The 56597-nt window shown below is 74.8% G+C and carries 48 protein-coding genes (1 of these 48 running past the window's edge); 19 read left to right on the top strand and 29 right to left on the bottom strand.

Annotation, left to right across the window (positions count from 1 at the left end):
* Positions 1 to 125: 125 nt before the first annotated feature.
* The 3 genes from ACIRBX_RS23355 to ACIRBX_RS23365 form a co-directional block, all read right to left on the bottom strand.
* Positions 126 to 1067, bottom strand: a complete 942-nt coding sequence (locus ACIRBX_RS23355) for an aromatase/cyclase (RefSeq protein ID WP_402299049.1) — start codon at positions 1065 to 1067, stop codon at positions 126 to 128.
* Positions 1068 to 1164: 97 nt separating this feature from the next.
* Positions 1165 to 1938: an SDR family NAD(P)-dependent oxidoreductase gene (locus tag ACIRBX_RS23360; protein WP_402299050.1), complete on the bottom strand. Its 774-nt coding sequence runs from the start codon at positions 1936 to 1938 to the stop codon at positions 1165 to 1167.
* Positions 1939 to 2138: 200 nt separating this feature from the next.
* Positions 2139 to 2639 carry a hypothetical protein gene (locus ACIRBX_RS23365; protein ID WP_402299051.1) on the bottom strand — a complete coding sequence of 167 codons (501 nt, stop codon included), beginning with the start codon at positions 2637 to 2639 and terminating at the stop codon, positions 2139 to 2141.
* A gap of 116 nt (positions 2640 to 2755) precedes the next feature.
* Between ACIRBX_RS23365 and ACIRBX_RS23370 the strand changes: the two genes are divergently transcribed.
* The 4 genes from ACIRBX_RS23370 (at position 2756) to ACIRBX_RS23385 (ending at position 5746) form a co-directional block, all read left to right on the top strand.
* Positions 2756 to 3304, top strand: coding sequence for a hypothetical protein (locus ACIRBX_RS23370; protein ID WP_402299052.1), 549 nt, complete (start codon positions 2756 to 2758; stop codon positions 3302 to 3304).
* 20 nt (positions 3305 to 3324) lie between these two features.
* The gene (locus ACIRBX_RS23375; RefSeq protein WP_402299054.1) at positions 3325 to 4515 is read left to right on the top strand and encodes a sensor histidine kinase; all 1191 of its coding nucleotides are present in this window, start codon (positions 3325 to 3327) and stop codon (positions 4513 to 4515) included.
* A gap of 83 nt (positions 4516 to 4598) precedes the next feature.
* Entirely contained in the window at positions 4599 to 5228 is a 630-nt protein-coding gene (locus ACIRBX_RS23380) for a response regulator (RefSeq protein WP_402299230.1), read from the top strand.
* A 62-nt stretch (positions 5229 to 5290) separates the two neighbouring features.
* Positions 5291 to 5746, top strand: a complete 456-nt coding sequence (locus tag ACIRBX_RS23385) for a hypothetical protein (RefSeq protein WP_402299056.1) — start codon at positions 5291 to 5293, stop codon at positions 5744 to 5746.
* Between the two features lie 131 nt (positions 5747 to 5877).
* Here the strand turns inward: ACIRBX_RS23385 and ACIRBX_RS23390 are convergent, their stop codons facing one another.
* The 3 genes from ACIRBX_RS23390 to ACIRBX_RS23400 form a co-directional block, all read right to left on the bottom strand.
* Positions 5878 to 7218 (bottom strand): MFS transporter, encoded by a 1341-nt coding sequence (locus ACIRBX_RS23390; RefSeq protein ID WP_402299058.1) that lies wholly within the window; start codon positions 7216 to 7218, stop codon positions 5878 to 5880.
* Positions 7215 to 7835 (bottom strand): ArsR/SmtB family transcription factor, encoded by a 621-nt coding sequence (locus tag ACIRBX_RS23395; RefSeq protein WP_402299059.1) that lies wholly within the window; start codon positions 7833 to 7835, stop codon positions 7215 to 7217. The genes ACIRBX_RS23390 and ACIRBX_RS23395 overlap by 4 nt, the downstream gene beginning before the upstream one ends.
* Before the next feature lie 71 nt (positions 7836 to 7906).
* Positions 7907 to 8350 (bottom strand): hypothetical protein, encoded by a 444-nt coding sequence (locus ACIRBX_RS23400; protein WP_402299060.1) that lies wholly within the window; start codon positions 8348 to 8350, stop codon positions 7907 to 7909.
* 419 nt (positions 8351 to 8769) lie between these two features.
* Between ACIRBX_RS23400 and ACIRBX_RS23405 the strand changes: the two genes are divergently transcribed.
* Positions 8770 to 9447, top strand: a complete 678-nt coding sequence (locus tag ACIRBX_RS23405; RefSeq protein WP_402299061.1) for an NAD(P)H-binding protein — start codon at positions 8770 to 8772, stop codon at positions 9445 to 9447.
* 71 nt (positions 9448 to 9518) lie between these two features.
* On the opposite strand, the gene ACIRBX_RS23410 is transcribed toward ACIRBX_RS23405, so the two are convergent.
* The 4 genes from ACIRBX_RS23410 to ACIRBX_RS23425 all read right to left on the bottom strand — a co-directional run bounded on the left by ACIRBX_RS23410 (position 9519) and on the right by ACIRBX_RS23425 (position 13471).
* On the bottom strand, positions 9519 to 10541 hold the full coding sequence (locus ACIRBX_RS23410) for a TolB family protein (protein WP_402299062.1): 1023 nt from the start codon (positions 10539 to 10541) through the stop codon (positions 9519 to 9521).
* Between the two features lie 42 nt (positions 10542 to 10583).
* Entirely contained in the window at positions 10584 to 11483 is a 900-nt protein-coding gene (locus ACIRBX_RS23415; protein WP_402299064.1) for an alkaline phosphatase family protein, read from the bottom strand.
* A gap of 207 nt (positions 11484 to 11690) precedes the next feature.
* The gene (locus ACIRBX_RS23420) at positions 11691 to 12131 is read right to left on the bottom strand and encodes a GNAT family N-acetyltransferase (protein ID WP_402299066.1); all 441 of its coding nucleotides are present in this window, start codon (positions 12129 to 12131) and stop codon (positions 11691 to 11693) included.
* A 95-nt stretch (positions 12132 to 12226) separates the two neighbouring features.
* Positions 12227 to 13471, bottom strand: a complete 1245-nt coding sequence (locus ACIRBX_RS23425; protein ID WP_402299068.1) for an MFS transporter — start codon at positions 13469 to 13471, stop codon at positions 12227 to 12229.
* Positions 13472 to 13536: 65 nt separating this feature from the next.
* Between ACIRBX_RS23425 and ACIRBX_RS23430 the strand changes: the two genes are divergently transcribed.
* Positions 13537 to 13908 carry a MerR family transcriptional regulator gene (locus tag ACIRBX_RS23430; protein WP_402299232.1) on the top strand — a complete coding sequence of 124 codons (372 nt, stop codon included), beginning with the start codon at positions 13537 to 13539 and terminating at the stop codon, positions 13906 to 13908.
* Positions 13909 to 14049: 141 nt separating this feature from the next.
* Here ACIRBX_RS23430 and ACIRBX_RS23435 read toward each other — a convergent pair whose 3' ends face one another.
* Positions 14050 to 14694, bottom strand: coding sequence for a TetR family transcriptional regulator (locus ACIRBX_RS23435; protein WP_402299069.1), 645 nt, complete (start codon positions 14692 to 14694; stop codon positions 14050 to 14052).
* A gap of 121 nt (positions 14695 to 14815) precedes the next feature.
* Here ACIRBX_RS23435 and ACIRBX_RS23440 point away from each other — a divergent pair, with 121 nt between their 5' ends.
* The 4 genes from ACIRBX_RS23440 (at position 14816) to lysS (ending at position 18285) form a co-directional block, all read left to right on the top strand.
* Positions 14816 to 15007 carry a hypothetical protein gene (locus ACIRBX_RS23440; RefSeq protein ID WP_402299071.1) on the top strand — a complete coding sequence of 64 codons (192 nt, stop codon included), beginning with the start codon at positions 14816 to 14818 and terminating at the stop codon, positions 15005 to 15007.
* 12 nt (positions 15008 to 15019) lie between these two features.
* A complete protein-coding gene (locus tag ACIRBX_RS23445; RefSeq protein ID WP_402299073.1) occupies positions 15020 to 15271 on the top strand; it encodes a DUF4190 domain-containing protein in 252 nt (83 codons plus the stop codon).
* A gap of 51 nt (positions 15272 to 15322) precedes the next feature.
* Entirely contained in the window at positions 15323 to 16315 is a 993-nt protein-coding gene (locus ACIRBX_RS23450) for an asparaginase (RefSeq protein WP_402299075.1), read from the top strand.
* 302 nt (positions 16316 to 16617) lie between these two features.
* Positions 16618 to 18285 (top strand): lysine--tRNA ligase, encoded by a 1668-nt coding sequence (gene lysS, locus ACIRBX_RS23455; RefSeq protein WP_402299077.1) that lies wholly within the window; start codon positions 16618 to 16620, stop codon positions 18283 to 18285.
* 283 nt (positions 18286 to 18568) lie between these two features.
* Here the strand turns inward: lysS and ACIRBX_RS23460 are convergent, their stop codons facing one another.
* Together ACIRBX_RS23460 and ACIRBX_RS23465 are read right to left on the bottom strand one after the other, a co-directional pair.
* Complete coding sequence (locus ACIRBX_RS23460; protein ID WP_402299234.1) at positions 18569 to 19774, bottom strand: RNA polymerase sigma factor; 1206 nt, start codon at positions 19772 to 19774, stop codon at positions 18569 to 18571.
* A 322-nt stretch (positions 19775 to 20096) separates the two neighbouring features.
* The gene (locus ACIRBX_RS23465) at positions 20097 to 20471 is read right to left on the bottom strand and encodes a YciI family protein (RefSeq protein WP_402299078.1); all 375 of its coding nucleotides are present in this window, start codon (positions 20469 to 20471) and stop codon (positions 20097 to 20099) included.
* 312 nt (positions 20472 to 20783) lie between these two features.
* Between ACIRBX_RS23465 and ACIRBX_RS23470 the strand changes: the two genes are divergently transcribed.
* Positions 20784 to 21398 carry a phosphoribosyltransferase family protein gene (locus ACIRBX_RS23470; protein WP_402299079.1) on the top strand — a complete coding sequence of 205 codons (615 nt, stop codon included), beginning with the start codon at positions 20784 to 20786 and terminating at the stop codon, positions 21396 to 21398.
* Between the two features lie 144 nt (positions 21399 to 21542).
* On the opposite strand, the gene ACIRBX_RS23475 is transcribed toward ACIRBX_RS23470, so the two are convergent.
* Positions 21543 to 22775 (bottom strand): MFS transporter, encoded by a 1233-nt coding sequence (locus ACIRBX_RS23475; RefSeq protein ID WP_402299081.1) that lies wholly within the window; start codon positions 22773 to 22775, stop codon positions 21543 to 21545.
* Positions 22776 to 23204: 429 nt separating this feature from the next.
* Between ACIRBX_RS23475 and ACIRBX_RS23480 the strand changes: the two genes are divergently transcribed.
* The 4 genes from ACIRBX_RS23480 to ACIRBX_RS23495 all read left to right on the top strand — a co-directional run bounded on the left by ACIRBX_RS23480 (position 23205) and on the right by ACIRBX_RS23495 (position 26006).
* Complete coding sequence (locus ACIRBX_RS23480) at positions 23205 to 23807, top strand: DUF4230 domain-containing protein (protein ID WP_402299083.1); 603 nt, start codon at positions 23205 to 23207, stop codon at positions 23805 to 23807.
* A 161-nt stretch (positions 23808 to 23968) separates the two neighbouring features.
* Entirely contained in the window at positions 23969 to 24295 is a 327-nt protein-coding gene (locus ACIRBX_RS23485) for a hypothetical protein (protein ID WP_402299084.1), read from the top strand.
* A 255-nt stretch (positions 24296 to 24550) separates the two neighbouring features.
* A complete protein-coding gene (locus ACIRBX_RS23490) occupies positions 24551 to 25264 on the top strand; it encodes a hypothetical protein (protein ID WP_402299085.1) in 714 nt (237 codons plus the stop codon).
* Positions 25265 to 25292: 28 nt separating this feature from the next.
* On the top strand, positions 25293 to 26006 hold the full coding sequence (locus tag ACIRBX_RS23495; protein WP_402299087.1) for a class F sortase: 714 nt from the start codon (positions 25293 to 25295) through the stop codon (positions 26004 to 26006).
* Between the two features lie 95 nt (positions 26007 to 26101).
* On the opposite strand, the gene meaB is transcribed toward ACIRBX_RS23495, so the two are convergent.
* Genes meaB through ACIRBX_RS23510 form a run of 3 tightly spaced genes read right to left on the bottom strand, consistent with a single transcriptional unit; the run spans position 26102 to position 31281 of the window.
* Positions 26102 to 27118: a methylmalonyl Co-A mutase-associated GTPase MeaB gene (gene meaB, locus ACIRBX_RS23500; protein ID WP_402299088.1), complete on the bottom strand. Its 1017-nt coding sequence runs from the start codon at positions 27116 to 27118 to the stop codon at positions 26102 to 26104.
* A 33-nt stretch (positions 27119 to 27151) separates the two neighbouring features.
* Positions 27152 to 29371, bottom strand: coding sequence for a methylmalonyl-CoA mutase (gene scpA / locus ACIRBX_RS23505; RefSeq protein WP_402299090.1), 2220 nt, complete (start codon positions 29369 to 29371; stop codon positions 27152 to 27154).
* On the bottom strand, positions 29368 to 31281 hold the full coding sequence (locus ACIRBX_RS23510; protein ID WP_402299092.1) for a methylmalonyl-CoA mutase family protein: 1914 nt from the start codon (positions 31279 to 31281) through the stop codon (positions 29368 to 29370). The genes scpA and ACIRBX_RS23510 overlap by 4 nt, the downstream gene beginning before the upstream one ends.
* A gap of 171 nt (positions 31282 to 31452) precedes the next feature.
* On the opposite strand from ACIRBX_RS23510, the gene ACIRBX_RS23515 reads away from it, so the two are divergent.
* A complete protein-coding gene (locus ACIRBX_RS23515; RefSeq protein ID WP_402299094.1) occupies positions 31453 to 31641 on the top strand; it encodes a hypothetical protein in 189 nt (62 codons plus the stop codon).
* Positions 31642 to 31735: 94 nt separating this feature from the next.
* Here ACIRBX_RS23515 and ACIRBX_RS23520 read toward each other — a convergent pair whose 3' ends face one another.
* The 7 genes from ACIRBX_RS23520 to ACIRBX_RS23550 all read right to left on the bottom strand — a co-directional run bounded on the left by ACIRBX_RS23520 (position 31736) and on the right by ACIRBX_RS23550 (position 45824).
* On the bottom strand, positions 31736 to 34615 hold the full coding sequence (locus ACIRBX_RS23520) for a condensation domain-containing protein (RefSeq protein ID WP_402299096.1): 2880 nt from the start codon (positions 34613 to 34615) through the stop codon (positions 31736 to 31738).
* The gene (locus ACIRBX_RS23525; protein ID WP_402299098.1) at positions 34612 to 36435 is read right to left on the bottom strand and encodes an amino acid adenylation domain-containing protein; all 1824 of its coding nucleotides are present in this window, start codon (positions 36433 to 36435) and stop codon (positions 34612 to 34614) included. The genes ACIRBX_RS23520 and ACIRBX_RS23525 overlap by 4 nt, the downstream gene beginning before the upstream one ends.
* A gap of 59 nt (positions 36436 to 36494) precedes the next feature.
* Positions 36495 to 38447, bottom strand: coding sequence for a non-ribosomal peptide synthetase (locus tag ACIRBX_RS23530; protein ID WP_402299099.1), 1953 nt, complete (start codon positions 38445 to 38447; stop codon positions 36495 to 36497).
* A gap of 40 nt (positions 38448 to 38487) precedes the next feature.
* Positions 38488 to 39699 (bottom strand): acyl-CoA dehydrogenase family protein, encoded by a 1212-nt coding sequence (locus ACIRBX_RS23535; protein WP_402299101.1) that lies wholly within the window; start codon positions 39697 to 39699, stop codon positions 38488 to 38490.
* On the bottom strand, positions 39696 to 42803 hold the full coding sequence (locus ACIRBX_RS23540; RefSeq protein WP_402299103.1) for an amino acid adenylation domain-containing protein: 3108 nt from the start codon (positions 42801 to 42803) through the stop codon (positions 39696 to 39698). The genes ACIRBX_RS23535 and ACIRBX_RS23540 overlap by 4 nt, the downstream gene beginning before the upstream one ends.
* A gap of 145 nt (positions 42804 to 42948) precedes the next feature.
* The gene (locus ACIRBX_RS23545; RefSeq protein ID WP_402299104.1) at positions 42949 to 44325 is read right to left on the bottom strand and encodes a non-ribosomal peptide synthetase; all 1377 of its coding nucleotides are present in this window, start codon (positions 44323 to 44325) and stop codon (positions 42949 to 42951) included.
* A 221-nt stretch (positions 44326 to 44546) separates the two neighbouring features.
* Entirely contained in the window at positions 44547 to 45824 is a 1278-nt protein-coding gene (locus ACIRBX_RS23550) for an MFS transporter (protein WP_402299106.1), read from the bottom strand.
* A gap of 389 nt (positions 45825 to 46213) precedes the next feature.
* Between ACIRBX_RS23550 and ACIRBX_RS23555 the strand changes: the two genes are divergently transcribed.
* From ACIRBX_RS23555 to ACIRBX_RS23565, 3 genes are all read left to right on the top strand, one after another.
* Positions 46214 to 46987: a DUF2278 family protein gene (locus tag ACIRBX_RS23555; RefSeq protein ID WP_402299107.1), complete on the top strand. Its 774-nt coding sequence runs from the start codon at positions 46214 to 46216 to the stop codon at positions 46985 to 46987.
* 143 nt (positions 46988 to 47130) lie between these two features.
* Entirely contained in the window at positions 47131 to 47769 is a 639-nt protein-coding gene (locus tag ACIRBX_RS23560; RefSeq protein WP_402299109.1) for a 2-phosphosulfolactate phosphatase, read from the top strand.
* 248 nt (positions 47770 to 48017) lie between these two features.
* Positions 48018 to 48986, top strand: coding sequence for a serine protein kinase RIO (locus ACIRBX_RS23565; RefSeq protein ID WP_402299111.1), 969 nt, complete (start codon positions 48018 to 48020; stop codon positions 48984 to 48986).
* 196 nt (positions 48987 to 49182) lie between these two features.
* Here the strand turns inward: ACIRBX_RS23565 and ACIRBX_RS23570 are convergent, their stop codons facing one another.
* The 5 genes from ACIRBX_RS23570 to ACIRBX_RS23590 all read right to left on the bottom strand — a co-directional run.
* Positions 49183 to 52215 (bottom strand): acyltransferase family protein, encoded by a 3033-nt coding sequence (locus tag ACIRBX_RS23570; protein ID WP_402299113.1) that lies wholly within the window; start codon positions 52213 to 52215, stop codon positions 49183 to 49185.
* Positions 52216 to 52230: 15 nt separating this feature from the next.
* On the bottom strand, positions 52231 to 53916 hold the full coding sequence (locus tag ACIRBX_RS23575; RefSeq protein ID WP_402299114.1) for a glycosyltransferase family 2 protein: 1686 nt from the start codon (positions 53914 to 53916) through the stop codon (positions 52231 to 52233).
* Between the two features lie 634 nt (positions 53917 to 54550).
* Complete coding sequence (locus tag ACIRBX_RS23580) at positions 54551 to 55234, bottom strand: hypothetical protein (RefSeq protein ID WP_402299116.1); 684 nt, start codon at positions 55232 to 55234, stop codon at positions 54551 to 54553.
* Positions 55235 to 55440: 206 nt separating this feature from the next.
* Entirely contained in the window at positions 55441 to 55911 is a 471-nt protein-coding gene (locus tag ACIRBX_RS23585; RefSeq protein WP_402299117.1) for a hypothetical protein, read from the bottom strand.
* 124 nt (positions 55912 to 56035) lie between these two features.
* A protein-coding gene (locus ACIRBX_RS23590; protein WP_402299119.1) for an ADP-ribosylglycohydrolase family protein crosses the window boundary here: on the bottom strand, positions 56036 to 56597 show its 3' portion. 542 nt of this gene lie beyond the right edge of the window; only the last 562 of its 1104 coding nucleotides appear in the window; the start codon falls outside the window, past its right edge; its stop codon occupies positions 56036 to 56038.

The following is a 56597-nucleotide window of genomic DNA, read 5'->3' on the forward strand; positions in this document are numbered from 1 at the left end:
GCCCCCGGGGGGGCTTGCGTGTGGGTGTAAAAGCACGGCCGCGCCGGGGCGGGTTCGCGGGCGCCCCCCCGGGGGGGGGGGGCCCGGGCTGGGGCCCCCCCCCCCTCGGCATGGCGGACGCTGCGTCAGGACGGCTGCTCCACCGCCTGCTTGGCCAGGTTGAGGGTGGCCGTGCTGTTGCGGCCCAGCGCGTTCCGGACCAGCTCCCGGGCGGTCTCCAAGGTCGCCTCCGGGCCCAGCAGTTCGGTGATCCGCTCGGGGCGCAGCACCACGGTGTGGTGCGAGGTGGCCCGGACGCCGTCGCCGGCCGGCTCGACCGTCCAGCGGCCGGTGTGCGCGGCCATCAGCGGGGGCACCTGGGTCTGCTTGTAGACCAGCCGGTCCGGCCCGAAGCCGACCCGTACGGAGGTGGTGGTGTGCACCGAGCCGTCTGCGGCCCGGGTGTCCATCTCCACCGTCTGGAGGTCCTCGCCCGGCTCGCCGAGCACCAGCCGCTCCACGTGCGGCAGCCGCTGCTCCCACAGGTCGGCCCGCCAGAGGAAGTCGTAGACCTCCGGCCCCGGCCCGGCGATCTCGACGTGGTCCGCGAAGGAGATCAACACCCCCGGCTCGGCAGCCAGTTGCTCGGCGCCCGCCTTGAGCGCGGCCAGCTCGGAGGTGCTGTTGGTGTCCACCGCGCGCTCCACCCAGGCCCGCGCTTCGGGGGCGTCGTCCACCACCGTGAAGTCGTGCAGCAGGACCACCCGGCTGCCGCCCGGGGCGGGCTCGATGATCCAGTCGCCGCCCATCGAGGCCACCGGGGCCGAGGACACCTCCTGCCGGAAGGTGACCCGCAGGCCGGTCGGGTCCAGCGTGCGGCGCGAAGTCCAGGACCGCACCTCGCCGTTGGCGAACGCCCAGATCCGCAGCCGCTCGGTGCGGTCGTCCCCCTCCAGGCGCTCCACGTGCACGGTGGGCGGGAAGAGGTGCGGCCAGTCCTCCGCCCGGGCGATCAGCTCGTAGACCGCCTTGGGGTCGGCCGCCACCTCCACCACGTGCTCGGTCCTGACGACGTTCGCGTCCGCCATGGGAAACGCCCCTCTCCGTGCTCTCGACTGGTCGTCCTGCCGCCGCCGAGTGTGGGCGGGGGCGATCCAGCGGCGTTGGAGAGGGCCTGGAAGACGTTCAACTCCGGAGGTACGAGGCTCCGTTGAGATCCAGAATGGTGCCCGAGGACCACTCGGCCTCCGGCGAGGCCAGCCAGCGCACCGCCGCCGCGATCTCCTCCGGCCCGGCCACCCGCCCGAACGGGCTCTGCGCCCGGATCGTCTCGCCCTCCGCCCCCGACAGCCGGCCGGCCACCCGCTCGGTGGCGAAGAAGCCCGGCGCCACCGAGGCCACCGCGATGCCGTGCGGGGCCAGCGCGACGGCCAGCGACTGGCCCAGTGCGTGCACGGCCGCCTTGGTCGCCCCGTAGGCCGGGTGGTCCGGCTCGCCCCGGAAGGCGCCGCGCGAGCCGATGTTGACGATCCGTCCGCCGGTGCCCTGGTCGATCATGTGACGGGCGGCGAGGTGGCTCAGGTGGGCGGTGGCGAGCAGGTTCACCGAGACGTGCTGCTGCCAGGCGGCCACCCACTCCCCGTACGCGGTGGTGGCCGGTGGGTGCGGGGTGTTCACCGCCGCGTTGTTCACCAGCACGTCGATCCCGCCCAGGGCCCCGGTCGCCGTCTCCACCACGGCCGCCGCCCCGGCCCCGGCCGGATCGGTCAGGTCACCGCCGACCAGGACGTGGCCCTCGCCCGGCAGCGACTCCAGGGTGGCACGGGCCTCCTCCGCCCGGGAGCCGTAGTGCACAGCGACCCGGTCGCCGTTGGCGGCGAAGGCCTGGGCCAGGGCGCGGCCGAGGCCCCGGGAGGCGCCGCTGATCAGGACCCGGCGGCCGGTGGCGGGGAAGCCCATGGGGGTGTGTCCTCTCTGGTGCTGGTGCTGGTGCTGGTGCTGGTGCTGGTGCTGGTGCTGTTCGTGCTGGTGATCGTGCTGCTCCTGCTCACTGATGCACGGTCAGCAGTCTGCACCACCGCCCGCCTCGGTGATCATCCGGGCGCACGCCCCCGCCCCCGCAGTCGTCCGCCGCCACCTGCTGCGGGGCTGACGGCGGGTCAGCAGTCGTCGAGGGCCTTGGCACGGAACTCCTTGACGGAGAGCACGACCGTCTTCCCACCGTGCCCCTTGGCCAGCACCTCGCCCGGCTGGAGCCGCTCGACGTCGGCGACCGTGAAACCGAGCCTGGACTCCTTGGCGTCGCTGCCGCTGTGCGTGACGGTCAGGAAGTACAGCGGTCCGGGACGCAGGGCGGTGAGCGTGGTGCTGTCCACGGTCCAACCGGGCGGGGCGGTGAACAGCGGGAAGCTCCGGACCCCGCCGAGGCCGGAGCCCCAGGGCTGGTGGGCCCTCCACTGGTGCGGCTCCTCGGAGTCGTACTCACTGACCGAGATGAGCCCCAGCTCGCCCCGTTCGCAGAGCGGAGTCAGTACGGTGAGGACATCGCCGTCCCTGGTGAGGCCGACCGCGCGGCCCAGCGGCGGCGAGCACGCGGTGGCGGTGCCGAGCGCGAGTCCGAGCGCCAGTGCCGTGCAGGTGCGTCCGACATGCCATGCCATGATCGATCTCCCCCGGTCGTGGTGGCCGAGATCGTAGCGGAGCCGCCCCGATCTCCACCCGGCTCTCCACCCGTGGGTCCAGGTGCCGGACGGCCCGGATCGGCAGGCTGGGATGCATGACAACCACCGACTGGATCACCGACCTCGCCCTGCTCCTCGTGGTCTTCCGGCAGCTCCGGGAAGGCCGCCTCGACCGGCGCTCCTACCTCATCCCGCTGGCCATCGTCGCGTTCGTGGCCAACAGCTACCTGGACGGCGTCCCCACGGCCGGCAACGACCTGGTGCTGATCGGCGCACTGGTCGCCTTCGGCGCGGTGCTCGGCGTCGCGGGCGGCGTCTTCACCCGGATCCGCAACCGGGGCGGCGAGCTGTTCATCAAGGCGGGGGCCGTATCCGCCGCGCTCTGGGTGCTCGGCATGGGCACCCGGATGGCCTTCCAGCTCTGGGTCACCTACGGCGGTGGCGCCGCGCACGTGGCCCGGTTCAGCGCCGATCACCGGATCACCAGCCAGCAGGCCTGGGTGGCAGCGTTCGTCCTGATGGCGCTCACCGAGGTGGTGACCCGGCTGGCCACCATCTACCTGCGGGGCCGGACGGTGAGCGTCGCGGCCCTGCCGGAGCCGGCCGACGCGCGGGTCGTGGTCGGCACCGGCCGGGCCTCCTGAACCGGGAGTAGGGTCGCGCCGTGGCCGAGAACCCCTCCACGCACCTCCCCGACTCCGGCCCGGCCCCCGACCGGGGGCCGGGTCACCGGGCCGTGCTGCTGCGGCAGGACGGCGCCGTCCGATGGGTCGTCACCTCGGTGGTCATCGTCACCGCGTTCCTGACGACCCGTCCGGTCGGGCTCGAAGGCCGGGGCCTGGCCGTCGCGCTGCTGCTGGTGGTCTGCTCGCTCGCGCTGCTGGCCCGCCACCTGCCGGCCGACTGCCCGCCCCGGATCACCCTGCCGGTGCTGACCTGCGGCGTGCTGGCCTCCGCCGCTCTGACGGGGCTGATCAGCGGCGGCTCCGGCTTCCTGTTCGCCTACTTCCTGGCCGGCCACATCGGCTTCCGCTTCCCGGCCCGCCAGGCCCTGGTCCTGGCGGCGCTGACCAGCCTGCTGTGCGCCCTGGCGCTCGCGCTCGGCCCCGGCGGCGACGCACTGCCCTGGGCGATGGGCCTGACCACCGGGGTGCCGGTGGTGACGGGGATGCTGAGCCGGAGCCGGCAGCGCGCGGTGGAAGCGGTGGTGGAGTCCGCGGCAGCGGCCGAGCGGGCCGCCCGGGCCGAGGCGCGGACGGCGGTGCTGACCGAGCGGAGCCGGATCGCCCGGGACGTCCACGACGTGCTGGCGCACTCGCTGGCCGGGATCAACATGCAGCTGGAGCTGGCCGACGCGCTGCTGGAGACGGGCGACCTGGCGAAGGTGCGGGAGGCCAACGCCAAGGCGCACGCGATGGTCCGTGACAGCCTCCGGCAGGCCCAGTGGACGGTGCACGCGCTGCGCGAGGACGCCCTCCCGTTGGTGGAGAGTCTGGCGGCGATGGCGGAATCCTCCGGGCACCGGGACGCCCTGGTGGTGCGCGGCACCGTCCGGGAGCCGGCCGCGAAGGTCACCCAGCAGCTGCTGCGGATCGCCCAGGAGGCGCTGACCAACGCGGCGCGGCACGCGCCGGGCGGTGGTGTGGCGGTGGAGTTGGCTTTTGACGGGGCGTCGGTCACGCTGCGGGTCCGCAACGGACCGGGGCGGTCGGCGGTGCCGACGGAGGGCAGCGGGATGGGACTGGTAGGAATGCGGGAACGCGTCGCCCTGCTGGGCGGCACCCTCACCACGGGACCGGTCACCGACGGGCCGGACCGGGGAGGCTGGATGGTGGAGGCGGTGATCCCCGGATGAGCGACGGAGCCGGTGGCGTGGCGGGCAGTGCTGCGGCGGGCGGTACGGCGGGCGGGTCCGACGAGGAGGGGCGGAGCCTGCGGGTGGTGGTGGCGGACGACCAGGCCGCCGTCCGGGAGCCGCTGGCCGCCGTGCTCGGCCTGGCGGCCGGGATCGAGGTGGTCGCCGCCGCCGCGAACGGCACCGAGGTGCTGGCGGCGGTGGCGGAGCAGCCGGTGGACGTGGTCCTGATGGACCTCCGGATGCCGGTGCTGGACGGCACCGAGACCACCCGCCGGCTGACCGAGGAGCACCCGGAGGTGGCCGTGGTGGTACTGACCACCTTCGCCGACGACGAGTCGATCATGGCCGCGCTGGGCGCCGGGGCCCGGGGCTACCTAACCAAGAACGCGGGCCGACAGGACATCGTCCGGGCCATCCGGGCCGCCGCGGCCGGACAGTCGGTGCTGGACCGTGAGGTCCAGGACCGGCTGCTGGCCACCGCCCGCAGCCGTTCGGCGGCGGACCCGCGACCGCTGCCCACCGATCTGACGCCGCGTGAGCGCGAGGTGCTCACCCTGATCGGCCGGGGGCTGCCCAACCGGGCCATCGCCGAGGAGCTGTTCGTCAGCGAGGCCACGGTGAAGACCCACATCAACAACCTGTTCGCCAAGGCCGACATCCGGGACCGGGCCGACGCGGTCCGCCGCGCGATGGCGGCAGGGCTGGTCTGACCCGGTCGTGAACTCGGCGCCTGCTCGCGGCCGGGCCACCCTGCCGTGGGAGGCTGTGCGCCATGGTGCATCCGACGGTCCGTGGCCTCGCCCTGCCGACCCAGCTGACGTCCCTGATCGATCGTGGCCTCTGGGCCCACCCCGGCGATGCCGTGCTGGCGGAGGTCATCCCGTGGTTCGAGAGCCCGCTCGACTTCCTGCCGGGCCCACGGCAGATGGAGTGGGAGTGCCAGTCGATGGACATGTTCGCCGACGACCCGTCCTACGACTTCTTCCGCGAGTCACGCGGGAGCACGGCGACCGTCCCGGTCGAGCTGCCGTGGCTCGATGTCGAACTGGCCGTGCTGATCGCCGTCGGCCGCACCCCTGGTGACGACGTGGCACTGGCGCTCGACTACCGCTCCGATCCTGCGGACCCCCGCGTCGTCGGCAGCGACTTCTGGACGGCCCCCCGCCTCTGCCGGTGGCGGGTCGTGGCGCCGACCTTCTCGGCCTTCGTGACGCGCCTGGGCCTGTAGCTCCCGTGCCACCGCCATCCGTCAACGGGTAGTGGCCCTCAACTGCCGAGCCGGTGCCGAACGTCGTCCATCCGGATCGCACTGACCTGGATGCGTCCACCGAGGCGAAGGCGCATCGCCGGGCTCGGACGTCAGGCCGGCTGGGACTCCTTCGCCGGGTGGGCGTCCGTCAGTGCCGGGGTGTGGCGGCGGGCCCAGAGCAGGGCACCGGCCAGCACCACGGCGGCGGCGGTGAGCCAGGGCAGGGGACCGGCCGGGAGCCGTCCGACCGTCAGGCCGGTGACGGCGCCCGCGAGTTGGAGGGAGAGGGATTGGGCGGAGAGTACGGTCGCCCGGCTCTCGCCCGGTATCCGGTGGTGCAGCAGCTCGCTCTCGCTCGGTCCGGCGGCGCCGAGGCCGAGGTAGATCAGGCCGTACCCGGTGGCTCCGAGGGCCAGCGCCACCGGGCCGGCCAGGGCCGTGGTCGCCCCGAGCAGGGCGAGACCACCCGCGCTGACGGTCAGGCCGAGCAGTACCGCCCGCTCTCCGCTGCCCGCCAACCGGGCGGTGAACGGACCGAGTTGGCTGCCCAGGCCGGAGCAGAGGAAGCCCGTGCAGGCCAGCGCGGCGTACAGCACGGCGCCGGAGGCGGAGCCGCCGGTGAGTGCGGCGGCGCGGCCGGGGGTCAGCAGTTCGACGGTGGCGATCCCGCCGCCGGCCGCCGCCGTGCTCAGCAGGATCCGCCGTACGAGCCGGTCGCCGCCGCCCAGCCGCAGGCCGTCCCGGATGGTGGCGGGGATGCTGCCGAGCGCCGCCCGGAGCGTGCCGGTGCCGGTGCCGGTGCCGGTGTCGGTGGTCGGTTCGGGCAGGGAGGTCAGCACGTACAGCACGGCGAAGACGGCCACCCCGGCGGCGGCCAGCATCGGGACGGAGAGCGGGAGGACCAGGCCGTCGGTGGCCCGGGTCAGCGCGGCGCCGGGGTCGGAGCCCAGACCGAGGGCCCAGGGGACCGCGCCGCCGAGCAGGGTGCCGGCCGCCAGTGCGACGGAGGTGACGGTGCCGGCCCGGGCGAAGCCGGCCCGCAGGTCGGCGTCCGGGCCCTCGGCCGCCTGCACGGTGTCGACGTACCACGCCTCCACCGATCCGGAGAACAGCGCCCGGACGGTACCCGTCAGCACCATGGCGACGACGAGCAGCCAGACGGCGGTGCTCAACGCCTGTAGGACCAGGGCCCCGATGCTCAGCACCCCGGCGGCGGCCAGCACGACCCGGCGGCCGAGCACGTCGGACAGCCCGCCGGTCGGCAGCTCCAGGACGGCGGTGGTGAGGGAGTAGACCGCCATCAGGAGCGTGATGGTGGGGAGCGTCAGGCCCCGGGCGGTGAGCAGCAGGATCAGCGGCGCGATGGTCAGGCCGATCGGGAACCAGAGCAGTGCCGAGACGGTCGCGTACCGGCGCAGGGCGGTCCGGGCGTCCAAGGGGTGGGTGGTCACGCCGGGCCCTCCGAGGCGGGCGAGGCGGCCGGGGCGGGCTGGGCCATCGGCAGAGCGGCATGGAAGACGACCACCTGACGGGCCCTCGGGTCCTCGGCGTCCCGGGCCGTCAGCTCGTCGACCTTGCCCGACAGGGTCTGCCACAGCTCGGCCAGCGACTCCGGGGTCAGGCGCGGCAGCCAGTCGCTGATGCCGCCGGCCCCCACCCACTCCAGCTGGGTCGGCCCGGCCTCCGCCTCGGTTTCGAAGCGGGCAACCGCCCGGGTGAGGTGCTCCAGTTGGCTCCGGCGGAGGGCGCTGCCGACGGCCCGGTTGGCCGGCGTGGAGGCCAGGGCGGCCGAGTCCCAGGAGGTGAGGGCGTGCACCGCCTGCCAGCGGCGCTCGCGGCCGTCGCGGTGCTCGGCCTCCTTGATGAAGGCGTACTTGGCCAGCACCCGCAGGTGGTAGCTGGTGGTGGCCGAGGTCTCCCCGGTCGCCGCCGCCAGCTCGCTCGCGGTGGCCGGGCCGTCCTGGCGGAGCATCCCGAGCAGGCGGATGCGCAGGGGGTGGGTGAGCGCCTTGAGGGCGTCCGCGTCCCGTTCGGGATCGAGTACCCGTGCGCGGTCGTCGTTCTCCATGGCAGCAGCCTAGGGCGGCCGGGCCGCTTTGCAGAAGTATTTTTGCAAAAAAATCTCTGCAGAATTCGGAGTCAGCGCCCCGCCAGCCGGCGGGCGGTCGCCTCCACCTCCCCGAGCTGGGCGGTGGTCAGCCGCCGGGCCGCCCAGATCAGCGCAGCCAGGTCCGCGTCCCGTGGGTGTGCCGGGTGGCTCCCGTCGGGCAGCGGGAGGCCGCCCAGCGCCGCCAGGTCGGCGGCCGGGATGCCCAGCAGGTCCGCGAAGGCGGCCAGCAGTTCAGGGGTCACCCGGACCCCGCCGTGGCCCACTCCCGCGATGGTCGACGCCGCGAGGTAGACGTGCCCGGCGGTCACCGCGTACAGGGCCTTGGCCGTGCCGGACGGGGTGAGGTGCCGGTTGTGCGCGAGGCGCAGGAGCACGGCGCCGAGGCCAGGGGGGTAGGCGTGGCGCTCGAGGTGGTCGCCGCCCCGGCCCTCCCGGCGCACCGTGGGCAGGGCGCGGATCGACGCCAGGAGCACCGGACGGTGCTCGGGGGCATCACCATGGCGTCGTAGACGAGCGCGCTCGACGACCAGTGCGGATTGCGGGTGACCGGGGTCAGGTCGTCCGGCACCTGTTGTCCGGCCAGCACGAACAGGTCCGCCGTGTGCAGGGCCAGGGCCGGCGCCAGGGCCCGCAGGAGCCGTCCGGACGGTGGCCGCCCGCCGAGGACGGCGTGCAGCTCCGACGGGTCGGTGCCGGTCGTCGCCGAGGCGAGCAGGCCGGTGTCGAGTGCGCGGTGCTCCGCCAGGCGGGCGAGGAGCGGTCCGAACGTCAGTGTCTCCGTCACCCCGTCAGCCTACGGAGGCACCCGGACGAGCCGTCAGACCGGCCCGGTGGCACGGGTGGTGGGCAGCGGCAGGCAGACTGGGACGCACCGTCAGCGAAGGAGTCCCCCGTGCACGTCCTGCTCTTCGGCGCCACCGGCATGGTCGGGCAGGGCGTCCTGCGCGAGTGCCTGCTGGACGACCGGGTCACCGCCGTCCGGGCCGTGGTGCGGTCCCCGCTGGGGGTGAGCCACCCCAAGCTGTCCGAGACGGTGCACGCGGACTTCACCGACTTCGGCGGACTGGAGCGGGAGTTCGCTGAGGTGGACGCCTGCTTCTTCTGCCTGGGCGTCAGTTCGGCCGGCAAGGGTGAGGACGAGTACCGGCGGATCACCCACGACTACACCCTGGCCGCCGCCCGTGCGCTGGCCGCCGCGGCCGGTCCGGACCTGACCTTCGTCTACGTCTCCGGCGAGGGCACCGACAGTACCGAGCAGGGCCGGCAGATGTGGGCCCGGGTGAAGGGGCGGACCGAGAACGAGCTGCTGGCGATGGACTTCCACGCCTACATGTTCCGGCCCGCCTTCATCCGTGCGGTGAACGGCGAGGTCTCCCGCACCCCGGCCTACCGGCGGCTCTACCCCGTGCTCGACCTGCTCTTCCCGCTGCTGCGCCGCCTCGCGCCCGGCCGGGTGACCAGTACCGAGAGCATCGCCCGCGCGATGATCGCCGTGGCCGGGCGGCAGGGTGCCGGTGAGCACGTGCTGCGCAGCCCGGAGATCAACCGGGTGGCGGCGGAAGGGCGCTGACGGGCGGTCGGGCCCGGCAGCCCGGATCCGGCGGACCGTCGCGCACGCCGGGGTGACCCGCAGGGCTCCGGTCAGCGCAGGTAGGCCGGGGCGACGGCGGAGACCGCGAGGGTGGCGGGGGCCCCGGAGCCGTCGGCGGGGACGGTCCAGAGGTCGGCGCCGTACTCGCCGGGGAGGGAGTAGACGAGGGTGGAGCCGTCGGACCACAGGGCCTGGTCGTCGATGTTGCGCTGTTCGGTGGTGGCGGTCTCGGTCATGGTGGCGAGGTCGAGCACGTAGAGGCGCCAGGGAGCGTCGGGCGAGGCGCCGGGCACCCGCTTCTTGTAGGCGACCCGGGTGCCGTCGGGGGAGAGCGACGGGCACTCGACGTTCTGGTGCAGGGTGCTGAGGGTCCGGGCGGCCAGGTCGCCCCGGGCCAGGTAGGTCTGGCCGCCGGTGGCCACGGTGGCGTAGAAGGTGCGGTCGTCGTCGGCGAAGGTGACGCCCCAGACGTTGATGTCGGAGGCGCGCAGCGGGCGGCCGTCCCGGAGGACGGTGAAGTCCTCCAGGCTGGACTCGAAGTGCCAGTCACGGGTGTCGACGATCGAGGTGCGGGTGGAGAAGTTGCTCCCGGCGTAGGAGTCGCCGCTGACGAAGACCGTCCAGGCGGCGAAGCGGCCGGAGGGGGAGACCCGGGCGCGGGAGGGGATGCCGGCGGCGGGGAGCGTGCGGCGCTCGCGCAGCCGCTCGTCCAGCACCACGGCCCGGTAGGTGTCGTCCAGGGCGCCGTGCACCGCCTCCAGGCAGACGCCGGTGCCGGCTGCCGCGTGGAAGCGCAGGCACTTCAGGCCGGAGGAGGTGCGCACCCCGCCCGGCTCGCCGGCCGGGACCGAGACGACCTCGTCCCGGTGCGGGCCCCAGGCGAGGTTGCGGAAGAGCAACTGGCCCCGCCCGCCGCCGAGTCCGATCTCCCCCGGGCGGACCGGCGGACCGCCCACCTGCTCCTGGTCCTTGCGGTCCGCGCGGTCGGCTCCGTAGAGCACGGCGCCGGTGCCGACCGCGCCGAGCAGCACGACGGCGGACAGGAGGACGAGCAGGCGGGCGGTGCGCGTCATGCGGGGTGACACCTCGTCAGCAGGGGCGGAGCGGTGGGTGGGTCAGTTCCAGATGCCGCTGATGGTGGTGGCGGAGGCGGCGTTGCCCGCGTGGCTGGACAGGCCGGCCAGGTCCTCCAGGGTGCGCAGCACGCTGTAGTGGTTGTAGGTGGTGGCGGTGGAGCTGCCCGGGGTGACGTGCTCGCCGTAGAAGACGGTGGGGATGCGGTTGCCGGAGAGGCGGTTGTCCTCGTCGAAGGTGACGACCAGCATCGAGTTGTGGGTCTTGGCCCAGGTCGCGTACCCGCTCAGCTTGTTCTTGAGCCAGGTGTCGCCGGTGCCGACCGAGCAGTCGTGCATGTCGTTGCACAGGTCCGGCACCACGAAGGAGACCTTCGGCAGGGTGGTGTAGTCGGTTGGGAACTGGGTCATGGTGAGCGCCGTGCTGGTCGGCACGTTGGAGAAGCCGAACCACGGGTTGTGCTTCTGCGCGTACTTGCCGCTGGAGCAGGTGGTCGAACCGGCCGACGGCAGGCCCTCGTTGTAGCTGCGCCAGGTCTTGCCGGTGGCGATCAGCTCGGAGGCGAGGTTCGGCGCCGAGAGGGAGCCGACGCCGACGCAACCGTCGTCCGTACGGCCCTGGTTGGAGCCGCTGAAGAGCATGTAGTAGTTCGGCTCGGACGGGTGGGTCAGGCCGTACGACTGGGTGAGGTTGGCACCGCCCGCCTTGAGGGTGTTGTTGAGGTACGGCGCGCTGGAGCTGCCGACCACCTGCGAGTAGGCGTGGTTCTCCATCACCACGACCACGATGTGGTCCGGGGCGGGCAGTGCGGCGGCCTGGGCGGCGGTGCCGGTGGCGGCCCACACGCCGAGCGAACCGGCGGCGAGCGCGACGGCGCTGCCGATCGCGGTCAGGTTGCGCTTGGTGCGCTTGGGGCGCGGGTGGTCCTGAGGGGCAGTCATGGCCGTCTCCTGGCGAGGGGGGTGACAGGGCGTCGGAACCGGGCGGCCGTAACCCTAGGGCGCGGCAGTTGACGCGTACCCGCTGGCGAAGTGACGGACGGACGAACGGAGGACATGGTCTGGTAAAGCCTTGCCCTCCCTTTCCCCTGGGGGCCGGGGCCGGGCCGGAGCCGGCCCCGGGGAGAGGGAGGGCGGACTGTACGGGCCTCAGGCAGGCAGGTCGATCTGGTAGCGGACGAAGCCCCGGTCCTCGGCCACCTTGTCGTAGAGGCGGCGGGCGGTCGCGTTGGACTGGTGGGTCATCCAGTAGACCCGGCCGCAGCCCCGGGCGGCGGCCCACTCCGTCACGGCGGCGATCAGGGCACGGGCCACCCCCTGCCCCCGGACATCGGCCGCCGTGTACAGGTCCTGGAGGTAACAGACGTCCGGGCCCGAGGTGTTGGCGTGCACCAGGAAGTGGGTGAGACCGACCAGCCGGCCGTCCAGCCGGGCCCCGAGCGCGTGCATCCGGGTGTCGGCCTGGAACTCCTGCCAGGAGCGGTCGTACGTCTCGGGCGGCTCGACCCGCTGGTAGAAGTCGAGGTAGGCGCGGAACAGGGTCTCCCACGCGTCCCGGTCGTCCGGTCCTAGCCTGTCGATGGTGATCATTCGGGTCCCTCGCGGAGCTGGGCGGATACGGAGCTGACCTTCTATCACCGAGGCGCCGCCCCACGGGTGCCGGGTCGGCCGCTCGGGCCGTTGGGTCAGGTGCGCGGGCCTCCGGGAGGCGGGAACCCGTGGGTGCGGGCAGCGAGGACCACGGCGAGCACCGGGGCGAGCAGGGCGAGGACGGTCCAGGGGAGGGCGGTGGCGCCCAGCGTGTCCAGCAGCAGGCCGCCGAGCAGGCCGCCGGCGGCCATCGCCACGTTCCACAGGGTGACCAGCATCGCCTGGGCGGCGTCGGCCCGTTCACCGCCCGCCTGGCCGACGGCGGTCTGCAACAGCGTGGGCACCCCGCCCCACCCGAGGCCCCAGAGCGCTGCCGCCAGGTGGACGACGGGGGCGGAGCCCGAGGTGGCGGCGAGGAGGGTGGCGGCGAGGGCCACGAGCAGGGTGCCGGCGACGGTGAGGCGGCGCAGGGCGCGGTGGATCCGGGCACCGACGGTCCAGATGCCGAGCAGCGACGCCGCGCCGAAGACCAGCAGGACGCCGTCGGTGCGGTCGCCCAGGCCGAGGTGGGTGAGGTAGGCGGCGACGTAGGCGTAGAGCACGGTGTGCGCGAGGACGAAGACCAGCGTCACCAGCAGCACCGGGCGGACGCCGGGGACGGCCAGCGCGTCGATGGTGCGGGTGCGGGTGCCGTCGCCTTCGGGGCCGAGGCCGCCCTGGCGGTGGCGCCGCTCGCCCGGGAAGTCCGGTACGGCGGCGGCGATCCAGCCGAGCAGCAGCACGGCGATCCCGGTCATCGCCAGGAAGGCGGTCTGCCACCCGGCCACCCGGCCGAGGAAGGTCCCGGCCGGGACGCCCAGTGACAGGGCGAGCGGAATGCCCGTCATCACCACGGCGATGGCCCGCCCTTGGAGCTCAGGCGCGACCATCCGCCGGGCGTATCCGGCCAGTAGGGCCCAGGCCAGGCCCGCCGCCACCCCGGCGAGGAAGCGCGCGGCCAGGGTGAGCGGGTAGTGGGTGGAGAGGGCGGTGACGGTGTTGGCGGCGGCGAAGCCGGTCATCGAGGTGAGCAGCAGCCGCCGGCGCCGCCAGCCGGCGGTGGCGGCGGTGAGTGGGACGGCGGTGAGCGCCGTGCCGAGGGCGTAGACCGTGACGGCCTGCCCGGTGGCGGACTCGCTCACCGCCAGGTCGGTGCTCATCGCGGGCAGCACGCCCGCCGGGAGGGTCTCGGTGAGGCTGGTGACGAAGACGGCGGTGGCCAGGGCGAGCAGCGCCGCCATCGGCAATCCGCCCTTCCGGTAAGCGCTTTCCGGGTCGATCGTCGGCTGAGTGGTCGTCATGGCGGCTATGGTCGAACCCTCACACCGGTGTGAGGGTCAACGCGAGGATGTATGAGGTGGCTCACATGCGGATCGGCGAACTCTCGGAGCGCACCGACACCTCCCGTCGGCTGCTGCGCTACTACGAGGAGCAGGGCCTGATCCTCTCCACCCGCTCCTCCAACGGCTACCGGGAGTACGACCCGCGCTCGGTGGACCGGGTGTTCCAGGTCCGGGGCCTGCTGGACGCCGGGCTGCCGACCAGGATCATCAAGCAGATCCTGCCCTGCCTGGACCAGCCCCGGGTCATCCACTTCCCGGACGCCACACCGGAGATGCTCGGCACCCTGGAGCGCGAACGCGACCGGATGACGCAGCGGATCGAGTGCCTGACCCGGAACCGGGACGCCGTCTCCGAGTACCTGGAGACGGTCCGGCTGACCCGGGCGTCGGCCTGACCCGGGCGCCCGCCTGACCGGGCGTCCACCTGGCCCGGGCGTCGGCCCGAGTCGGGCGTCGGTCCGGCCCGAGCGTGCGCCTGATCCGTGACGCCTCGTCCGAGGGCGCGGCCTGCTGCGGCGAGGCCGTTCGGTGGTGCGCTACCGGCCGGCGGCCGGCCAGTGGCGGCGGCCGAGGCTGATCAGACGCAGCTGGCGGCGGGCGAGCAGACCGATCCGGTCCTCGGCCGCCGGGGTGTCCCCGGGGGCGTCGAGGTAGGCGGCGGCGGTGGTCACCAGGTGCTCGACGTAGAGCTCGGCGAGCATCCGCAGGTCGTCCTCGTCCCAGCCCTCCGAGGCGGGCTGGGTGCCCAGGGCGGCGGCCACCTCGTCGGCGAACCGGGCCAGTTCGGCGGCGATCGCGGCGCGGACCGGGCGGACGCCGCCGTGCCGTTCGCGTGCCAGGAACCGTACGTGGGCCCGGTGTTCGCGGACGTGGTCGGCGACCACGGCGACGGCCCGGTCGATCAGCTCGGCGGAGTCCTCGGTGGCCCCGGGCCCGGCCAGCACCGCGAGCACCATGGTGTGCAGGCTGGCGAGCGACTCCTCGACCAGGGTCACGCCGAGGTCGGGGATGTCGCGGAAGTGCCGGTAGAAGCCGGCCGGTGACATGCCCGCCTCGCGGGTGACCTCGCGGACGCCGAGGCTGCTGAGGTTCTGCGCCTCCAGCAGGTGCAGGCCCGCGTCGAGGAGGGCGCGGCGGCTCTGTTGCTTCTGGGCCTGTCGGGGACCGAGGGTGTGACTCACGTCATTCAGTAAACAACTGTTTGCCGACTTTGACCAGCGTAGAGTGGGCAAGTCGGCGAACACTTGTGAACCCAACTGTTCGCTGACTGTCCGTCAGGCCGGTCGACCGAGAGGCTCAGCCATGTCCCTGCTCGCCGCACTCCTCGCCCTCGCGGTGCTCAGCGGTGCCGCCGTCCACACCACCGGCCCGGTCTTCGCCGCCGCCAGTGCCGCCATCGCCGCCTGGCTGCTCGCCTTCGCCGTCCGCGAGCACCTCGGGCGCACCCGTGCCCACACCGATGCCCTTGTCGATGCCCACGCCCACCACCACTGAGACGGAGTCACCGTGCTCGCCTCCACCCGCCGCCGGGCCGACGACATGGCCGTGGCGTCCTTCGTCCTGGGCCTGCTCGGCCTGCTGTTCTTCAACCTGGTGCTCGGCCCCTGCGCCCTGGTGCTCGCCTCACTCGCCCTGGCCCGTCGCACCGCCCGTCCGGGCCGCGCCCTGCTCGGCCTCGGCCTCGGCATCGCCGACCTGGCCGTGCTCGCCCTCACCCTCCAGGCCGGCCACGGCACCCTCTGGCAGCTCGGCGGTTAGATTGTCCCCGGGGCGGAGCAGCCGCGCCGGCGGACCGAGGGGACAACGGCGTTGACCAAGAGGACGGTTGCGGTCTTCTCGCTGGGCGGCACCATCGCGATGACCACCGATCCGGTGACCGGCGGGGTGGTCCCGGCGCTGTCGGCCCATGACCTGCTCGAAGCCGTGCCCGCCCTCCAGGGGCTCGACGTGGAGCTGCGGGTCCACGACTTCCGACGGCTGCCCGGTGCCTCGCTGGGCTTCGCCGACCTCACCGCGCTGTCGGCCGCGATCGCCGAGGCGTTCGACGCGGGCTGCCACGGCGCGGTGGTCACCCAGGGGACCGACACCATCGAGGAGACCTCCTTCCTCCTCGATCTGCTGCACCCGGGCGACCAGCCGATCGTGGTCACCGGCGCGATGCGCAACCCCACCCTCCCCGGCGCCGACGGGCCGGCGAACCTCCACGCCGCCGTCATCGCCGCCGCCGATCCCCGGCTGACCGGTGCCGGTGCGGTGGTGGTGCTCAACGACGAGATCCACACGGCCCGTTCGGTCCGCAAGTCCCACACCACCAGTCCGGCGGCGTTCACCTCCCCGGCCACCGGACCGCTGGGCCGCCTGTTCGAGGGTCGGGTCCACCTGCACGCCGCGTTCGGCCCGCGGGTCACCTTCCCCGGACCGTTCACCGGCCCGGCACCCCGGGTCACCCTGCACACCGTGACGCTCGGCGAGGACGGCGGCGCGCTGGCCGCGCTGGCCGGCGTCAGCGACGGGATGGTGGTGGCCGGCTTCGGGGTGGGCCACGTGCCCGGGACGTTGCTGGAGACCCTGGGGGTGACCGCGTCGGTGATCCCGGTGGTGCTCGCCAGCCGGATCGGGAACGGGCCGGTGCTGGAGGCGACGTACGCCTTCCCCGGTTCGGAGAAGGACCTGCTCGCCCGTGGCCTGCTCCGGGCCGGCCACCTCGATCCCTACCGGGCCCGCCTGCTGCTGCACCTCCTGCTCGCCCAGGGGCACGGCGCCGACCGGATCGCCGAGGCCTTCCGCGTGCTGGCCGACTGACACGGCGGCGCCGGGCCGCCCACGCGTCCCGCAGGACGCGGCGAAGATCCCGGAGGCGGCGGTGACCCGCGTGGGCGTCGTCGCGCGCGCGTACCCCGCCGGCCGATGCCCACCGGCCCGTGCGGGTCCATCCGCGCATTCCGAACCGGGAGCGCCCGGGGCGCCCGCCCGCCCACCTCCCACCGGATCGCCCCGAGTGCCCCGCACGCCGCCCGGCCGCCCTAAATCGGTTGCCCTGGCTCGGCGGTGACGGGCATCGTGACCTGGGACGATGCAGGTCCCGAACGGGTGGAGGCACAGCGATGAGCAGCGCCGAGCAGAGCGACTGGGTGACGGCGTCGGCCGATCAGGTGGTCGCCGAGGGCAAGCGCCGGGCACCCGGGGCTCCGTTGGTCTGCGCCTCCGGCATCAGCCCCTCGGGGCCGGTGCACCTGGGCAACCTGCGCGAGTTGATGGTGCCTCACCTCGTCGCCGACGAGCTGCGCCGGCGCGGCCTCGACTGCCGCCACGTGCTCTCCTGGGACGACTTCGACCGGCTGCGCAAGGTCCCGGCCGGCATGCCCGAGTCCTTCGCCGAGCACATCGGCCGCCCGCTCAGCGAGGTGCCGGACCCGTGCGGCGGCGCGCACGCGAACTGGGCCGAGCACTTCAAGGCCCCGTTCCGGGCCGAGCTCGCCGCGCTCGGCGTCGAGGTCACCGAGGTCAGCCAGACCGAGATGTACCGCTCCGGCGCCTACACCGGGCAGATCCTGCACGCGATGCGTGAGCGCGGCGCGATCGACGCGATCCTCGGCCGCTACCGCACCGTCAGGACCCCGGCGCCCGAGGGGGAGTCGCCGGAGCCCGACACCGACGAGACGCCGGCGGCCGGCGAGTACTACCCGTACAAGCCCTACTGCGGCGCCTGCGGCCGGGACTCCACCACCGTGACCGCCTACGAGGACGAGACCGCCGAGGTCTCCTACACCTGCCACTGCGGACACCGGGACACCGACGTGATCGGCCGCACCGGCAGCGGCAAGCTGGTCTGGAAGGTCGACTGGCCGATGCGCTGGGCCCACGAGGGCGTCACCTTCGAGGGCGGCGGCGTCGACCACTCCTCGCCCGGCTCCAGCTTCACCGTCGGATCGCAGGTGGTCGGTGAGATCTTCGGCGGACGGCCGCCGGTCTACCTCGGGTTCTCCTTCGTGGGCATCCGGGGCATGGCCAAGATGAGCGGCTCGGCCGGTGGCGCTCCCACCCTCGGGGACGCGCTGCGCCTGCTGGAAGCACCGCTGATCCGCTGGCTGTACGCCCGCCGTCGGCCGAACCAGTCGTTCACCATCTCCTTTGACCAGGAGATCTCCCGGATCTACGACGAGTGGGACGCGGCCGGCCGCCGGCTGGCGGACGGTGCGGGCGATCCGCTGGAGCGGGCCACCCGGACGCGGGCGCTCGGCACCGTGACCGCCACCCTCCCGCTCACCGCCCGGCCGGTGCCGTTCAAGCTGCTGGCCTCGGTGGTGGACATCACCACCGGCGACGAGGCGCAGATCCTGCGCATCCTGGGCGACCTGACGGAGGGTGAGGCGCTCGGGAGCCTCGACCCGGTCCGGCCTCGGCTCGACCGGGCGCAGACCTGGGTGGCCGAGCAGGTGCCGGCCGAGGAGCGCACCCGGGTGCGGACCGACCCGGACCACGACCTGCTGGCCGGGCTGACGGACGGTCAGCGCGAGGCCCTCGACCTGCTGTCGAAGGGACTGGACGACCACTGGTCGCTGGACGGGCTGACCACCCTGGTCTACGGCGTCCCCAAGCAGCAGGCCGGTCTCCCGCTCGACACCGCGCCCACCCCCGAGCTCAAGGCCGCCCAGCGCACCCTCTTCGCCCTGCTCTACCGACTGCTGACCGGCGCGGAGACCGGCCCGCGCCTGCCCACCCTGCTGCTCGCCCTCGGCCCGGACCGGATCCGCACCCTGCTCGGCGGCTGAACCGGGCGGTGGGGAGGCTCGGCACGGACGCGTGCGCCTCCCCGCCTCCCTGACGGCGGGGTCGGCGACGGCCCGTCAGGACACGCTGCGGTACCGGAACGACGACCACGCCCACCGGCCACGTCGGTCCGGGCCACGCGGCGTCGTGGTGAAGTGCGCCGAGCGACCGTGGTGACCGGTCCGGGACCGGCACCCCCGCGAGCGGCCGATCCACCGGGACGGCCGGGGCGTGACCGGCAGTGCGGCACCGGCGGGCCGGAGGAGCACGGGGCCTGAGGGGCCCTCACCCCGGCGGGCGGCCCGCCCGGGACAGCAGCAGCGCACGCTCCCGCTCGTTCCCGGCCATCCCCGCCGCCCGTTCGAACTCGACCCGGGCCTCGGCCGGCCGCCCGAGCCGTTCCAACAGGTCGCCCCGCACGCTCGGGAGCAGGTGGTAGCCGCGCAGGGCGGGTTCGGCCGCCAGTGCGTCCACCACCGCCAGGGCCTCGGCCGGGCCCCGGGCGTAGGAGAGGGCGACGGCCCGGTTGAGGCGCACCACCGGGGACGGGTTGAGCGCCTCCAGCCTGGTGTACAGGCCGGTGATGACGGTCCAGTCGGTGTCGGCCCAGCGCGGGGCGAGCACGTGGCAGGCGGCGATCGCGGCCTGGAGCGTGTAGGGGCCCGCGTCGGGGCGGGTCACGCCGGCCCGGGCGAGGGCTGCGGTGCCGCGCCGGATCAGCAGCCGGTCGAAGCGGGCCCGGTTCTGCTCGGCCAGCAGCACGGGCGTGCCGTCCGGTCCGGTGCGGGCCGGCAGCCGGGCGGCCTGAAGCTCCGTCAGGGCGGCCAGGCCGTGCACCTCCGGCTCCTGCGGCATCAGCGCGGCCAGCACCCGGGCCAGCCGGACGGCCTCCTCGCAGAGGGCCGGGCGCAGCAGGTCCTCCCCGGCGGTGGCGGCGTAGCCCTCGTTGAAGACCAGGTAGATCACCTCCAGGACGGAGGCCAGCCGCTCGGCCCGGTCCGCGCCGGCCGGCACCTCGAACGGCACCCCGGCGGCGGCGATGGTCCGCTTGGCCCGGACGATCCGCTGGGCGACGGTCGGCTCGGAGGTCAGGAAGGCACGGGCGATCTCGGCGGTGGTCAGCCCGCAGAGCAGACGCAGCGTCAGGGCGATCCGGGCCTCGGCGGAGAGCACCGGGTGGCAGGCGGTGAAGACCAGCCGCAGCAGGTCGTCGTCGATGTCGTCCGGCTCGGCCGGATCCGGGGGCGGCGGGACGTCCTCCAGACTGTGGCCGACCTCCGCGAGCTTGCGGGCGTACACCTCGCGGCGCCGCACCAGGTCGACCGCCCGGTGCCGGGCGACGGCGGTGAGCCAGGCGCCGGGGCGGTCGGGCACGCCCGAGGCCGGCCATTGTTCGAGGGCCGCCACCACCGCGTCCTGCGCCAGTTCCTCGGCGATCCCGACGTCGCGGACCACCCGGGTGACGGTCGCGATGATCCGCGCCGATTCCATCCCGAACACGGTGGCGACCACGGCGGGCACGTCCGTCCGCCCGGCCCCCGGCTGCTGTTCCTCCGTCACGGGCACCCATCAGAGCAGCCGGGCCCCGGCGGGGCAAAGCGGCGGGGGGGGGGGCGCGGCGGGGGGGGGGGGGGGGGGGGGGCCGGGGGGGGGGGCCGCGGCGCGCCGGGGGGGGGGGGGGGGGGGGGCTGGGGCGCGCGCGGCCGCCCCCCCCCCCCGGCCCCCGCCCCGCCGGGCCCCCCCCCGCGGGGGGCCCGCCGGCCCCCCCCCCCCCGGCCCCGGGGGGGGGGGCCCCCGCCGCCGTGACGCGGGATCAGGCGCCGGGCGGGGTGGGCATCTCGTCGATCTCGCGGACCTCGGCCCCCACCTCCCAGCTCTCCGGGTGCAGGGAGAGGAAGCGCCGGGTCCACTCGACCGCCTCGGCCTTGTCCCGGCACTGGAGGACGATGTAGCCGCCGACCACCTCCCGGGTCTCGGTGAACGGCCCGTCGGTCAGGCTGACCCGGCCGCCCGCCCAGGACAGCCGGGTGCCCTCGGCGGTCGGCTTGAGCCCGTTGGTCTCCAGCATCGCCCCGGCCTTGGCGATCTCCTCGAAGAGCGCGCCCATCCGCTCCTCGAAGCCGGGCTCGGGCCCGAAGCCGGCGGCCTTCTCCTCGTCGATGCGGATCAGCGTCATGTAGCGCGGCATGGTGTGCTCCTCGGTTCGGTACGGCGGCGGGGGCCGTCCCCGCCTCTCACCCGTGCGTCGAACAGGGGCGGCCCGGATCGACACGCCCCGGGAAGATTTTTTCCGACCGGCTTGCGCCGCGCCCCCGCAGTGCCGCGCACCTGCTCCGAAGGGGTCATCGATCCGGTGGCCGCGCTCGTCGCGGAGCCCGCCGTCCCGTCCCGTCCCGTGCCGGCCGAGCCGGAGCTCGGTGCGCGCCCGCGCCCACCCCGCGAGGGGTGCAGGCGTAATCCGCGCGCGCCGGGCCCGGGCCGACTGCGAGACTGCGCGACCGTGACCCATGACGACCTCGCCCACCGCATCCACGCCGCCGCCCACCTGACGGGGGAGTTCACCCTCCGTTCGGGCCGCACCGCCACCGAGTACTTCGACAAGTACCGCTTCGAAGCCGATCCGCGCCTGCTCGACGAGATCGCCGGGCGGCTGGTCCCGCTGGTGCCGCCCGGCACCGAGGTGCTGGCCGGGCTGGAGCTCGGCGGCATCCCGGTGGTCACCGCACTCGGGCGGCACACCGGACTGCCGTGCGCGTTCGTCCGCAAGCGGGCGAAGCCGTACGGCACCCGCCGACTGGCGGAGGGGGCAGAGGTGGCGGGCCGCCGGGTGCTGGTGGTGGAGGACGTGGTCACCAGTGGCGGGCAGGTCCTGCTCTCCACGGCGGACCTGCGCGGGCTCGGAGCCGAGGTGACGGAGGCCCTGTGCGTGATCGACCGTCAACTGGGCGGCGCCGCCGCGCTGGCGGCGGAGGGCGTCACCCTGCGTGCCCTGCTGACGGCCACTGATCTGTCCGCCACTGATCTGACCGCCACTGATCTGACCGCCACTGATCTGTCCGCCACTGATCTGACGGCCACTGATCTGTCCGCCACCGATCTCACCGCCGGCGGCTGACCGGCACGCCCACACGTGCTGCCGGGCGACCGGCGGAGGGCCGGGCGCCGCCGGGTGGGTGAGCGCCGGTGCCGGGCACGGTGCCGGGGGCACGGCGTGTCCGGCCCCGGCGGCCCGCCTGCGCGTCGTCCGGGCGCGGTCGGGTCAGCGGACCGGCAGCGCTTCCTCCGGCCGGTCCGCCGACGGTGCGTCACCCCGCTGCTGGGTCAGGGCCGGTGCGCAGAGCGCGGCGCAGCCGGCGATCACGGCGGCGGTGAGCGCGAAGACCACCGGTGGCCCGGCCCGGTCCAGTACCGCGCCGCCGAGGGCCGACCCGGCCGCCGCACCGAGGTTGAACGCGGTGTTCACCCACGCTCCGGCCTCGGTGTGCGAACCCTCCGGCACCAGCCGGTCCACCAACTGATAGGAGGTGATCAGCAGGACATCGGTGCACGCCCCGGCCATCAGCAGCGCCAGCCCGGCGGTCGGCGCGGCGTGCAGCAGCACCGGCAGTGCGTAGGCGGCTGCCGCCGCGGCGGCGAGCAGGACCGGACGCCGGGTCAGCGGACCGCGCCAGGCGCGCCGGCCGTAGAGCAGACCGCCCAGCACCCCGCCGACCGAGAACAGCGTGCCCAGGATGCCCGTGGCGACGGTGCCCCAGGCGGCCAGCACGCCGAGTTCGAACAGCGAGAGCCCGGACGCGGTCGCCAGCACCACGAGCAGCAGCGGGAGGAATCCCGGCTGCCGCAGGGGAGTCGGGGCTCCGGCCGTGACGGGTGCCGTCGCCCGGAGCCGATCCGGCGCGGTGCGCAGCGCCCGGGCCAGCAGGCCGAAGCCGACGAGCACCAGGACCGCGCAGCACCCCAGCACCCCCGACGGAGTGCCGGCCGCTGCCAGCAGGGCGCCGAGGACCGGGCCGAGGGCGAAGACGGTGGACTCGGCGACGGTGTCCAGGCTGAGCGCCGCCTGTTGCTGCGCCTCGCCCCGGGCCAGCCGCCCCCAGAGCGTGCGCATCAACGGCCCGACCGGCGGTGGGCAGAATCCGGCCAGCACCGCCAGGCCGAGCACCAGCGGCACCGGCCCGCCCGCCGCACAGACCGCGGCGAGCGTGGCCAGCAGGGCCGCGTAACAGAGGGCGAACAGCATCAGGGTCCGGGGGCGGCGCTCCACCAGCCGCGCCCGGTAGGGGCCGAGCAGGGCGGTGGCCAGGCCGGAGACGCCGGCCGTGGCGCCGGCCAAGGTGTAGGAGTGGGTGGCCTGTTGGAGGGCGAGCAGCAGGGGCAGCGGCAGCAGGCCGTAGCAGGCCCGGGCCAGCATCGCGGCGGTGAACAGACGGCGGGCATGGGGCAGTGCGAGGACGGCGCGGAAGCTCGCGCCGCCCCTGGTGGGGCCGGACATGGAGGTGTCTCCGATGGATGAGGCGCGGCACACCGAGGGCGGGGCCGCGCGGGGGCACGACGGATCGACGGGCCGCCCGGGCCCCGTGGCAGGTCAACGGGGGCGCGGCGGCGGGCCGGACCGGTCAGTGCGGATCGGAGACGTACATGGAGCGTGACCCTAGCGATCAGGGCCGTCCTGCGGCAACCCCCACCGGGCGACCCGGTCCGGGCGCGGCGCCGGGTGACCCCCAAGGATGCTGTGGTGGACGGCGGTTGACAGTCCGTCGGTATGGACGGGAGGGTTCCGGGTACACGCGGGGCACCGTATCCGTGGCTGAGAGGGGGAATCATGGGCCTGTCCGGACGATTTCGGTCCAAGTCCCGTGTTGGTGACGATAGTTCGACTGCCAAGCGGCGGCGTGGGCTTCCCTGGTACCTGAGTCTGCCGGTGACCCTGGCGCTGATCGTCGCGGTCTTCCTGGCCGGGGCGCACGCCGGGCTGTTCCCGAGCTTCCCGAATCCCTTCGAGCGCAGGACGGTGGACCGCAGCCAGCCGGTGCTGCTCCAGTCGATCCAGCAGATGAAGCGCTTCACCGGGGCCAAGGGCAACTTCCAGGTGATCGTGGACCTCGACCACGAGGCGGCCTTCCTGCCGTCCGCGATCCTCGGCAACCGCACGCTCTACGTGGCAGCCGGGTCGGTGGACGCCTACGTCGACCTCGCGGGCCTCGGAGCCGGTTCGGTGGTGGTCTCGGAGGACCGGCGGACGGTCGCGGTGACGGTGCCGCACGCCCAACTGGCCGAGCCCACGGTCGATGTGAAGCGCTCGTACGTCTACCTCCAGCAGCGCGGGTTCTTCGACCGGATCGGTGACTTCTTCAGCGGCAACCCGGGCAACCAGAGCCAGGTCGAGGAGCTCGCGGTCCGGAAGATCGAGCAGGCAGCGAAGGACACCGAGCTGATCCGGCAGGCGGACGACAGCATCCGGGACATGCTCACCGGACTGCTCCGCTCGACGGGCTTCACCACCGTGACGGTGACGGCGGCCTGACCGCGCCCGTACGTCCGCCCGCTCGCCTGCTCGTCCGCCCGCGCGCCGGCCGGACCGGCGCGCGGGCGGGGGACGGGACCGGAGGGACGCGGGACGGAACGAGGTGGGGGATGGGCCGGGGTACGGGGACGCGGCGGGAGCCGGGTGAGGTGTGGCAGGAGTTGAACCCGCGTCAGCGGGCCTTCCTGTGCGCCGTGGTGACGGCGCAGCAGGGCGCTCCGGCCGAGGGATGGCTGGTCTTCTCGCTCGATCCCGCGCCGGAGCCGGGAGGAGGGGCGGGGGAGGGCACGGAGGTGATCGTGCTGGACGGTCTGCGGGACGCCGGGTGGAGCACGAGGGGCGCACTCTCCACCCTGCGCGCCCTGCTGGAGCGCGGTCTGGTGGACATCCGGCAGGGGGTGGTCCGGCTGCCTGACGGGACGCTCGCCGGGCGGGTGGGGACCCGGGCGCTGGAACTCGGCATCGCCGTGGCACGGACGGGGTGTTGAGAGTGCTCGGAGGGGGGCGCACGCCCGCGCGCTCCCTCCGGTAAGGGGTCTCATCCGCCGTTCTGGGAACGGGCGGATTGGTGGCTGAGCCGAGCGGGTTGATGGATCACTCCAGCCGGGTGCTGATCACCGGGCGGCGGGTGGTGACGGGTTTAGCAGCAGGCCGGATTTCGCAACCATTGCGTAATTGTTCGCGCAGGAGCCGGGTGTGACCTCGAGTCAGACTCGGCTTCGGTTGTGAAAGGAGCCGCTTTGATGGCGAAGCTCGCTATGGGACTAGCGGGTGCCGCAGTAACGGCAGCATTCCTGGGGACGGGTGGACAGGCATTCGCCGCACCCCGGGACGGGATGCCGCCGGGCTGGTGCGCGATCCATCCGGTGCAGTGCGGCGAGACACCGAAGGCCAAGCCGCCGCAGCAGCCGGCGGCCGTGGCCCCGGCCGCTTCGGCCGCCCCCGGCGACCCAGGTGACCCAGGTGACCCGGGCGATCCGGGCGATCCCGGTGCCCTCGGGGGCGGAGGCCCCGGCGCGGCTGCTCCGGCCGCCGCCCCCGTCGCCGCGGCGCCGGCCCCGCTGACGGTGGATCCGGCGATCACCCGCCCGGGCGGCACGGTGCAGATCAGCACCGGCACCGCCTGCCCGGGCACCACCGTCACCTCGCCGGTGCTGGCCGGTCCGGTGCAGCTGCCGCCCGGGGCCACCGGTGGTCAGCTCACCGTCCCGGTCGGCGCCGCACCGGGTACCTACCCGCTCACCGCCGCCTGCGACGGCCGGCCGGTGGCGGTCGGCAGCGTCACCGTCGCTGACCCGGCTGCCCCCGCCACCGGTGGTGGCTGGAAGGACCGGCTGGAGGGGGAGCGGCCCGGCCTGGCCGGGTACGGCGCGATCGCGTTGACCGGTGGGGCGGCCGGCACCGCCGTGCTGGGCGTGGTGCGGCGTCGGCGGGGCCGAGCCGTGAACGGTGCCTGACGGATGGTCACGCCGCGTCCGGCCGGCGATGGCGGCCCTCTCCGGGACGCTGTTGCTGGTCGCGCTGATCGGGGCCGTCCGCGACGGTGGCCGGTCCGCGAGCACGTCCCCGCCCGCTCCCCGGGCGGCGGCCGTGCCGGAGGCGGCCACCACCGGTCCGGCGACCACCCAGGTGGCCGGAGCGGCCCCGTCCGGGTCCGCAGCCTCCGCACCGGGGGCGGGCGCGGGCCCGTCGCCGTCCGCCGGGCCCGACGACCCGGGCCCCGGCGGACACGCCCCGCTGGCCCCCTCCACCCCGATCCGGCTCACCATCGCCGGGATCGGTGTGGCGGCGCCGCTGCTCGCCCTCGGCTCGGACGACCGGGGTCGTCCGGAGCTCCCGCCGTACTCGATGCCGGGTACGGCGGGCTGGCTGCGGGACTCACCCACCCCGGGTGCCCAGGGCGCCGCCGTGGTGGCCGGGCACGTGGACACGGTGGACGGGCCGGCGGTGTTCTGGGCGCTGTCGACCGTCAAGGCGGGGGCCTCGGTGGAGGTCACCCGGGTGGACGGCAGCACGGCGGTCTTCACCGTGGACGACATCCGCACCTATCCCCGGAAGGCGTTCCCCGACGAGGCGGTCTACGGGCCGACCCGGCGGGCGGAGCTACGGATCATCACCTGTGGCGGACGATTCGACCGGACCGAGCATGAATACACCAGTAATGTCATTCTTTTCGCCCATCTGACGGGCGCTCATTGAGCCCGCACCGAAATGGCTGACAGCCGAATGCCCCGGCCCATTCCCATGGCCCGGGGCATTCGGCGTGAACGCCGGGCGATCACTGCGAACGGCCGTCAGCCGTTCCCGTCGGCGGGGCCGGAGGAATGCGGGTCGGAGAAAGCGGCCATCAGTTGGTCGGCGGCGCTGGTGGCGGTCAGGTGACCGTCCCGGACCTGCTGCTCCAGCGCGGGCGCCAGGGCGCGCACGCCGGGGTGCTCGTGCAGCCGGGCGAGCAGCTGGTCGTGCACCATCGACCAGGTCCAGGAGACCTGCTGGTCCCGCCGCCGGGAGGCCAGTGCGCCGACCGCGTCCAGGGTGCTGCGGTGCTGCTCGATCCGCTCCCAGAGCGACTCCAGGCCGGTGCCGTCCCGGCCGCTGCAGGTCAGCACCGGTGGGTTCCAGACCGCGTCCGGAGCCTGCAACAGCCTGAGCGCGCCCGCCAGTTCACGGGCCGCCGCCTTGGCGTCCAGCTCGTGCGGGCCGTCCGCCTTGTTCACCGCGACCAGGTCGGCCAGCTCCAGCACGCCCTTCTTGATGCCCTGGAGCTGATCGCCGGTCCGGGCCAGGGTGAGCAGCAGGAAGGTGTCCACCATGTTGGCCACCGCCGTCTCGGACTGGCCGACGCCCACCGTCTCGACCAGCACCACGTCGTAGCCCGCCGCCTCCATCACCACCATGCTCTCCCGGGTGGCCTTGGCCACCCCGCCGAGCGTGCCGGAGGTGGGGGAGGGGCGGACGAAGGCGTTCGGGTCGACCGCCAGGCGCTCCATCCGGGTCTTGTCGCCGAGCACCGAGCCGCCGGTGCGGCTGGAGGTCGGGTCCACCGCCAGCACCGCGACCCGGTGGCCCCGGCCGGTCAGCATCGTGCCGAGCGCCTCGATGAAGGTGGACTTGCCGACGCCGGGCACACCGGTGATGCCGATCCGCACCGCCTTCCCGCTCAGCGGCAGCAGTTCGGAGAGCAACTGCTGGGCCAGCACCCGGTGGTCGGGCCGGCTGGACTCCACCAGGGTGATGGCCCGCGCGATGTAGGCGCGCGAGCCGTCACGGACCCCGGCGGCGTACTGCTCGATGTCGATCGTCCGGGCCATCGGGTCAGACTCCTCCAACCACCCTGCGAGCGGTCACAGTTCGAGCCCGAGCTCGTCCGCCAGCTTGGTCAGCAGGTCGTACGCGGCCTCCGGGATCACCGTGCCGGGCGGGAAGACCGCCGCCGCACCCGCCGCGTAGAGCGCCTCGAAGTCCTGCGGCGGGATGACGCCACCGACCACGATGGTGATGTCCTCCCGGCCCGCCTCGGCCAGTTCGGCCCGCAGCGCGGGCACCAGGGTGAGGTGACCGGCCGCCAGCGAGGAGACGCCGACGATGTGCACGTCCGCCTCCACCGCCTGCCGGGCCACCTCGGCCGGGGTCTGGAACAGCGGGCCGACGTCCACCGTGAAGCCGAGGTCGGCGAAGGCGGTGGCGATCACCTTCTGGCCGCGGTCGTGGCCGTCCTGGCCCATCTTGGCGACCAGGATGCGCGGCCGGCGCCCCTCCGCCCGCTCGAACCGCTCCACCAGCTCGCGGGTGCGGTCCACCGATCCCGACTGTCCTGCCTCGTCCCGGTACACACCCGAGATGGTACGGATCTGGCCGGAGTGCCGCCCGTACACCGCCTCCAGGGCGTCCGAGATCTCGCCCACGGTGGCCTTGGCCCGGGCCGCGTCCACCGCCAGGGCGAGCAGGTTCCCCTCCAACCCGCCACTGGGACGGGCGCCTTCGCGCGCCGAGGCGGTCAGCGCGGCGAGCGCCGCCTGGCAGGCCGCCTCGTCCCGCTCGGCCCGCAGCCGGCGGAGCTTCTCGATCTGCTGGGCCCGCACGGAGGAGTTGTCGACCTTGAGCACCTCGATCTGCTCGTCGGCCGCGACCCGGTACTTGTTGACCCCGATCACCGGCTGGCGGCCGGAGTCGATCCGGGCCTGGGTGCGGGCGGCGGCCTCCTCCACCCGGAGCTTGGGGATGCCCGCGTCGATCGCCTTCGCCATCCCGCCGGCCGCCTCCACCTCCTGGATGTGCTGCCAGGCGCGGGCCGCCAGGTCGTGGGTCAGCCGCTCGACGTAGGCGCTGCCGCCCCAGGGGTCGATCACCCGGGTGGTGCCGGACTCCTGCTGGAGCATCAGCTGGGTGTTGCGGGCGATCCGGGCCGAGAAGTCGGTCGGCAGGGCCAGCGCCTCGTCCAGCGCGTTGGTGTGCAGCGACTGGGTGTGGCCCTGGGTCGCGGCCATCGCCTCGACGCAGGTCCGGGTCACGTTGTTGAACACGTCCTGGGCGGTCAGCGACCAGCCCGAGGTCTGCGAATGGGTGCGCAGCGAGAGCGACTTGGGGTTCTTCGGGTCGAACTGCTTCACCAGCTTGGCCCAGAGCAGCCGGGCCGCCCGGAGCTTGGCGACCTCCATGAAGAAGTTCATCCCGATCGCCCAGAAGAACGACAGGCGCGGCGCGAAGGCGTCCACGTCCAGCCCGGCACCCAGCCCGGCCCGCAGGTACTCCACGCCGTCGGCGAGGGTGTACGCCAGCTCCAGGTCGGCCGTCGCGCCGGCCTCCTGGATGTGGTAGCCCGAGATGGAGATCGAGTTGTACCGGGGCATCTTCTGCGAGGTGTAGGCGAAGATGTCCGAGATGATCCGCATCGAGGGCTGCGGCGGGTAGATGTAGGTGTTGCGGACCATGAACTCCTTGAGGATGTCGTTCTGGATGGTCCCCGCCAGCTTCTCGGGCGGCACCCCCTGCTCCTCGGCGGCCACGATGTACAGGGCCAGCACCGGCAGCACCGCGCCGTTCATCGTCATCGACACCGACATCCGGTCCAGCGGGATGCCGTCGAACAGCTGGCGCATGTCGTAGATCGAGTCGATGGCGACGCCCGCCATGCCGACGTCACCGGTCACCCGGGGGTGGTCGCTGTCGTAGCCCCGGTGGGTCGGCAGGTCGAAGGCGACCGACAGGCCCTTCTGACCCGCCGCCAGGTTCCGCCGGTAGAAGGCGTTGGACTCCTCGGCGGTGGAGAAGCCGGCGTACTGGCGCACCGTCCACGGCTGGTTCACGTACATCGTCGGGTACGGGCCGCGCAGGTACGGCGCCGCGCCGGGGAAGGTGCCCAGGAAGTCCAGGCCCTCCAGGTCGGCGGCGGTGTAGAGCGGCTTCACGCCGATGCCCTCCGGGGTCTCCCAGAGCTGCTCCTCGACGTCCTTGCCGGTCGCCGTCTTCCACGCCTCGCGCCACTGGGCGTCGGTGGAGACCGCCCGGGCCTGCTCGTGCGCCGGGTCCTGGTCGAGGCCGATCTCCGCGAAGTCGGGAATCACCGGGCCGCTCCGTTCTCGTCCTTGGAGCCCTCGCCGAGGAGGGTGTCCAGCAGGGAGGTCAGCAGGGCGACCGCGTCGCCGCCCGCGTACACGAACTCGTCCACCCCGGCGGCCCGGAGCGCCTCGCCCAGCTCGCCCGGCCGGCCCGCCAGCAGCACCCGCCGGGCACCGGCCGCCTTCAGCGCGGCGGCGACCTCGACGGCCTGCTCGGCGTACAGCTTGTCGCTGGAGCAGAGGCAGACCAGCTCGGCCCCGTCCGCCGCGAACTCCCGTGCCACGTCCGCCGGTTCCGCTCCCGTCAGGGTGACGGTGGCGATCCCGCCGGCCTGGAGGAGATTGGCCGTGAAGGTCAGCCGCGCGGTGTGCGCCGCGGCCGGGCCGAGGGCGGCCAGGGCCAGCCGGGGCCGGGCCCCGGTGGCCGCCAGGTGGGCGTCCGAGCGGGCCCGGAGCGCCTCGAAGGCGCCCGCCAGCCGGACCCGGGGCAGACCGCCGCCGACCGGTGCGGGCAGTGGCTCGCGGACCAGCGGCTGCTCGCCGAGGTGGGGGAACTCGCTGACGCCGGTGACCGGTTCGCGCCGCTTGGCCAGCGCCACCTGCCGCTTCGCCCAGGTGGCGGCGATCCGCTCGCCGACGGTGCCGTCGGCCAGCGCGGCCCGCAGGCCGCCGGCCCGCTCGATCTCCTGGAACCAGGCCCAGGCGGAGCGCGCCAGTTCGTCGGTCAGCCGCTCCACGTACCAGGAGCCGCCGGCCGGGTCGATCACCCGGGCCAGGTGCGACTCCTCCAGCAGCACCGCCTGGGTGTTGCGGGCGATCCGGCGGGCGAACGCGTCCGAGCGGCCCACCGCGCTGTCGAACGGCAGCACGCTCACCGCGTCCGCGCCGCCGACCCCGGCGGCCAGGCAGGCCACCGTGGTGCGCAGCATGTTCACCCACGGGTCGCGGGCGGTCATCATCACCGGGGAGGTGACGGCGTGCTGGCGCTGCGCGGACTGCGCGGTGGCGCCCGACACCTGGCTGACGCGGGCCCAGAGACGGCGTGCGGCACGGAACTTGGCGATCGAGAGGAACTGGTCGGCGTCCGCCGCGTAGCGGAACTCCAGCTGCGCGCAGGCGGCGTCGACCGACAGGCCGGCCCCGGTGAGGGCCCGCAGGTAGGCCACGCCGGTGGCCAGCGAGCAGCCCAGCTCCTGGGCCGGCGAGGCACCTGCCTCGTGGTACGGCAGGGCGTCCACCACCAGGGCGCGGATGCCCGGGTAGGAGGAGTCGCAGCGGGCGGCCAGCGCGGTGGCCCCGGCCAGCTGCGCGTCGGTGTCGGCGTCCCGGCCGGTGCGGGCCAGCAGGCCGAGCGGGTCCGCCCCGAGGTTCCCGGTGGCGGCCGTGGCCGGGACGCCGCGCTCGTCGAGGACGCGGAACAACTGTTCGGCGGCGGCGCCGAATTCGGCCCCCGCGTCCAGGGTCACCCCGGCCAGGTCCAGGTACACCCCGTCCAGGGCCCGGGCCAGCCCGTCGACCGGCAGGCCGGTGGCGCCCAGCTCCAGCCAGAGCGAGGTCACCCCGCTCTCCAGATCGGCCAGCACGGCCTCGTTCGCCCGCACCGGGTCCGGCTCGGCGTGCCGCTGGCGCACGTCCCAGCCCGTGGCGGCCGAGCCCTCCGGCCGCCCGGCCCGGACGAACGGCGCGAAGCCCGGATGGCCGGCGGCCTCGGCGGCAGCCGCGCCGTCCTCGGCGGTGTACAGCGGACGGATACGGAGTCCGTCCTGAAGCTCGGTGGAGAGCGCCTCCTCCGCCTGGGCTCCGGAGACGTCCGCGCCGGACTTGCGCAGGACGCCTTCGACCAGGTGTTGCCACCGCTCGCGGGATGTCTCCGGGAACTCGGCGGCCAGAGGGAGCCCTTGGGGCAGGACCGTCATAGCGGAAGGTTAATGCCCGTTAGCCGACGATCATCAGATGGCGGAGGTGTGACCTTTGCCTCGCTGCACTCCGCGCGCCGTCCAGTGCCTCCGGAGCTCGCGAGCGGCGCTCCGACCCGCCGCGCTCCCCGCCTCCCGGGCGGAGGCCGCCGACTGCCGCAGGCTGGTCCCATGGCACTCGGAGTCCTGCCCCTGGTCGGTGTGATCCTGCTGGCCGTCCTGGCCCTCGCGGCGGGCTTCGCCGCGCTGGGCACCGGCAGCCCGGCCGGCCGCCTGCTGCGCGGGCTGGGTCTCGCCGTGCTGTTGATCGGGGGCGCGCTGGCGGTCCTCACGCTCCCGGTGCTGCTCTCCGGGCGGTGAGCCGCCCGGCCCGGGTCAGCTCCGGCCCGGGCCATCCCCGGCACGCCCGGCCCGGGGGCTGACCCGGGCCGGAGCGGTCGGCCGGCGGGGCCGGTCAGCCGGTCATGGCGGCCAGGACGGTGCGCCAGTCCTCGCCCGGCTCGGGGCGGAGGGTGGGGGCGAGGGCGTCGGCGCGGTAGTGCCAGGGGCGGAGCAGCTCGGGGGCGGGGTCGGGAGTGGTGGTGACGGGGGAGGAGGAGCCGAGCAGGCGGGTGAGTTCGGTGGCGAAGTCGGTCCAGGAGACGTGGCCGGTGACGGCGTTGACGATCCGTCCGGTGGCGTCGGGGCCGGTGCCGGTGGCGCAGTCGACCAGGGTGCGGGCCAGCGCGCCGGAGTGCACCCAGCAGGCGCCGTGCCAGGGATGGCCGCCGGTGCCGGGGGCGGGCAGCAGGAGGGGGCGCCCGGCCAGCGCGGCCTGGTAGAGGTCGCCGGTCGAGCCCCAGCGGAGCTGGTCGCGCAGCCGGCGGTGCGGGCCCCAGACGATCGGGGAGCGGACCACGGTGCCGGTGCCCCGGCCGGGAGCGGCGAGGTGGTTGAGGAGCAGGCGCTCACAGGCCAGCTTGGCGTGGCCGTACGGGGTGAGCGGCTCGGTCGCGGGCGCGCCCTCGGGGACCTCGGCGGTGCTGGGGTGGCCGTAGGCGTCGATGCTGCTGACGAAGACGAAGCGCTCGCCGCGCCAGCCGTCGAGCAGGGCCCGCATGGCGGCGATGTCGGTCTCGTGGTCGGTGAAGGTGCAGGCGGCGTGGATGACCGCGTCCACCCCCTCGACGGCGCGGCGCAGGCTGTCCGGGTCGCCGAGGTCGCCCTCGGCGATCTCCACGCCGTCGGCGGCGACCAGGTGGGCGGACTCCGGCCGGGCCAGCGCCCGCACCGGCAGACCACGGGCCGTCAGTTCCTGGAGCACGGCGGCTCCGACGCCGCCGGTGCCGCCGGTGAGCAGCACGGTGCCGGTGCGGGCGGACCGGGGGGAGGTGGAGGCACGGCCCGGCGCGCTGCGCTGCGCGCGCTCCCGCTCGCGCTCGGCGAGCAGGGCGCTCAGGGCGCGCGGGGTGCGCTGTTCGAGTACGTCCAGGCCGGTCAGCGGGAGGCCGGTGGCGGTGCGGAGGCGCTCGGCGAGCTGGACCGCGACCAGGGAGTGGCCGCCGAGCACGAAGAAGTCCTGGTCCGGTCCGGGCCGGCCGCCGAGCAGGGTGCCGAAGGCGGTGCGCACGGTCTCGAGGGGCCCGGCCGTGGCGGAGGCGGAGGCGTCGGCGGTGGCGGGAGCAGCGGGGCTGGAGCCGGGGAGGCGGGCGGGGTCCAGGGCCCCGTCGGCGGTGCGCGGTACGGCGTCCAGGACGGTCACCGAGGCGGGCAGTTGCTCGGCCGGAAGGGTGCGCCGCAGGGCCGCCCGGAGTTCGGTGCCGTTCGGCCCCGTGATCTCGCGCAGCGCGACGTAGGCCCGCGCGGGCCCGCCCGGCTCGGTCAGCACGGCGGCGTCGGCGACCCGGGGGTCGGCGAGCAGGGCTGCCACGGCCGGGTGGTGAGGGGAGGTCAGGAGTACGCCGGGCAGGGCGCTCAGCGGGCCGGTGGTGTCGGTGGCGATCGCGGTGAGAACGGCGGCGAAGCCGGAGAGCAGGCGCGCGCCGGTCGCGTGGTCCAGCACGTCGGTGTCGTGCTGCACCAGGCAGCGCGGCTGCGGCCCGTCCTCCACCAGCAGACCGAGCCCGAACTTGGCCAGCCCGAGCCCGACCTCGACCGCCTCGGCGGTCAGGCCCGGCAGCTCCAGCGGGGCGACCGGCTGCACCAGGTCGCAGGTGACGGAGAGCAGTGCGCGGCCGTCCTCCCCGCGCGCCTGCGCGCCGAGCCGCTCGACCACCAGGTCGAGCGGGACCTCGTGCTGCTGCTGGGCCTCCAACAGTGCGGCGCGGACCCGGCCGAGCGCCTCGGTGAACTCCGGATCGCCACCCAGATCGGCCCGGACGGCAAGGGTGTTGACCCCCAGCCCGACCAGCCGGCGCAGCTCGGGACGGGCCCGGTGGCCGCTGGCCAGGCCGACGGTCAGGTCGGACTCCCCGGTGGCGCGGTGCAGGGTGGCCAGGGCGGCGGCCAGCACGACGGTGTAGAGGGTGGCGCCGTGCGCGGTGGCCAGCCGGCGCAGGCCGTCCAGGGTCGCCGGGGTGAGCGGTGCGCCGTGCAGGGCGGCGGCGCGGGCGCGCGGACCGGTGACGGCGCGCAGCAGCGGGAGCGGACGGGCGCCGGCCAGCTGCGCCGCCCGGGCCTCGGCCGCGGCGGCGAGCTCCGGATCGCGGGCGCGCTCCCAGCGGGCGAAGTCGGCGTACTGGAGGGTGGGTCCGGGCAGCCCGGAGGGACGGCCGGTGCACGCGGCGGCGTAGAGCGCGGCCAGGTCACCGGTCAGGACGGGCAGGCTGGCGCCGTCGACTGCGATGTGGTGCACCGTCAGGAGGAGGGCGTGGTCCTCGGGTGCGTGCCGCAGCACCAGCGCCCGCAGCACCGGCCCGGTCGCGAGGTCGAAGGGGCGGGAGCCCTCGGCGCGCAGCAGGGCGGGGGCGCCGTGCTCGGCGGTCCGGCGGACCTCGACCGGGACGGGGGCGACCGGCAGCACCTCCTGGTACGGCAGGCCGTCGCGCTGCCCGTAGCGGGTGCGCAGGATCTCGTGCCGCTCGGTGAGGGCGGTCAGGGCGGTGGCGAGGGCGCCGAGGTCCAGCGGTCCGCGCAGCCGGGCGGCGACCGGGACGTTGTAGTGGGCGCCGCCCTGCCCGAGGTGCTCCATCAGCCACATCCGGTGCTGGGCGTGCGAGAGCGGCGCGGGGCCGGTCAGCCCGCTCGGCAGCACCGCGCCGGGGGAGGCGGGGCGGGTGGTGGCCCGGGCCGGGCCGGTCGAGCGGGCCCGCCGGAGCAGGTCGGCCTGACGCGCGCTCAGGTCGGTGTCGGTCATCGGGGGTCCTCGACGGTGGTCGGCAGGGCGGCGGGCACGGCGGCGAGCAGGGCCCGCTCCACCAGGGCGGCCTGGGCGGTCAGGGTCGGGTGGTCGAAGAACTCGGCCAGGGTGAGTTCGACGCCCAGGTCCTCGCGCAGGTCGTCGACCACCCAGAGGGCGAGCAGGGAGTGGCCGCCCTCGGCCAGGAAGTCGGCGGCGGGGTCGGTGACGGGCCGCTCCAGGGCCCGGGACCAGGACGCCGCCACGGCCTCCTCGATCGGGGTGAGCGGCCGGAGGGCGGCGCCGTGCTCGGGGGCCGCCACGGCGTCCGAGCCGTGCTCGGCCAGTGCCCGGCGGTCGACCTTGCCGCTGCCGGTGAGCGGCAGGCGGTCGAGGACGGCCCAGGCGGTCGGCACCAGGTGGGCCGGGAGCCGCTCGGCGAGCCGGCTGCGGAGCAGCTCGCCGGCCGGCCGGTGGCCCTCGGCGGGCACCACGAAGGCGGTCAGCGCGGCGTCCTCGTGTCCGGCCCGGCGGACCACCACGGCGGCCTCGGCGACCTCGGGGAGCCGGAGCAGGGCGTGCTCGGTCTCGCCGGGCTCGATCCGGAAGCCGCGCACCTTCACCTGGTGGTCGGCCCGGCCGTGGAACTCGACCACCCCGTCCGGGCGTTCGACGGCCAGATCGCCGCTGCGGTACATCCGGCCGAGGCCCGGCAGCTCGCGGAAGCGGTCGGCGGTGAGCTCCGGCTGCCCGAGGTAGCCGAGCGCGAGCCGGTCGCCGCCGATCCACAACTCGCCCTGGACGCCCGCCGGGACGGGGCGCAGCCGGTCGTCCAGCACGGTGACCCGGGCCCCGCCGAACGGCCGGCCGATCGGGAGCGGCCCGGCCGCGCAGTCCTGCGGGCTGACGGGGTGCAGGGTGGTGAAGGTGGTGGCCTCGGTCGGGCCGTAGGCGTTCACCAACTCCAGCCAGGGGAAGGCCCGCAGGACCGTCCCGGCGTGCTCCGGGGAGACCACCTCGCCGCCGGTCACCAGGGTGCGCAGCACGCCGAACAGTCGGGACCGGCGGGCCGCCAGGTGGTGGAAGAGCGCAGTGGTGAGGAAGGCGTGGGTGACGCCGAACCGCTCGGCGTCCCGGGCCAGCTCCTCCCCGGTGGGCCGGTCGGCGGGGGAGACCGCCACGGCGGCGCCTGTGGCCAGCGGGGCCCACAGCTCGAAGGTGGAGGCGTCGAAGGTCAGCGGGGAGTGGAACAGCACCCGGTGGCCCGGGGCGAGCGCGATGCCGTCGGCGGCGGTGACCAGAGCGGTGAGCGCGCGGTGCGGCACCTGGACGCCCTTGGGGCGGCCGGTGGAGCCGGAGGTGTAGAAGACGACCGCCAGGCGCTCGGTGCCGGTCGGGGCCAGGGCCGGTGACGGACCGTCGGAGAGCGCGGCGGCGCCGTCCTCGGTGAGCTCCAGGGTCGGGCCCGAGGTCAGCCGGGCCTCGGCGAGCAGCGCCTTGTCGCCGAGCACCAGGACGGCCCCGGAGTCGGCGATCATCTCGGCGGTCCGGACGGCCGGGTAGGCCGGGTCCAGCGGCACGCTGTGGGCCCCGGCCCACCAGACGGCGAGCTGGGCGACCACCAGCCGGGCGGAGCGGGCGGCCAGCAGGCCCACCGCGCTGCCGGGCCGGACCCCGCGCCCGGCCAGCTCTCCGGCCAGGCGCCTTGCCGAGGCGATGAGTTCGGCGTAGGTGAGGGTGGTGGAGCCGTCGGTCACGGCGAGGGCGTGCGGGGTGCGGGTGGCCTGCTCGGCGACCAGCTCGGGTACCGAGGCGGTGGCGCGGACGGGAGCGGACATGGTGGTTCCCTTCCGGGTGCCCCGGCCGGTCGGCCGGGGCACCCTGCGGTGACGGAGGGTCAGGAGCGGGCGGCGGCGACCGGGCGGCGCTCGTCCACGAGCCGTGCGACCGCGCGCAGGTCCGGGCAGCGCAGCAGCTGCGGGGCGCGCAGCCGGACCTCGAACTCCTGCTCCAGGGCGGCCAGCAGCCGGGCGGCGGCCAGCGAGGTGCCGCCCGCGTCCTTGAAGTCGTCGGAGGGGCCGAGTTCGGCCCGGCCGAGCAGCTCTCGGCAGGTGCGCAGCACGAAGCGCTCGGTGTCGGTCGCGCCCTCCTCCGCCGACGGGGCTGGCGCGGCCTGCTCGGCGGCCAGCAGGGCGGCCCGGTCCACCTTGCCGTTGGCGTCCAGCGGGAAGGCGTCCACCAGCCGGACCACGGCGGGCACGGCCTGCTCGGGCAGCCAGGCCCGGGCCGCCGCGAGCAGCTCGGGTCCGGTGGGCGGTGCGGCCTCGGTGGCCGGCTGCACGAAGGCCAGCAGCCGGACGCCGCCGGCCGGGCCGGGACGGGCCGCGACGGCCGCCCGGCGGACCCGGGGGTCACGCTCGAACGCGGCCTCCACCTCGGCCGGTTCGATCCGTACGCCGCTGACCTTGACCTGGTCGTCCAGGCGGCCGTGGAACTCCAGCACGCCGTCCGGACGCATCAGCACCCGGTCCCCGGTCCGGTAGACGCGGTCACCGATGCCGAGCCCGGCCGGGGACGTGCCGTCGGGCGTGCGGTCGGGCGTGGAGTCGGCCGTGGTGCCGTCGGGCGCGGTGGCGGTTGTGGTGGAGGCGGCGGTCACGGTGGGAGCGGTGAGGTCCGGTGCCGGGACGAACCGACGGGCGGTCAGCTCCGGGTCCAGGTAGCCGAGGGCCAGGCAGTCGCCGCCGATCCGCAGCTCGCCCGTGCTGCCGCGCTCCACCGGCCGGCCGTCCTCGTCGGTGACCAGCACGGCCACGCCGGGGATCGGCAGCCCGATCGGCGGTGCGTCGGCACCGTGGCCGCCGCCGGGGGGCATGCTGTGCACCGTGGTCACCACGGTCGCCTCGGCCGGGCCGTAGGCGTTGTGCACCGTCGCGGTGACGTCCGGACCGGGCGCGCGGCGCAGGCGGTCGCCGCCGATGGTGAGGTGACGCAGCGTCGGCCCGGCCCGCCAGGGGCGGTCCAGCAGCGGTTCGGCCAGCGGCGTCGGCAGGACCGAGACGGTGATCCCGGCCTCCCGCCACCAGTCGGTGAGCGCGGTGGAGTCCCAGCGGACCGCCTCGGGGGCGACGTACAGGGCGGCGCCGGAGGTGAGGACCGCCCAGAGCTCCATCAGGTGCGGGTCGAAGGCGACGCCGATCAGCAGGCTGTGCCGGTCGCCGGGACCCAGGCCGGTCAGCTCGCGGTACCAGTGCAGCAGCGAGCCGAGCGAGGGGGCACCGACCGCGACGGCCTTCGGGGTGCCGGTGGAGCCGGAGGTGAGCACCGCGTAGAAAGTGCCGTCCGGGGCACCCACCGCGCCCTCGGGCGCCGGGGCGAAGGCGGCCACCACGGGGCCCGCTGCCACGGAGCCGCCCGCCGGGAGGGGGAGCGGGAGCTGCTCGCCGCCCCGGTGGGCGGGGGGCAGCAGCGCGGCGTCGCCGATCAGGCAGGCCAGCCGCAGGTTCTCGGCGACCGCCTGGAGGCGGCGCTCGCCGGGCTTCGGGCCGAGCGGGAGCGCGACGGCGCCGAGCCGGGCCACCGCGAGGGTCGCGGCGGCCAGTGCGGCGGAGTGGTCGAGGCAGAGGCCGACCAGCTCGCCGGGGGCCACCCGGTCGATCAGCAGGGAGGCCAACTCATCGGCCAGGCGGTCGAGTTCGCCGTAGCTGGTGACGGTGGAGCCGTCCACGACGGCGGGCGCGTCCGGGGTCCGGCGGGCCCAGGCGGTGAACAGGTCGAGCACCGGGGCGTCCCGATGCGGGCCGCCGTGCAGGGTGGCAGGCAGCGCGCCGGGCAGGGGAGTGACGGTCATCGGTGGATCTCCGAAGGGTGAGAGGGCGGGTGACGGCGGGTCAGCTCAGGCCCATGGCCTGGGCGATGATCACCTTCTGGACCTCGGAGGTCCCCTCGATGATCGTCATCATCCGGACGTACCGGTACAGGTGCTCCAGCGGGTGCCCGCGCACCCAGCCGGTGGCGCCGTGCACCTGGAGCGCCCGGTCCACCGCGCGGACCGCGGTCTCGGAGGAGGTCAGCTTGGCCAGCGCCGCGTTCTCCGGCGCCTCGGTGCCCTCGTCCACCAGTCGGGCGCAGGCCAGGGTGAGCAGCTTGGCCGCCTCCACCTCGGCCCGGGTGGTCACCAGGTGCTCCTGGACGTGCTGGTAGGCGCCGATCCGGGAGCCGAACGCCTCCCGCTCGCGGGCGTACTCCACGCCGAGCCGCAGCGCGTACTCGGCCACCCCGTCGCACATCGCGGCGACCACCAGCCGCCCCCGGGAGAGGCTGTCCATGGCCAGCGCGGCGGCGGCGCCGATGCCCTCCTCGCCGCCGATCACCGCCTCGTCGCCGACCCGCACGCCGTCCAGCAGCAGCTCGAACAGCGGCTCGCCGGACATCCCCTCGTAGCGCTGGCCGATCCGCAGCCCCGGGGTGTCCATCGGCAGCACGAAGGCGGTGGCCCCGGCGGTCGGCCCGGCGCCCTCGCCGAGATCGGTGGCGGTGACCACCAGGGCGATGTCGGCCCGGTCGGCGTTGGAGACGAAGGTCTTCCGGCCGGAGATCAGCCAACTCCCGTCCGTCCGAACGGCGGTGGTGGTCAGCCGGAAGGCGTCCGAGCCGGCGTGCGGCTCGGTCAGCGCCAGGCAGCGGGCCGACTCGCCGCGCACCAGCGGGATCAGGTAACGCTCGATCTGCTCGGGCGTGCCGTGCCGCAGCAGCGGGCTCGGCCCGTCCGAACCGGCCAGTGCGTACGGGGCGAGCAGGCAGCCGCTGCGCCCGGCCGCGTGGTGCAGCAGCACCACGGCGGTGAACGGCATGTCGGAGCCGCCGTACTCCTCGGGCTGGTCGCCCGCGTAGAAGCCCAGGGCGGCGGACCGGCGGCGCACGTAGGCCCGCAGGTCGGCCGGCACCTGGTCGGTGGTCTCGGGCAACTCGGCTGCCAGTGGCACGAGTTCGCGGCGGATGAAGCTCTCGAAGGCCTCCACCAGCTCGCGGTGGCCGTCGGCCAGCACGGCCGACGGGGAGAGCTGCCGGGAGAGCGCCGGGGCGGCGGTGGCGGTGCTCATCGGGCACCCCCGGCGAGGACGCGGGCCTGGTCGGCCAGCACGGGGTGCCGGAAGAGGGTGCGCAGGGCGGGGCGGGTGCCGAGCAGCGGTTCGAGCTGGGCGGCGAGCTGGGCCGCCAGCAGGGAGTGGCCGCCGGATTCGAAGAAGTGCGACTCGGCGGTGAAGGAGTCGTGGCCGAGCACCGCCCGCCAGGCCTCGGCGATCAGCGCCTGGGCCGGGTCGTCGAACGCCGACGGAGCCGACTTCGCTTCGGCGGAGGGGAGTTGGCCGGCCGTGCGGGCCAGCGCGGTGCGGTCGGGCTTGCCGCCGGGCAGCAGCGGCATGACGGCCAGGGCAGTCCAGTGCGAGGGGACCAGGGCGGTCGGCAGCCGCTCGGCCAGGGCGGCGTGCAGCGCGGCCTGGTCGGGCTGCTCGGTGCCTTCCAGGAAGCCGAGCAGCTGCGGGGTGCCGTTCTCGGCCCGGTGCAGGACCACCGCGCAGGAGCGGCCGCCGAGTTCGGCCGAGGCAGCCGCCTCGATCTCCTCCAGCTCGATCCGGAAGCCGCGCAGCTTCACCTGGTTGTCCTGGCGGCCGAGGAACCAGAGCCGGCCGTCCAGGTCCCGGTACCCCCGGTCGCCGGTGCGGTAGACCCGCTCGCCGTCCAGTGCGGGCACGTGGACGAAGCGGGCGGCGGTGGCCTCGGCCAGGCCGAGGTAGCCCTCGGCGAGCCCCTCGCCCGCGATCGCCAACTCGCCCACCGCGCCCGGCGGCAGCGGTCGCATCCCCTCGTCCAGTACGTACGTCCGCACGCCCGGCAGTTCGGTGCCGAGCGGGATCTCCGCGCCGTCCAGGTCGGCGGCGGTCACCGCGTGGGTGGTCGAGGTGACGGTGGCCTCGGTGACGCCGTAGGCGTTCAGCACGGTGGCGCGGGTGGCCTCGACCACCTCGCGCAGCGCGGCGGCCGGCAGCCGCTCGCCGCCGAGCACCAGCAGCCGGGGCGACCAGCGCCGGTCCGCCAGCGCCTCCCGCAACTCGGCGCGCACGGCCAGGAAGTAACTGGTCGGCAGATTGGCGACGGTGACGCCCCGGGCCGCCAGCACGGCGACCAGCTCGCCGCCGGTCGGCACCTCGCGCTGCGGCAGCACCAGGGCGGCGCCCGCCGCCAGCGAGGGCAGCACCTCCTCCAGGGCCACGTCGAAGGACGGCCGGGCGAACAGCAGCACCCGGTCGGCGGCGGTGAGCTCGTACCGCTCGGCCAGGCCGGTCAGGTAGCGGGCCAGCGCCGGGCGGCCGACCAGCACGGGCTTGGGCACACCGGTGGAGCCGGAGGTGTGGATCACGTAGGCACCGCCGTCCAGCACCCGGGCCTCGGCGGCGGGCGGGAAGGCCGGGCCGTCCAGCAGGGCCGGGGTGATCCCGGTCGCGGGCAGCGCGAGGGCGGCCTCACGGGTGCTCAGCACCAGCGCGGGGGCGAGCCGTTCGATCAGCAGGCCGAGCCGGGCGGCCGGGTCCTCGGTGGAGAGCGGGGCGTGCACCGCGCCGAGGCGCAGGCAGGCCAGCAGGGCGACCACGCTGTCCACCCCGCGCGGCAGCACGGTGGCCACCGGCTGACCGGACCGCACCCCGGCGGCGCGCAGCCGGTCGGCCAGCGCGCCGACCCGGCGGTCCAGCTCGCCGTAGGTCAGCCGCTCGGCACCGGCGATCAGCGCGAGGGCCTCCGGGTCCTGCCCGCTGACCGGGTCCAGCACGGAGAGCTCGACGGCCGGTGCGGACAGCTCCGGCTCCGGGGCCGGCACCGCCAGATCGGCCAGCGCGGCGCCCGGCCGGTCCAGGTAGGCGCGGAGCAGGTCGAGCAACCGCCCGGCCAGCAGCTCGGCGACCGGACGGCCGAACAGGTCCTCGTCGTAGTCCCAGATCAGCGTCATGCCGGCGGCGCCAAGCTTCTCGCCGACCACCCGGCGGTCGTCCGGGAGCAGCACCACGTCCAGGTCGAAGCGGGTGGTGCCGGTGTTGAAGCCCTCGTAGAGCGAGATCTCCAGACCGGGCGCCTCGACGTCCGGCAGGGTGGCGTCGTGGGCGCTGAACATCACGTCGAACAGCGGGTTGTCCGCACCGCCGGTGTGCAGGCCCAGCGAGCGGGTCAACTCCTGGACCGGGACGTCCTGGTGGGGCAGCGCCCGGAGCAGCACGTCGGTCACCTCGTCCACCGCGTCGGTGGTCGGCGCGGTGGGGTCGAGGCGCAGCCGCAGCGGCACGGTGTTGACGAACATGCCGACGGTGCCCTCGAAGCCCAGCGGCCGGTTGCCCACGGCGGTGCCGACCACGGTCTCCCGGTGGCCGCTGTGCCGGCGCAGCAGCTCGGCGAAGAGGGTGAGCAGGGTGGAGAACGGGGTGTGCCCGTCGGCCTTGCTGCGCTCGCGCAGCCGCGCGGCCAGGTCGGCGCCGACCGGCTGGCGCAGCTGGCCGCCGTGGTGGCGGCGGACCGCGCCGGGGCGGGCCAGACCCGGCAGGGTGAGGTCCCGGGGTGCGTCGGCGAGCTCCTGCTGCCAGAACGCCAGGCTGCGCGCGCGGGTCTCGGCCCGGGCGGCGGCCGAGTCGGCCTCGACGTGCTCCTGGTAGGACCGCGCGGGAGTCAACTCGGCCTTCTCGCCCAGTACTTCGGCCCGGTAGACGGTGAAGAGGTCGCGCAGCAGGATGGCGAAGGAGTGCCCGTCGTGGATCAGGTGGTGCTCCACGTGCACCAGCCGGTGGTGCTGCTCGCCGAGCCTGACCAGGTGCCAGCGCAGCAGCGGCGCCTGCTCGGTGTCCAGCGGTTCCTCGGCCTCGGCGGCCAGCAGGGTGCGGAACGCCGCCTCCGGGTCGGCCTCGGCGGAGAAGTCGCTGGTGCGCAGCCGGGGCTCGGTGCGCGCGCCGACCCGCTGGCCCGGCAGGCCCTCCGGGCGCTGGACCAACTCCAGTCGCAGGCCCGGGTGGTGGGCCAGCACGGCGGTCAGCCCGGCCCGCAGGGCGGCGGTGTCCAGGGTGCCCCAGAGGTCCAGGGCTGCGGTGAAGTTGTAGGCGCGGCTGCCGGGGAGCATCTGCTCGTGCAACCAGACGATCTCCTGGGAGGAGGAGAGGTCGAACATGGTGGGTTCCCTTGCTGTGGGTGGTGCGTGGAGCCGGAGCGTCGAGGTGTGGTGAGCGCTCCGGGCGTGGACACCGGGGTGGCGGTGTCCGTGGTGTCTCTTGCTGTCTCTTGGTGTTCGGGGTTTGCGGTGAGGTCGGGGCGGATCAGGCGGGGGTGGCGGTGAGGTGGTGGCGCAGGGTGGCGAGCAGGGCCTCGAAACCCGCCTCGGCGTCGAGGTCCCGGGCGTGGGCACGGTCCCAGACCAACCGGACCAGCAGGCCGTCCGCCCCGTTCGAGGCGGCGACGGCGAACGGGGCGCCGATCGGCCGCCCGGCCGGGTGGGTCTCCACCCCGGCGACGCCGCCCAGGACCAAGGGCGGGCGACGGCTCAGCTCCTCCAGGGTGAGCATCCCGTCCAGGCCGCCGGACCAGTGGGCACCGCCGGACCGGGCCGCGTGCACCACCTCGTCGAACGGGGTGCCCGCGTGCTCCAGGTCGTCCCACCAGGCGTCGGCCAACGCCTCCAGGCCGTCGGTGGCGGAACTCCCGGGGTGGACCAGGGTGTTGAGGAAGCAGCCGAGCACCTCCGGGCCTGCCCCGGGCGGTCGGCCGCCCCAGGGGTAGCCGATGGCCAGCGTCCGTCCGGTGCCCAGCAGCCGGTGGCCGGCCGCTGTGACGGCGTCGAGCAGCGCCGGGAAGACCGACCCGCGGGCGGCTCCGCCGACGGCAGGCAGGCGCTCCGCCAGCGCCCCGGTCGGCGGGGGCGGGCCATCCGGGAGCGGGGCACTGGACGGACGGACGGGTGCGGAGGTGCCGAGCGCTCCGAGCCGGGTGGCCCAGTGGGCCCGGGCGGCAGGGTCGGCGGCGGCCTCCTCGGCGGCCAACTGGAGCTCCACGGTGTGCCGGTAGGCCGCCAGGCCGCCGTCCGCCGTGCCGTCGTCCGCCGCGCCGCTGTCCGTCGTGCTGCCGTTCGCCGGGCCGTCACCTGCCGCGCCGCCGTCCGTCGGGGCCGCGCCGTCGCGGGCGTACGTGTCCGTCAGGCCGGCCGTGACCAGTCCGAGCGACTGCTCGTCGCAGGCGGCGTGGTCGAGCGCGAGAGTGAGCAACTCCCGCTGCCCGTCCGGGTCGTCGCAGAGCAGCAGCTGCAGCACCGGCCCGTCGGCGGACCAGGCGAGCAGGGCCTCCCGGACGGCCTGGTCGGCGCAGCCGCCCGGTGGCACGGCGACCCGGGAGACCGCCACCGCCGCCTCGCCGAGACGGAGCAGCGGCGTGCCGCGCACGGTGGTGAACCGGCCGCGCAGCGCGGGGTGACGGGCTGCCAGGGCGTGGGCGGCCCGGTGCAGTCGGCCCAGGTCCACGGTGCCGCGCGGGAAGGCGAAGAACAGCGGCACGGTGTCCGGTCGGCCGTGCGGTCGCATCCGGCGGGTGAGCAGGAAGCGGCGCTGGGCGCCGGTCAGCGGGAGCAGGGTGGACGGGTCGTCGGCAGCGGCGGCGAGCGGCCGGTACCGGGCGAGGTAGGCGGCGGTGATGCTGGCGTGCACGGGTCTCGGCTCTCGGGCTCGGTGCGGCGGGGCGTTCCGGGACCGGGTGGTCCGGGACGGGGCGTTCCGGGGCGGGTGCTCCGGCGCCGGGCAGGCGGGACCGGCGCGGCGGCGAAGGCGGCGCAGCGGTCGGTGGGCAGGGAGGTGGGCAGAACGATCGGCAATGCGGCAGGCAAGGCGGCGGGCAGGGCAGTGGGCCGGGCAGCGTGTCGGCCGGGCCGTCAGGGGGCGGCGGCGGTGACCGGTTCGGGCTCGGCCTCCGGCAGGTCGCGCAGCCGTCGCAGCGGCGAGAGGAGCAGCGGGACGGGCACCAGCAGGAAGCCGACCGCGCAGACCCAGAGCGCGATGCGCGGCCCGGCCGCATCGGCGACGGTGCCGCCGAGCAGCGCGCCGAGCGGGAGCGTGCCCCAGACCAGGAAGCGCATGGTGGCGTTCATCCGGCCCAGCAGGGCGGGCGGGCAGAGCGCCTGACGCAGGCTCACCTGGGCGATGTTGTAGACCACGGCGGTGAACAGCACCGCCGCCGAGCCGACGGCGAACAGCACCGGGGCGGTCGGCCCCGCCGAGAGCGGCCAGAGCAGCGCGAACGGAGCCCCGGCCAGCACCGACAGCCAGATCACCCGGGCCTGGCCGTAGCGCGCGGCCAGCCGTCCGGCGCAGAGCGCCCCGGCCAGCCCGCCGAGGGCCGAGACCGAGAGCAGGACGCCGATCGCGACGGGGGACAGCTCCAGCACCCGGACCCAGAAGACGGTCTGAACGGCCATCAGGACGGCGGCGAACAGATTGGACAGGCCGGTCGAGGCCGCGATGGTCCGCAGCAGCGGGTGGCCCAGGACGAACCGCACCCCCTCGGCCACCTCGGCCCGCAGCGAACTGCCGGGCACCGGCCGCGGCTGCTCCTCCTCGGCCCGGATCCGGCGCAGCAGCAGGGCCGAGGCCAGGTAGCCGACCGCATCGGCGACGATCGCCAGCGGGGGGCCGAGAAGTTGGACCAGCCCGCCGCCGAGACCGGGGCCGACGATCTGGGCCGAGGAGCGGACGGTCTCCAGCGCGCCGTTCCCGGCCACCAGCCGCTCGCGCGGCAGCAGGGCGGGCAGGTACGACTGGTGGGCCACGTCGAAGAAGACCGTGGCCACCCCGGTGAGCAGCGCCACGGCGTAGAGCTGGGCCATCGTCAGCACCCCGGCCAGCGCGGCCGGCGGGATCGAGCCGACCGCGAGCAGCCGGACCAGGTCGGCCCGGATCAGCACCGGCAGCTTGCGCATCCGGTCCAGCCAGGCCCCGGCGGGCAGGCCGACCAGCACGAAGGCCGCGGTCTCGGCGGCGGTCAGCAGGCCGACCTGGAAGGCGGTGGCCTCCAGCTCCAGCACGGCGACCAGGGGAAGTGCGACCAGGGTGACCTGGCTGCCCGCCTGACTGGTGGCGGCGCCGAACAGCAGCTGCCGGAAGTCGCGGTGGGCGAGCAGGCGGTCCTCGGTCGGACGGGGTTCGTCGTTCACCTGATCGACTCTCGGTCACGACTTCGACACGGAGCAAGCACTTCGATCATTTCCGGCCCCGCCCCGCCGTCCGGTACCGGACACCGCTCCGGCGCCCGCAGGAGGCGCCCACGCGGCCCGTCGCCGGACCGTGATCCGCAGCCGGCGCCACCCCGGACCAGCGGCGTTGCCCGGTGCCCGCCGCCGGGTCGGGGTGTCCACCGGAGTGTCCGATATCCGGGCCTTCACTTGGGCGTCATCGGACGGTCCCTCAGAACATGGCCGGATCACGGCACCCGGCTCCGATCGCCGCCGCCCGGACCACCCGGCAGGCCTGCCCGTTCGGGCAGCTCGGCACCGTCCGACCGCCCCGGGCTGCGGCCCCTGCGCGCCGGGCGGAGAGTGGTGGTATGGCCCTTCCGAACTACGGGGTCGCCATCGGAAGCCTGCACGACTTCTCCCGCGACCCGACCCACGACTTCGGGCAGTGGTACCACGGGCACCTCTTCCTCCGGACGCCCGTCGGCGTCTACCAGAGCGCCCTGGACGTGGACGCGCCCGGCAGCGTCGGTGTGAGCTACCGCGTGGTGGACGACCTCACCCGCACCGACATCACCGGCCTGCGCTCCCTCCCGGACGGCTTCACCCACCTGGTCTCCTCGTCCTCCTCCGGTGCCCTGGACTACGTCCGCTCCCCACTGCTGCGCAACCGCCGCTGGTTCGAGTGGCTGTCCGCCGCCACCCTGCGGGTCCACCTCGCGCTGGCCCCGCACCCGCCCGGCAGCCCGATGTTCGGCCCGGACCTCTCGGACACCCTGGCCGGCTCGGTGAACGGGCTGCGCCGACGGCTGCTCGGCCTCGGCGGCTACGACCACCTCCGGCCCTACCTGCGCTTCTTCCCCTGGACCGCGAGCGACGGGGACAACGCGCTGGACGTCCTGGTGCCGCACCTGGAGGCCGCCGAGCGGATCTACGTCTTCGGCCAGGCGTTCACCACCGGCCTCGGCGTCCACGACGTACACCTCAACCAGGGCGACCCGCCGGGCAGTCAGTGGTACGACGACAACGGGCCCTGGCAGGACGGCGCGGTGCTGTGCGAGCGGCCCGGCGGCCACGTGGTGGTCTGGCAGATCAGGTTCAACACCCAGACCCTCGACACCGGCGAGGACGGCCACCCCCGCTGATCCGCCGGATCCCCCGGCCCGGCGGCGGCGGGAAATCGCTACCGTGCCGAAGTACGGTCGTCCTAGGGTGCTCCGGCCGACTGCTGCCTGCCGAGAGGACCCCCGTAAACGCGCGCTTCCTGGCCATCGAGGAGATCACCGAGGTGCCCGCCGTGGCCGTGGTGGTCGACGTCATGCGGGCATTCACCACCGCCGCCTGGGCCTTCGAGCGGGGGGCCGAGCGGATCGTGCTCGCCGGGTCGCTCGACGAGGCACGGGAGTTGAAGGCCCGTCACCCGGACTGGGTGACGCTCAAGGACGGGCCGCCCGCGCCGGGCTTCGACGCCGTGAACTCGCCCGGCCGGCTCCGCACGGCCGACCTGGCCGGGCGGACGGTGGTGCAGAAGACCACTGCCGGGACGGTCGGAGCGCTCGCCGTGCAGGACGCCGGGCTGGTGCTGTGCGCGAGCTTCGTGGTGGCCGGGGCGACGGCGGGGCTGCTGCGGGAGCGCGGCGCGCAGGACGTCACCTACGTGGTCACGGGGGAGCGGGGCCGGGCGGAGGAAGACCTGGCCTGCGCCCAGTACATCGCGCGCCGGGTGGACGGCCCGGTGGACCCGGCGGCGTACCTGCGGCGCGGGGCCGGGTCGCTGGCCGCCGAGGAGTTGGCGCAGGGCGTCCGGGCGGGGGTGCACCCCGACGACGTGGCGCTCTGTCTGGAGCTGGACCGCTTCCCGTTCGCCCTGGTGGCCCGACGGGAAGCGGAGCTGACGGTGCTGCGGGCGCAGCCGGTGGGGAGCTGAGCAGGGGCTCGGGGAAGGGTTGGGCTGGGCTGGGGAAAAACCGCTTGCGCAGCCCTGCGGGGCCGCTGTTATGGTGATCGCGCTGTTGTGAGTCCGGAAGTCCCGAGGAGGTGTGTCCGAATGGTTGCCGCCGTGACGCGGCGCGCTTCTTCGTGCGCGCCATACGCCTTCTTCCGTTCCCAGCCCACCGGCTGACGCCGCGTCACCCCTGACGCTCCTGGTGGGCCGACTCCTCAGGAGCCCCCCAAGTGCGCGAGCGCTTCGCCGACAGTGATTCCTTCTCCCGCATCCGCCCCAAGGGCGGTGCCCGGCGCGGACGCCGGACCGATCGGTTCGACGACGTCGAGCCGGAGTACTTCTTCCCCGAGTCCCTCGACGCCTCCTCTGCGGAGGAGGACCCCGCCACCGAGGCCCTGCCCGCCGGTGACGGCCCGGCCGAGGGCGACCGCTGGTCCACCTGGGACCAGTCCACCCCGACCGAGAAGGGCCCCGAGCCCCGGCCGGCCTGGGTGGTGACCGAACTCGCCGCCGTCGACACCGAGCTGGGCATCGTCAAGACCGGCAAGGAGGCGGACGTCTTCCTGCTGGAGCGGTCCGTGCCCGGCACCGGCCGGCGGACCCTGATGGCCGCCAAGCGCTACCGGGACGCCCAGCACCGGATGTTCCACCGCGATTCCGGCTACCTGGAGGGCCGTCAGCACAAGGAGTCCCGGATCAGCCGGGCGATGGCCAAGCGGACCTCCTTCGGCAAGGAGGCGATCGCCGGGCAGTGGGCGGCGGCCGAGTTCTCCGCGCTCTGCCGGCTCTGGGAGGCCGGCGTGGCGGTGCCCTACCCCGTGCAGATCACCGGCACCGAGCTGCTGATGGAGTTCGTCGGCGACGAGCACGGGGTGGCCGCCCGGCGGCTCGCCCAGTACGCCGCCGAGGAGGTGGACGTGGCCGACCTCTGGGACCAACTCGGCCGCAGCCTCTCGGTGCTGGCCCGCCTGGGGTACGCCCACGGCGACCTGTCGGCCTACAACACCCTGGTGCACGAGGGCCGTCTGGTGATCATCGACGTCCCGCAGATCGTGGACGTGATCGCCAATCCCCGGGGCCGGTCCTTCCTGGAGCGCGACGTCCGCAACATCGGCGCCTGGTTCGTCTCCCGGGGCCTGCCGGAGGCCGCGGTCGGCGAGCTGGTCGAGGTGCTCGCCTTCGACGCCCGCCTCGACTGACGAGCGGCTTCGCGGCCGGCCCCGGCCGCGAGGCCGCCGACCGTCCGGGTCGGCCGAGAAGGTCGCGGCGCTGGTGACGTCAGTGATGTCCTTCGCCGCCATGTCGTCGGACCGGGTGCACTGCCTGGACCGATGGCGACGGGCGGGCGGTACCGGAGAGCTTCCGGTACCGCCCGCCCGCCTGTCGCAGGTCGGCTCAACTGCGCGGCGTAGCCGCCTTGGTGGTGACCGAGACGTAGTCCACCCGCATCGGGTGGCCGGGCTCGGTGGCCGGGCCGACGGTGCCGCCGTAGGCGGCGGGGAGGTTGCCGCCGACCGCCACGTTGAGGATCAGCAGCAGGCCCCGGCCGACCGCCCGGTCCCAGACCGCGCGGTCCATCGAGGCGGCCGACACCCGGTGGAACTCACGGCCGTCCAGGTACCAGCGGACCTGTTCGGCGCCGACGCTCTGGTCGACCTCCACCGCGTAGGTGTGGAACGCCGACCGGCAGCCCTGGCACGGGACTTCGCCCGAGCCGAGACCCTTGGGCTCCTGGCAGGGGCCGCCGTCCAGCACGCCGCAGTGCATGGTGCCGAAGACCGCGTCCCGGCCGTTGACGTTCTCCATGATGTCCAGCTCGCCGATCGCCGGCCAGCCGGTGTACCCGTTGCGCAGCTCGCCGCCGAGGGTCCAGAAGGCGGGCCAGTAGCCGGCCGCCGCCGGGCCGGTGACCTCGGGCAGCGCGATCGAGGCCTCGATCCGCATCACTCCGCCGGGGGCCGGCTTGAGGTCGGCCCGCCGGGACTCGATCCGCCCCGAGGACCAGGCGCCGTCGGCCGCGCGGGTCGGCACGATCTCCAGCGCACCGCGACCGTCCAGCCGGACGTTGTCGGTGGAGTCCGTCATGGTCTCCAGCTCGCCGGTGCCCCACTGCGGAGCTGGGCAGCCGGGATAGCAAGTACCCAGGTCGTACTGCCAGTTGGCAGCCGAGGGTCGACTGCCGGACGGGCCGTCGAAGTCGTCCCGGAACAGCTGGGTCCAGCCGCCGGCCACCGGGGACTGGCCGCCCGCCACCGGTCCGGCGCCACCGGCCACCGGAGCGGTACCGGGCCGCGGGGGCACCAGCCCGGCCTCGGTGAACAGCCGCTCCAGGCGCGGGGTCAGCACCACGGCGGCGACGTTGGTGATGTGCGCGTCGTCGCGGTAGAGCAGGATCCGCTCCCGCACCGCCGGGCACGTCTCGCCGGAGGGCGGGCAGAGCACCGGGTTGACCGAGACGGTCTGCACACCGGGCATCCGCCCGGCCACCACGGCCTCGGCCAGCGGGTCGGGCCACTGCGCCTTGCTGCGGTCGAAGGCGCAGGCCGCCGGGTCGGCGGTGTGGCCGGAGACGCAGGCCGGCACGTCGGTGCCGGGGACGGGGGTGTCCTGGAGGTAGACCACCGGGACGCCGAGCGCGCGCAGCGGGGCGAGGGTCTTCTCCCAGCCCTGGAGCAGCAGTTCCGGGTTGTCGGTGTAGCGGTTCAGGGTGGAGATCACGATCAGCTTCGGCTTGGGGCCGCGCTGGATCCGGGCGATGGCCTCGGCCCGCCAGCTGTCGCACTCCCGGTAGGTACGACCCAACTGCGGGTTCACCACCGTGAGTTCGGGGAGCGGGCAGCCCTGCTTGACCAGCTCCTCCAGTGCCCAGCCACGCTCGGCGGCGATCGCCAGCATGGGGGAGAACCACTGGCCGGCGTGCGAGTCGCCGAGCAGCACGATCCGGTCCGGGCTGGTGGTCACGCCGAACAGGCAGGCGGGGCTGGTGACGGCGGTCGGGTCGACCTCGCACTCGCCGTCCGGCGGGAAGTCCTGCCGGGCCTGGATCGCGTCGGGCACCACCGGCCCGCCCTTGGCGGCCGGGCCGCCCTGGACCAGCAGGGTGGGGCCGTCGGGGGCGCCCGGCGGCAGGCCGAGCAGGTCCACCGGCTTGGCCGGACCGAGCATCCGCAGGGTGCCGGTGCCGACCACCAGGGCCAGCACCACCGGCACGATCACCGCCGCCAGGCCCAACGAGAGCCCACGGCGCGGGAGTTCGGAGAGGGTGTGGTTGTGCCGCAGCGGCGTCTCGATCCAGCGAAGGGCGGCCATGGCGGGCAGCACGGCGGCGGCGGTGAGGGCCACCTTGACCGGCCAGGAGAGCTCGCCGAACTGCGCCTCGGCCAGGATCAGCACCGGCCAGTGCCAGAGGTAGAGGTTGTAGGAGAGCCGGCCGATCGCCCGGGGTGCCCGGGTGCCGAGCAGCCGGTTGACGCCCTGGTCGGTGCCTGCCCCGGTGCGGTCGGGGGTGCCGGCCAGGATCACGGCGGCAGTGCCCAGGGTCGGCAGCAGGGCGGCGTAGCCCGGGTAGGGGGTCGAGGCGTCGAACAGCACCACGCCCGCACCGATCGCCAGCAGTCCGCCCCAGCCGCAGAGCTGACGCAGCGTCCGGGTGGAGGGCAGCAGGTGCCAGGGCAGCAGCGCGAGCAGCGCGCCCACGCCGAACTGCCAGGCCCGGGACGGAGTGCCGAGGTAGGCCAGCGAGACCGACCCCTTGGTCCAGTACACCGCGAGCCCGAAGGAGGCCGCGGTGAGCCCGGTGGCGATCACCGTGGTCACCGAGCGGACCGAGCGGCCCCGCCGGGCGGCCCGCCCGGCGAAGAACACCACGGCGGCCAGCAGCGGGCCCCAGAAGAGGTAGAACTGCTCCTCCACCGCCAGCGACCAGAAGTGCAGCAGCGGGCTCTCGTCCCGCCCGGCCGCCAGGTAGTCGGTCTGCTGGGAGATGAAGCGCCAGTTCCCGACCGACAGCGCCGCCGCCAGGACGTCGTACTCCAGGTCGGTGCGGCGCAGCGGCACGGTGAGCCAGGCACCGGCCAGCGCCACCACGCCGAGCACCAGCGCGGCCGAGGGCAGCAGACGGCGGGCCCGGCGGGCGAAGAACTCGCCGAGCCGGATGCGCCCGGTGGTGACGGCCTCGCGGACCAGCAGGTGGGTGATCAGGTAGCCGGAGACGACGAAGAAGACGTCCACTCCGACGAAGCCGCCGGCCAGGCCGGGCACCGAGGCGTGGAAGGCCAGCACGGCCAGCACCGCGACGGCGCGCAGGCCCTCGATGTCGCCCCGGAAGCCGGAGGGCCGGGGCCGGGCGGCCGGGCGCGAGGGCGCCGGCCGCTGGGCGGGTATGACGTAGGAGGTGGGACGGAGGTCCGAATCCACGGACGAGGACATCGGTGTGACGACCTTTCAGCCCAGCCAGGGCAGCATGGGACGGACCCAGCCGGAGGCGAGCAGAGCGACGAGGACGAGGGCGGCGGTGGCGGCGAGCGCCTCCGGCCAGCGGCGGGGCAGCATGGCCCGGCGGGCCCGGCCGGCATTGCGGGACTCGACCGACTCGGAGGCGCCCGGCACCAGTTCGATCAGCAGGTCGCGGATCAGCGGCAGGCTGATCTGGAGCTGCACCGCGACGTAGAGGGCCAGCCCCCAGGTGGGGCCGACGCCGAGCTCGGCGACCGCGAGCACCAGGCCCACGGCGGCGGCGCCGACCGAGCCGACCAGCCAGATCAGCGAGACCACGGTGACCTGCTGGGCCAGCTTGCCGGACTTGGACTTGCCCGGACCGGCCGTGCCGGTGGGCACCCAGGCGGCGCTGCGCCCGCGCAGGGTGTGCCAGAAGGCGGCTCCGGCGGCGACGCTCATCAGCACGTTGGCCCGGATCACCTCGATCCGCCAGCGGGTGCGGCTGATCCGGGGCAGCAGCACGTGCCAGAGCCAGAGCGGCGCGAGCAGCGGCAGCACGTGCCAGGGCCGGATCTCGTCGGAGTACCAGAACAGCATGACCAGCGGCGGCAGCGGCGCGGCGAAGATGTTGACCACGGTGGTCAGGTAGCCGACCACGCCCTCGTAGAAGCACAGCCGCATCCGCCAGGGTGCGCCGATCCGCTTCAGCTCCGGGGTGGAGAGCAGGTGCAGGTTCCCCATCGCCCAGCGGTACTGCTGGTTGACGAAGGAGGCCAGGTTGTCCGGCGAGGTGCCCTTGGCCACCAGGACCGGCACGTAGAGGGTCTTGAACCCCTGGGCGTAGAGCGAGAGTCCGGTGAACAGGTCCTCGCTGTGGTCCAGCCGGGCGAAGCCGCCCGCCGCGTCGATCGCGGAGCGGCGGTAGACCGCGTTGCTCCCGCAGCAGATGGCCGCGTCGCTGGCGTCCCGGGAGGGCTGGATCCACCGGAAGAACCACTCCTGGGCGGAGCCGGCCGCGCGCTGGATCCAGCCCATCGACTCGTCGGTGTCGAAGCACTGCGGGCTCTGCACGATGCCGATGCCGGGCTCGGCGAAGTACGGCACCAGGTGGCGCAGGAAGTCCGGCCGGGGCGCGAAATCGGCGTCCAGGATGGCGACGAACTCGCCCTTGCTCAGGGTCAGCGCGTGGTTGAGGTTGCCGGCCTTCTTGAACTCGCCCCGGTTCGGGCGGACCACGTACTCGTAGCCGTGCGCGGCGGCCAGCTGGGCCACCTCGGGCCGGTCGGCGTCGTCCAGCACCCAGACGGTGAGCGCGTTCGGCCACTCGACCTCGGCGACCGCCCGGTAGGCGTTGCCCAGCACGTCCAGCGGCTCACCGCAGGTCGGCAGGTAGAGGTCGACGGTGGGCAGTTCGGCCGGGTGCCAGGCGTTGACCAGCACCTCGTGCGACTGCCGGGTGAGCCGGCGCTGGCGCAGGCTGTTGACCGAGGAGAGGGCGAGGGCGACGAGGTTGACCGCCAGCACCACGAGGAAGGCCCAGAGGGCGGGGGTGCGCAGCGAGAAGGTCAGCATCGTCACGGCGGTGAAGCTGAACGCCGCGGAGGTGCAGATCAGCACCCAGCGGCGCTGCGGACCGAAGTACCAGTAGAGCTCCTGGTCGGAAGGTGGTTGAGGTAGGTGATGGACAGTCATGAGGCCCCCACAGCCGTGCGTTTCGACAGCGTCCTGGGAGGACCGTACCGCAATTGGTATAGACCATTGCGCACAGGACTGTGAGGTGAGACGACCAGTGGGTGAACCCTTGCCCTCGTTGATCATTCCGTGCTCGCAGGCCTGCGGCCGGGCGATCGCAGGGCCACGAACGGGTCCATAGCCGCTCGACTTCACCGGCCCACGGGGTGGTGGGGAGGCCGGCGGGCGGTCCGAACTGCCCTTTCGGGCAGCCGGAGCGGCCCCGGGGGGAAGCTGACGCCGGATCAGGGGGTCGGTGGGGCCGGTGGATTCTTCATCAGCTGTTCACCGCCGTTGGCCCGGGTTCACGGCCGCGAACGGCCTTGACCGGCCGGGACGGCCGACGGAGCGGGCGCCCGGCGCGGACGCCCCTGCGGCCCGCCGAGCCCGCCGCACACCCCGGCCCCGGCCGCCGTGCCGCCGCCCCGAACGGGAGCCGACGCCGGGACCGGTGCCACCGCCGGCAGCGGCTCTGATCATCGTGGGCTCGGGCACCCTGGTGCCGGGCCGTCGCTGTAGGTGCAGCCGAGGTCCTACCGCTCGTCAGGGCCGCAGGCGGGTGCTCCGGTGCGGGCTCGTCCGTGCTCCGCCGCTCTCACCGGCTCGGCTGCGGGGCGGTGGTGGCGGGCGTCGAAGGGAGCGGGGGTAACTCGGTGTGACGGACGGTCAGGCCGCCCTCGATGACGGGGGCGAACGGGGCCGGGCCCATGCAGGTGCCGGTCCGGCCCTCCACGGGCTTGCCCGAGGCGTCGGTGTCGACGTTGGCCACGCCCCAGCCGAAGCCGAAGCGGTCGGGGACGCCGGGACTACCGCTGTCGTAGACGCTGAAGCCGCGCCGCTGACCGACGGTGTCGGTCATCTCGGGGTCGGCCCTGGTGATCAGCATGGTGAAGGTCGCGGTCCGGTCGCCCGTGACCAGGCAGTCGACGGTGCCCTCCGAGCGGACGGTCCTGTTCAGCGCGGGGGTGTAGTGGGAGACCTTGACGGTGCCCCGGGCGTCGGTCGGCAGCCCCTGCGGCGCCCCCTCCATCGGCCGGCTGAACGGCGCGGCCTCGGCCTCGAACTCGAAGCGGATGTCATCGTCCGGTGAGTAGGCGTAGCTGAGCCGCACCCTGCCACTGACCGCCGCCGTGGCAGGGGTGGCAGTGGCGGCAGCGGTCGGGGTACCGGCCGAGGCCGGGGCGGGCTCCGGTGTCCGGCTGCCGGCGCAGGCGGTCAGCCCGAGCAGCAGGGCGGTGGCGGCGGTCAGTGCGGCGATCGGCCTGGCGGTGGTGTGCACGGTGAACGTCCTTGCTCTCGGCGGGAGTTGACCCCGATTCCGTGGAGGGCTCCAGCCTCCCGTCCGGGCCGGAACCGCCCAAGTGCCGTTCGGCAGGTTCGTGCGCACCGGCACCCGTGCCGAACGGCACCCGGTGCCGGCCCGGCCACTCCGGTCGTCGCTGCGTCGGAGGCGGTCGAGACTCGTAGTGGGGCGGTGACGGATCGTCAGTATGCGTTGAGTACTCTTCTCGCCTGTTCGGTCCACAGGCCGATCCGCAGATGCGGCAGCGCCAGCAGCGGGGCCACCAACTCCCGGACGACGGCCACCAGTTCGGCCGCGCGATCGAGGTCCCAGAGCAGGATCAGCCGTGGCCGGGCATCGCGGCCGAGCTCCGCCAGCAGCTCGGCCGGGGTGCGGGAGCCGAGGAAGAGCTGCTCGGCGAGCAGCCAGACGGCCGCGTCCAGGCTGACGCCCGCCCCCGGCAGCAGAGCCGCGGGACGGTGCCCGGCCGGCGCGCCGAGCGTGGTGGCCGCGGTGGCCGGCCAGGTCACCAGGTGCGTCTTGCCGGAGCCGGGGGCGCCGGCCACCCGGCAGATCCTCGGCGCCCCGGGGTCCTCCGACCAGCCGAGCACCGCGCGCCCGGCCGCCTGCCGTCCGGCGCGCAGTGGGGGCAGCCAGTCCCTGACGTTCGGCATCCGGTGTTCGTCCTTCCTCGGGGGCGGGCCCTCGGGTGGTCCGGTCCCGCTGCGAGCGGTCGGCGGCCATGGGTTCCGGGCCGCCGCCCGGGCGGTGACGGATGGTCAGGTGCCGCGCTGGTGGCTACGTGGTGGGGTGGACCTCGGCGGCGAGGTCGTCGGCGACCAGGGCGATGACGGCGCGGCCTTCGATCCGGGTGAGCCAGTGCTGCGGCAGCCGGGCGTCGCCGTGCAGGGTGCCCAGGAGGTTGCCGCAGATCGCGCCGGTGGAGTCGCTGTCGCCGGAGTGGTTGACCGCCAGCAGCAGCGCCCGTGCGGTGTCCCCGACGGGGTCGTGGGCCCCGGGGTGGACCAGCGCCGCGTAGACGGCGATGGCCAGTGCCTCCTCCGCGACCCAGCCACCGCCGAGGCTCTCCACCTTCTCGGGCGTCGGCGTGCCCTGGGCCGCCAGGTCCACCGCTCCCCGCAGCGCGACGCTCGTCTCCCGGTGGCCGGGGTAGCGGGTGAGCAGGCCGAGGACGCGCAGCACCGAACCGGGCAGTGACTCACCGTCCGTCAGGTGGCGGACCATCGCGGCGAGGGCGCCGGCGGCGTAGTAGCCGGTGGGGTGGCCGTGGGTGATCCGGGCGCTGCGGGCGGCGGCCTCGAAGGCGTGCTGCGCGGTGCCGCCGGTGAAGCCGAACGGG

It is taken from the genome of Kitasatospora sp. NPDC096147 (assembly GCF_044763225.1).
Taxonomy (GTDB): domain Bacteria; phylum Actinomycetota; class Actinomycetes; order Streptomycetales; family Streptomycetaceae; genus Kitasatospora.

Bases quoted from the DNA above. Each gene is read 5' to 3' on its own strand.
- ACIRBX_RS23440 (WP_402299071.1), top strand. From the start codon at position 14,816: ATGTCCCTGCTCGCCGCACTCCTCGCCCTCGCGGTGCTCAGCGGTGCC.
- ACIRBX_RS23495 (WP_402299087.1), top strand. From the start codon at position 25,293: ATGGCGGCCCTCTCCGGGACGCTGTTGCTGGTCGCGCTGATCGGGGCC.
- ACIRBX_RS23410 (WP_402299062.1), bottom strand. From the start codon at position 10,541: ATGACGCGCACCGCCCGCCTGCTCGTCCTCCTGTCCGCCGTCGTGCTG.
- ACIRBX_RS23365 (WP_402299051.1), bottom strand. From the start codon at position 2,639: ATGGCATGGCATGTCGGACGCACCTGCACGGCACTGGCGCTCGGACTC.
- ACIRBX_RS23475 (WP_402299081.1), bottom strand. From the start codon at position 22,775: ATGTCCGGCCCCACCAGGGGCGGCGCGAGCTTCCGCGCCGTCCTCGCA.
- ACIRBX_RS23530 (WP_402299099.1), bottom strand. From the start codon at position 38,447: ATGACCGTCACTCCCCTGCCCGGCGCGCTGCCTGCCACCCTGCACGGC.
- lysS (WP_402299077.1), top strand. From the start codon at position 16,618: ATGAGCAGCGCCGAGCAGAGCGACTGGGTGACGGCGTCGGCCGATCAG.
- ACIRBX_RS23465 (WP_402299078.1), bottom strand. From the start codon at position 20,471: ATGCCGCGCTACATGACGCTGATCCGCATCGACGAGGAGAAGGCCGCC.
- ACIRBX_RS23425 (WP_402299068.1), bottom strand. From the start codon at position 13,471: ATGACGACCACTCAGCCGACGATCGACCCGGAAAGCGCTTACCGGAAG.
- ACIRBX_RS23575 (WP_402299114.1), bottom strand. From the start codon at position 53,916: ATGACTGTCCATCACCTACCTCAACCACCTTCCGACCAGGAGCTCTAC.
- meaB (WP_402299088.1), bottom strand. From the start codon at position 27,118: ATGGCCCGGACGATCGACATCGAGCAGTACGCCGCCGGGGTCCGTGAC.
- ACIRBX_RS23385 (WP_402299056.1), top strand. From the start codon at position 5,291: ATGGTGCATCCGACGGTCCGTGGCCTCGCCCTGCCGACCCAGCTGACG.
- ACIRBX_RS23520 (WP_402299096.1), bottom strand. From the start codon at position 34,615: ATGACCGACACCGACCTGAGCGCGCGTCAGGCCGACCTGCTCCGGCGG.
- ACIRBX_RS23525 (WP_402299098.1), bottom strand. From the start codon at position 36,435: ATGTCCGCTCCCGTCCGCGCCACCGCCTCGGTACCCGAGCTGGTCGCC.
- ACIRBX_RS23395 (WP_402299059.1), bottom strand. From the start codon at position 7,835: ATGGAGAACGACGACCGCGCACGGGTACTCGATCCCGAACGGGACGCG.
- ACIRBX_RS23370 (WP_402299052.1), top strand. From the start codon at position 2,756: ATGACAACCACCGACTGGATCACCGACCTCGCCCTGCTCCTCGTGGTC.
- ACIRBX_RS23355 (WP_402299049.1), bottom strand. From the start codon at position 1,067: ATGGCGGACGCGAACGTCGTCAGGACCGAGCACGTGGTGGAGGTGGCG.
- ACIRBX_RS23540 (WP_402299103.1), bottom strand. From the start codon at position 42,803: ATGTTCGACCTCTCCTCCTCCCAGGAGATCGTCTGGTTGCACGAGCAG.
- ACIRBX_RS23490 (WP_402299085.1), top strand. From the start codon at position 24,551: ATGGCGAAGCTCGCTATGGGACTAGCGGGTGCCGCAGTAACGGCAGCA.
- ACIRBX_RS23510 (WP_402299092.1), bottom strand. From the start codon at position 31,281: ATGACGGTCCTGCCCCAAGGGCTCCCTCTGGCCGCCGAGTTCCCGGAG.
- ACIRBX_RS23420 (WP_402299066.1), bottom strand. From the start codon at position 12,131: ATGATCACCATCGACAGGCTAGGACCGGACGACCGGGACGCGTGGGAG.
- ACIRBX_RS23555 (WP_402299107.1), top strand. From the start codon at position 46,214: ATGGCCCTTCCGAACTACGGGGTCGCCATCGGAAGCCTGCACGACTTC.
- ACIRBX_RS23360 (WP_402299050.1), bottom strand. From the start codon at position 1,938: ATGGGCTTCCCCGCCACCGGCCGCCGGGTCCTGATCAGCGGCGCCTCC.
- ACIRBX_RS23535 (WP_402299101.1), bottom strand. From the start codon at position 39,699: ATGAGCACCGCCACCGCCGCCCCGGCGCTCTCCCGGCAGCTCTCCCCG.
- ACIRBX_RS23515 (WP_402299094.1), top strand. From the start codon at position 31,453: ATGGCACTCGGAGTCCTGCCCCTGGTCGGTGTGATCCTGCTGGCCGTC.
- ACIRBX_RS23460 (WP_402299234.1), bottom strand. From the start codon at position 19,774: ATGGAATCGGCGCGGATCATCGCGACCGTCACCCGGGTGGTCCGCGAC.
- ACIRBX_RS23430 (WP_402299232.1), top strand. From the start codon at position 13,537: ATGCGGATCGGCGAACTCTCGGAGCGCACCGACACCTCCCGTCGGCTG.
- ACIRBX_RS23585 (WP_402299117.1), bottom strand. From the start codon at position 55,911: ATGCCGAACGTCAGGGACTGGCTGCCCCCACTGCGCGCCGGACGGCAG.
- ACIRBX_RS23415 (WP_402299064.1), bottom strand. From the start codon at position 11,483: ATGACTGCCCCTCAGGACCACCCGCGCCCCAAGCGCACCAAGCGCAAC.
- ACIRBX_RS23570 (WP_402299113.1), bottom strand. From the start codon at position 52,215: ATGTCCTCGTCCGTGGATTCGGACCTCCGTCCCACCTCCTACGTCATA.